Source organism: Streptomyces sp. NPDC051051 (assembly GCF_040682975.1).
Taxonomy (GTDB): Bacteria; Actinomycetota; Actinomycetes; order Streptomycetales; family Streptomycetaceae; genus Streptomyces.
Genome location: NZ_JBFBCB010000010.1, coordinates 1 through 54055 on the forward strand (window position 1 = coordinate 1; position 54055 = coordinate 54055).

62 protein-coding genes and 4 pseudogenes are annotated in these 54055 nt (G+C 72.0%); 61 read left to right on the forward strand and 5 right to left on the reverse strand.

Going from position 1 to position 54055, the window contains the following annotated elements; all coding sequences use genetic code 11:
- The first annotated feature begins 240 nt into the window (after window positions 1–240).
- The 7 genes and pseudogenes from AB0N31_RS10125 to AB0N31_RS10155 all read left to right on the forward strand — a co-directional run bounded on the left by AB0N31_RS10125 (window position 241) and on the right by AB0N31_RS10155 (window position 6059).
- Window positions 241–743 (forward strand): annotated as a pseudogene (locus AB0N31_RS10125) (GNAT family N-acetyltransferase).
- 442 nt (window positions 744–1185) lie between these two features.
- Window positions 1186–1533 (forward strand): annotated as a pseudogene (locus AB0N31_RS10130) (IS110 family transposase); the annotation flags it as partial.
- Between the two features lie 30 nt (window positions 1534–1563).
- Entirely contained in the window at window positions 1564–2865 is a 1302-nt protein-coding gene (gene pcaC / locus AB0N31_RS10135; RefSeq protein WP_366057937.1) for a 4-carboxymuconolactone decarboxylase, read from the forward strand.
- Window positions 2866–2974: 109 nt separating this feature from the next.
- Window positions 2975–3610 carry an MBL fold metallo-hydrolase gene (locus tag AB0N31_RS10140; protein ID WP_366058062.1) on the forward strand — a complete coding sequence of 212 codons (636 nt, stop codon included), beginning with the start codon at window positions 2975–2977 and terminating at the stop codon, window positions 3608–3610.
- A 39-nt stretch (window positions 3611–3649) separates the two neighbouring features.
- Entirely contained in the window at window positions 3650–4429 is a 780-nt protein-coding gene (locus tag AB0N31_RS10145) for an exodeoxyribonuclease III (RefSeq protein ID WP_366057938.1), read from the forward strand.
- 305 nt (window positions 4430–4734) lie between these two features.
- On the forward strand, window positions 4735–5157 hold the full coding sequence (locus AB0N31_RS10150; protein ID WP_366057939.1) for a DUF6278 family protein: 423 nt from the start codon (window positions 4735–4737) through the stop codon (window positions 5155–5157).
- A gap of 158 nt (window positions 5158–5315) precedes the next feature.
- Window positions 5316–6059, forward strand: coding sequence for an amino acid ABC transporter ATP-binding protein (locus AB0N31_RS10155; RefSeq protein WP_366057940.1), 744 nt, complete (start codon window positions 5316–5318; stop codon window positions 6057–6059).
- A 112-nt stretch (window positions 6060–6171) separates the two neighbouring features.
- On the opposite strand, the pseudogene AB0N31_RS10160 reads toward AB0N31_RS10155, so the two are convergent.
- Window positions 6172–6330 (reverse strand): annotated as a pseudogene (locus AB0N31_RS10160) (acyl esterase); the annotation flags it as partial.
- Between the two features lie 44 nt (window positions 6331–6374).
- On the reverse strand, window positions 6375–7136 hold the full coding sequence (locus AB0N31_RS10165) for a hypothetical protein (protein ID WP_366057941.1): 762 nt from the start codon (window positions 7134–7136) through the stop codon (window positions 6375–6377).
- Between the two features lie 143 nt (window positions 7137–7279).
- On the opposite strand from AB0N31_RS10165, the gene ggt reads away from it, so the two are divergent.
- Window positions 7280–9115, forward strand: coding sequence for a gamma-glutamyltransferase (gene ggt, locus AB0N31_RS10170; RefSeq protein WP_366057942.1), 1836 nt, complete (start codon window positions 7280–7282; stop codon window positions 9113–9115).
- A gap of 51 nt (window positions 9116–9166) precedes the next feature.
- On the opposite strand, the gene AB0N31_RS10175 is transcribed toward ggt, so the two are convergent.
- Window positions 9167–11713, reverse strand: coding sequence for an ATP-dependent Clp protease ATP-binding subunit (locus tag AB0N31_RS10175; RefSeq protein WP_366057943.1), 2547 nt, complete (start codon window positions 11711–11713; stop codon window positions 9167–9169).
- Between the two features lie 205 nt (window positions 11714–11918).
- On the opposite strand from AB0N31_RS10175, the gene AB0N31_RS10180 reads away from it, so the two are divergent.
- The 10 genes and pseudogenes from AB0N31_RS10180 (at window position 11919) to AB0N31_RS10225 (ending at window position 24046) form a co-directional block, all read left to right on the forward strand.
- The gene (locus AB0N31_RS10180; RefSeq protein ID WP_366057944.1) at window positions 11919–12227 is read left to right on the forward strand and encodes a helix-turn-helix transcriptional regulator; all 309 of its coding nucleotides are present in this window, start codon (window positions 11919–11921) and stop codon (window positions 12225–12227) included.
- A gap of 191 nt (window positions 12228–12418) precedes the next feature.
- Complete coding sequence (locus AB0N31_RS10185) at window positions 12419–13876, forward strand: hypothetical protein (RefSeq protein WP_366057945.1); 1458 nt, start codon at window positions 12419–12421, stop codon at window positions 13874–13876.
- 183 nt (window positions 13877–14059) lie between these two features.
- Window positions 14060–14902, forward strand: a complete 843-nt coding sequence (locus AB0N31_RS10190; protein WP_366057946.1) for a nitrilase-related carbon-nitrogen hydrolase — start codon at window positions 14060–14062, stop codon at window positions 14900–14902.
- Window positions 14899–16182 (forward strand): aspartate aminotransferase family protein, encoded by a 1284-nt coding sequence (locus AB0N31_RS10195; protein WP_366057947.1) that lies wholly within the window; start codon window positions 14899–14901, stop codon window positions 16180–16182. The genes AB0N31_RS10190 and AB0N31_RS10195 overlap by 4 nt, the downstream gene beginning before the upstream one ends.
- A gap of 104 nt (window positions 16183–16286) precedes the next feature.
- Window positions 16287–17873: a PucR family transcriptional regulator ligand-binding domain-containing protein gene (locus AB0N31_RS10200; protein ID WP_366057948.1), complete on the forward strand. Its 1587-nt coding sequence runs from the start codon at window positions 16287–16289 to the stop codon at window positions 17871–17873.
- 155 nt (window positions 17874–18028) lie between these two features.
- A complete protein-coding gene (locus AB0N31_RS10205; RefSeq protein ID WP_366057949.1) occupies window positions 18029–18871 on the forward strand; it encodes a nitrilase-related carbon-nitrogen hydrolase in 843 nt (280 codons plus the stop codon).
- Window positions 18872–18965: 94 nt separating this feature from the next.
- Complete coding sequence (gene hydA / locus AB0N31_RS10210) at window positions 18966–20369, forward strand: dihydropyrimidinase (protein WP_366057950.1); 1404 nt, start codon at window positions 18966–18968, stop codon at window positions 20367–20369.
- A gap of 10 nt (window positions 20370–20379) precedes the next feature.
- On the forward strand, window positions 20380–21399 hold the full coding sequence (locus tag AB0N31_RS10215; RefSeq protein WP_366057951.1) for a TIGR03842 family LLM class F420-dependent oxidoreductase: 1020 nt from the start codon (window positions 20380–20382) through the stop codon (window positions 21397–21399).
- Between the two features lie 171 nt (window positions 21400–21570).
- Window positions 21571–22506 (forward strand): annotated as a pseudogene (locus AB0N31_RS10220) (cytosine permease); the annotation flags it as partial.
- Between the two features lie 40 nt (window positions 22507–22546).
- Window positions 22547–24046, forward strand: coding sequence for a recombinase family protein (locus tag AB0N31_RS10225; RefSeq protein WP_366057952.1), 1500 nt, complete (start codon window positions 22547–22549; stop codon window positions 24044–24046).
- Here the strand turns inward: AB0N31_RS10225 and AB0N31_RS10230 are convergent.
- Window positions 24026–24376, reverse strand: coding sequence for a hypothetical protein (locus tag AB0N31_RS10230; protein ID WP_366057953.1), 351 nt, complete (start codon window positions 24374–24376; stop codon window positions 24026–24028). The genes AB0N31_RS10225 and AB0N31_RS10230 overlap by 21 nt on opposite strands.
- Window positions 24377–24486: 110 nt before the next feature.
- Entirely contained in the window at window positions 24487–24957 is a 471-nt protein-coding gene (locus AB0N31_RS10235; RefSeq protein ID WP_366057954.1) for a hypothetical protein, read from the reverse strand.
- Window positions 24958–25128: 171 nt separating this feature from the next.
- Between AB0N31_RS10235 and AB0N31_RS10240 the strand changes: the two genes are divergently transcribed.
- The 43 genes from AB0N31_RS10240 to AB0N31_RS10450 all read left to right on the forward strand — a co-directional run bounded on the left by AB0N31_RS10240 (window position 25129) and on the right by AB0N31_RS10450 (window position 54007).
- Window positions 25129–25371: a helix-turn-helix domain-containing protein gene (locus tag AB0N31_RS10240; protein WP_366057955.1), complete on the forward strand. Its 243-nt coding sequence runs from the start codon at window positions 25129–25131 to the stop codon at window positions 25369–25371.
- On the forward strand, window positions 25368–25541 hold the full coding sequence (locus AB0N31_RS10245; protein WP_366057957.1) for a hypothetical protein: 174 nt from the start codon (window positions 25368–25370) through the stop codon (window positions 25539–25541). The genes AB0N31_RS10240 and AB0N31_RS10245 overlap by 4 nt, the downstream gene beginning before the upstream one ends.
- A gap of 86 nt (window positions 25542–25627) precedes the next feature.
- Window positions 25628–26617, forward strand: coding sequence for a hypothetical protein (locus tag AB0N31_RS10250; RefSeq protein ID WP_366057958.1), 990 nt, complete (start codon window positions 25628–25630; stop codon window positions 26615–26617).
- Window positions 26614–27270 (forward strand): hypothetical protein, encoded by a 657-nt coding sequence (locus AB0N31_RS10255; protein ID WP_366057959.1) that lies wholly within the window; start codon window positions 26614–26616, stop codon window positions 27268–27270. Before AB0N31_RS10250 ends, AB0N31_RS10255 begins: the two co-directional genes overlap by 4 nt.
- Entirely contained in the window at window positions 27267–27788 is a 522-nt protein-coding gene (locus AB0N31_RS10260) for a hypothetical protein (protein WP_366057960.1), read from the forward strand. The genes AB0N31_RS10255 and AB0N31_RS10260 overlap by 4 nt, the downstream gene beginning before the upstream one ends.
- Window positions 27785–28012, forward strand: a complete 228-nt coding sequence (locus tag AB0N31_RS10265; protein ID WP_366057961.1) for a hypothetical protein — start codon at window positions 27785–27787, stop codon at window positions 28010–28012. Before AB0N31_RS10260 ends, AB0N31_RS10265 begins: the two co-directional genes overlap by 4 nt.
- The gene (locus tag AB0N31_RS10270; protein WP_366057963.1) at window positions 28012–28209 is read left to right on the forward strand and encodes a hypothetical protein; all 198 of its coding nucleotides are present in this window, start codon (window positions 28012–28014) and stop codon (window positions 28207–28209) included. The genes AB0N31_RS10265 and AB0N31_RS10270 overlap by 1 nt, the downstream gene beginning before the upstream one ends.
- Window positions 28210–28291: 82 nt before the next feature.
- On the forward strand, window positions 28292–28888 hold the full coding sequence (locus AB0N31_RS10275) for a hypothetical protein (protein WP_366057964.1): 597 nt from the start codon (window positions 28292–28294) through the stop codon (window positions 28886–28888).
- Window positions 28885–29481: an HTH domain-containing protein gene (locus AB0N31_RS10280; protein WP_366057965.1), complete on the forward strand. Its 597-nt coding sequence runs from the start codon at window positions 28885–28887 to the stop codon at window positions 29479–29481. Before AB0N31_RS10275 ends, AB0N31_RS10280 begins: the two co-directional genes overlap by 4 nt.
- 163 nt (window positions 29482–29644) lie before the next feature.
- A complete protein-coding gene (locus AB0N31_RS10285) occupies window positions 29645–29869 on the forward strand; it encodes a hypothetical protein (RefSeq protein ID WP_366057966.1) in 225 nt (74 codons plus the stop codon).
- Complete coding sequence (locus tag AB0N31_RS10290; RefSeq protein WP_366057967.1) at window positions 29866–30264, forward strand: hypothetical protein; 399 nt, start codon at window positions 29866–29868, stop codon at window positions 30262–30264. Before AB0N31_RS10285 ends, AB0N31_RS10290 begins: the two co-directional genes overlap by 4 nt.
- The gene (locus AB0N31_RS10295) at window positions 30261–30503 is read left to right on the forward strand and encodes a hypothetical protein (RefSeq protein ID WP_366057968.1); all 243 of its coding nucleotides are present in this window, start codon (window positions 30261–30263) and stop codon (window positions 30501–30503) included. Before AB0N31_RS10290 ends, AB0N31_RS10295 begins: the two co-directional genes overlap by 4 nt.
- Window positions 30504–30509: 6 nt before the next feature.
- Window positions 30510–32042, forward strand: coding sequence for a hypothetical protein (locus tag AB0N31_RS10300; RefSeq protein ID WP_366057969.1), 1533 nt, complete (start codon window positions 30510–30512; stop codon window positions 32040–32042).
- 19 nt (window positions 32043–32061) lie between these two features.
- Window positions 32062–32400 carry a hypothetical protein gene (locus AB0N31_RS10305; protein ID WP_366057970.1) on the forward strand — a complete coding sequence of 113 codons (339 nt, stop codon included), beginning with the start codon at window positions 32062–32064 and terminating at the stop codon, window positions 32398–32400.
- Entirely contained in the window at window positions 32397–33020 is a 624-nt protein-coding gene (locus AB0N31_RS10310) for a hypothetical protein (RefSeq protein WP_366057971.1), read from the forward strand. Before AB0N31_RS10305 ends, AB0N31_RS10310 begins: the two co-directional genes overlap by 4 nt.
- Window positions 33017–33238, forward strand: coding sequence for a hypothetical protein (locus tag AB0N31_RS10315; protein ID WP_366057972.1), 222 nt, complete (start codon window positions 33017–33019; stop codon window positions 33236–33238). The genes AB0N31_RS10310 and AB0N31_RS10315 overlap by 4 nt, the downstream gene beginning before the upstream one ends.
- Window positions 33235–33588 carry a hypothetical protein gene (locus AB0N31_RS10320; protein ID WP_366057973.1) on the forward strand — a complete coding sequence of 118 codons (354 nt, stop codon included), beginning with the start codon at window positions 33235–33237 and terminating at the stop codon, window positions 33586–33588. Before AB0N31_RS10315 ends, AB0N31_RS10320 begins: the two co-directional genes overlap by 4 nt.
- A gap of 66 nt (window positions 33589–33654) precedes the next feature.
- Window positions 33655–34416 (forward strand): hypothetical protein, encoded by a 762-nt coding sequence (locus AB0N31_RS10325; RefSeq protein ID WP_366057974.1) that lies wholly within the window; start codon window positions 33655–33657, stop codon window positions 34414–34416.
- Between the two features lie 107 nt (window positions 34417–34523).
- On the forward strand, window positions 34524–34766 hold the full coding sequence (locus tag AB0N31_RS10330; protein ID WP_366057975.1) for a MerR family transcriptional regulator: 243 nt from the start codon (window positions 34524–34526) through the stop codon (window positions 34764–34766).
- A gap of 209 nt (window positions 34767–34975) precedes the next feature.
- Window positions 34976–35413 carry a hypothetical protein gene (locus AB0N31_RS10335; RefSeq protein WP_366057976.1) on the forward strand — a complete coding sequence of 146 codons (438 nt, stop codon included), beginning with the start codon at window positions 34976–34978 and terminating at the stop codon, window positions 35411–35413.
- A 66-nt stretch (window positions 35414–35479) separates the two neighbouring features.
- Window positions 35480–35773 carry an HNH endonuclease gene (locus AB0N31_RS10340; protein WP_366057977.1) on the forward strand — a complete coding sequence of 98 codons (294 nt, stop codon included), beginning with the start codon at window positions 35480–35482 and terminating at the stop codon, window positions 35771–35773.
- 204 nt (window positions 35774–35977) lie between these two features.
- Complete coding sequence (locus tag AB0N31_RS10345) at window positions 35978–36292, forward strand: hypothetical protein (RefSeq protein WP_366057978.1); 315 nt, start codon at window positions 35978–35980, stop codon at window positions 36290–36292.
- A 109-nt stretch (window positions 36293–36401) separates the two neighbouring features.
- The gene (locus AB0N31_RS10350) at window positions 36402–36938 is read left to right on the forward strand and encodes a helix-turn-helix domain-containing protein (RefSeq protein WP_366057979.1); all 537 of its coding nucleotides are present in this window, start codon (window positions 36402–36404) and stop codon (window positions 36936–36938) included.
- Window positions 36904–38445, forward strand: coding sequence for a terminase (locus AB0N31_RS10355; RefSeq protein WP_366057980.1), 1542 nt, complete (start codon window positions 36904–36906; stop codon window positions 38443–38445). Before AB0N31_RS10350 ends, AB0N31_RS10355 begins: the two co-directional genes overlap by 35 nt.
- A 12-nt stretch (window positions 38446–38457) precedes the next feature.
- A complete protein-coding gene (locus tag AB0N31_RS10360) occupies window positions 38458–39672 on the forward strand; it encodes a phage portal protein (RefSeq protein ID WP_366057981.1) in 1215 nt (404 codons plus the stop codon).
- Window positions 39669–40346, forward strand: a complete 678-nt coding sequence (locus AB0N31_RS10365) for an HK97 family phage prohead protease (RefSeq protein WP_366057982.1) — start codon at window positions 39669–39671, stop codon at window positions 40344–40346. Before AB0N31_RS10360 ends, AB0N31_RS10365 begins: the two co-directional genes overlap by 4 nt.
- Complete coding sequence (locus tag AB0N31_RS10370) at window positions 40343–40633, forward strand: hypothetical protein (RefSeq protein WP_366057983.1); 291 nt, start codon at window positions 40343–40345, stop codon at window positions 40631–40633. The genes AB0N31_RS10365 and AB0N31_RS10370 overlap by 4 nt, the downstream gene beginning before the upstream one ends.
- Window positions 40634–40769: 136 nt before the next feature.
- Window positions 40770–42161 carry a hypothetical protein gene (locus tag AB0N31_RS10375; RefSeq protein ID WP_366057984.1) on the forward strand — a complete coding sequence of 464 codons (1392 nt, stop codon included), beginning with the start codon at window positions 40770–40772 and terminating at the stop codon, window positions 42159–42161.
- Between the two features lie 11 nt (window positions 42162–42172).
- Window positions 42173–42364 carry a hypothetical protein gene (locus AB0N31_RS10380; RefSeq protein WP_366057985.1) on the forward strand — a complete coding sequence of 64 codons (192 nt, stop codon included), beginning with the start codon at window positions 42173–42175 and terminating at the stop codon, window positions 42362–42364.
- Window positions 42365–42432: 68 nt separating this feature from the next.
- Window positions 42433–42642: a hypothetical protein gene (locus tag AB0N31_RS10385; protein ID WP_366057986.1), complete on the forward strand. Its 210-nt coding sequence runs from the start codon at window positions 42433–42435 to the stop codon at window positions 42640–42642.
- A 1-nt stretch (window position 42643) separates the two neighbouring features.
- On the forward strand, window positions 42644–43237 hold the full coding sequence (locus AB0N31_RS10390) for a phage gp6-like head-tail connector protein (protein WP_366057987.1): 594 nt from the start codon (window positions 42644–42646) through the stop codon (window positions 43235–43237).
- A gap of 11 nt (window positions 43238–43248) precedes the next feature.
- Window positions 43249–43698, forward strand: coding sequence for a hypothetical protein (locus tag AB0N31_RS10395; RefSeq protein ID WP_366057988.1), 450 nt, complete (start codon window positions 43249–43251; stop codon window positions 43696–43698).
- Window positions 43695–43904, forward strand: coding sequence for a hypothetical protein (locus tag AB0N31_RS10400; RefSeq protein ID WP_366057989.1), 210 nt, complete (start codon window positions 43695–43697; stop codon window positions 43902–43904). The genes AB0N31_RS10395 and AB0N31_RS10400 overlap by 4 nt, the downstream gene beginning before the upstream one ends.
- On the forward strand, window positions 43901–44638 hold the full coding sequence (locus AB0N31_RS10405; RefSeq protein WP_366057990.1) for a hypothetical protein: 738 nt from the start codon (window positions 43901–43903) through the stop codon (window positions 44636–44638). Before AB0N31_RS10400 ends, AB0N31_RS10405 begins: the two co-directional genes overlap by 4 nt.
- A 63-nt stretch (window positions 44639–44701) precedes the next feature.
- The gene (locus AB0N31_RS10410) at window positions 44702–45112 is read left to right on the forward strand and encodes a phage tail tube protein (RefSeq protein ID WP_366057991.1); all 411 of its coding nucleotides are present in this window, start codon (window positions 44702–44704) and stop codon (window positions 45110–45112) included.
- A complete protein-coding gene (locus tag AB0N31_RS10415) occupies window positions 45112–45624 on the forward strand; it encodes a hypothetical protein (protein ID WP_366057992.1) in 513 nt (170 codons plus the stop codon). The genes AB0N31_RS10410 and AB0N31_RS10415 overlap by 1 nt, the downstream gene beginning before the upstream one ends.
- A gap of 10 nt (window positions 45625–45634) precedes the next feature.
- Window positions 45635–46048, forward strand: a complete 414-nt coding sequence (locus AB0N31_RS10420; protein ID WP_366057993.1) for a hypothetical protein — start codon at window positions 45635–45637, stop codon at window positions 46046–46048.
- Between the two features lie 179 nt (window positions 46049–46227).
- Window positions 46228–48546: a phage tail tape measure protein gene (locus AB0N31_RS10425; RefSeq protein WP_366057994.1), complete on the forward strand. Its 2319-nt coding sequence runs from the start codon at window positions 46228–46230 to the stop codon at window positions 48544–48546.
- 16 nt (window positions 48547–48562) lie between these two features.
- Window positions 48563–51754, forward strand: a complete 3192-nt coding sequence (locus AB0N31_RS10430; protein WP_366057995.1) for a hypothetical protein — start codon at window positions 48563–48565, stop codon at window positions 51752–51754.
- An 11-nt stretch (window positions 51755–51765) separates the two neighbouring features.
- Window positions 51766–52203 carry a hypothetical protein gene (locus AB0N31_RS10435; RefSeq protein ID WP_366057996.1) on the forward strand — a complete coding sequence of 146 codons (438 nt, stop codon included), beginning with the start codon at window positions 51766–51768 and terminating at the stop codon, window positions 52201–52203.
- A gap of 74 nt (window positions 52204–52277) precedes the next feature.
- Window positions 52278–53381, forward strand: a complete 1104-nt coding sequence (locus tag AB0N31_RS10440) for a peptidoglycan-binding protein (RefSeq protein ID WP_366057997.1) — start codon at window positions 52278–52280, stop codon at window positions 53379–53381.
- A gap of 6 nt (window positions 53382–53387) precedes the next feature.
- Window positions 53388–53669, forward strand: coding sequence for a hypothetical protein (locus AB0N31_RS10445; RefSeq protein ID WP_366057998.1), 282 nt, complete (start codon window positions 53388–53390; stop codon window positions 53667–53669).
- Window positions 53666–54007, forward strand: a complete 342-nt coding sequence (locus tag AB0N31_RS10450; protein ID WP_366057999.1) for a hypothetical protein — start codon at window positions 53666–53668, stop codon at window positions 54005–54007. Before AB0N31_RS10445 ends, AB0N31_RS10450 begins: the two co-directional genes overlap by 4 nt.
- The last annotated feature ends 48 nt before the right edge of the window (window positions 54008–54055 follow it).

Below are 54055 nucleotides of genomic sequence, written 5' to 3' on the forward strand. Positions count from 1 at the left end.
AAGACGGTCATGTTGCGGCCGATCTCACCCAGACCGCCCAGGGCGATGACTCGCAGCCCTCCTTCGGGCAGGGGAGGGGCGGCTTTCAGTTCGGGGTGTGGATGACTCATACCTCGACGTTACCCGTAGAGCGGAACGAGATGATCCGTTGCCTGTGTGATCTCTCTGTGGCAGCGGGTGAGACGGCGAGGCCCCGCCGAGGAACATCCTGAGGGGACCTCGGTGCGACATGCTTTCCCGATGAGTTCGCGCACTTCCCCGATCAGCCAGCCGATCACGATACGGAGGGCCGTCGCGCGGGATGCCGAACGGCTCACGCGGCTCGTGCGCCTACGCGGGTGAGTACGCAGCCGCAGTCTAGGGCCACCGGGTCGGTCCTGATCACATCGAGGCCCACCGCGCCTTCGTAGCCGTCGGCGCCGACGACGAACATGGAGGCCGGGTCCTCGGGTTCTACTCGCTGGTCCTCGCTCCACCGGAGATCGATCTGCTGTTCGTCGCCGACGAAGCGCAAGGACGGGGTACTGGACGACGGCTCGTTGCGCACATGCAGTCCGAGGCCCGTGCCGCCGGGCTCGACCGTGTCGCATCCTCCCGCCGAGGACTTCTACCACCGCGTCGGTGCAGTGCGGACCGGGACCGCGCCCGCATACCCGCCCGCCGTGGCCACCCGGCTGTCCGTCAATGCCGGTCACGAGTGGACGAAGAGTCAACTCATTGTCGGCCCGCCCAGGCCGGGTTGAGCGCCGGTTCGGACGAAGTCGTCCGGCAGTGATCGAGTCATGCCGTTGTGCCGAGATCGATGGGACGGTGGCGCAGTGCCGTCCAGGACGGGGGTCTGGCTCATGAGATCTATGACCGAAGTGTCCCGTCACGGGCTTGTCGACTGTCGTTGCGGGATGGCGCCTGCCGGTACCGAGCCACAGGGGCTTGTCGCCGTGGGGGCCTTGCCGTCCATCAGGCGCCCTCACGGTCCGGACCGCCCGATCGGGCCGGTGCTGTCCACCCAGCACGTCACCACGCGGCAGGCGAACCACCATGACGACCAGACAGCGCAGCACCTCCTCCAGCACGGGTCCTCCCGTTCCGAGCGAGGTCGTGCCGGGCGTGGACACGCACGGCGAGGTTCATGTCGCTGCCGTGGTCTCCCGGTGCCACGCCCCGCGGCTGCTCGTGCCGGTGGGCATCGGCCCGGACAGCGCCGCCACCTTGCTGATCACCATGGGAGACACCCCCGAGCGGCTGAACACCGAGGCGTCCTTCGCCGCCCTGTGCGGCGTCAGTCCCGTCGGGCACTCCTCGGGCCGCCGGACCTGGCGTCGGCTCAACCATGGCGGCGACCGGCAGGCCGACGCGGCCCCGCACCGCATCGTGTTCACCCGGCTGCGCTTCGACCCCCGCACCCAGGCGTACGACGAACGCCGCACCCAGGAGGGCAAGACCCGCCGTGAGATCATCCGTTGCCTGAAGCGATATGCCGCCCGCGAGGTCTTCCACCTGGTCAGGACGGTGTCTACCAACCCCCTGTTATAGGGGCGTGTGAGAGATGAGAGGGTCTGACGGGTGAGCGAGACACCACCGAACACCCTGCAATACCGCTTTGACGGGCCGGAAGACGCGCCCGTGCTGATCCTGGGTCCCTCACTGGGCACCACATGGCACATGTGGGACCGCCAGGTTCCCGAACTGGCCCAGCAGTGGCGGATCTTCCGGTTCGACCTGCCCGGTCACGGCGGGGCGCCGGCCTATCCGGCGGCTTCCGTCGGCGACCTCGCCGAGCGGCTGCTCGCCACGCTCGACGCGCTCGGCGTGCAGCGCTTCGGCTACGCGGGTTGTGCGCTCGGGGGCGCGGTCGGTGTGGAGCTGGCGCTGCGTCGCCCCGAGCGGCTCGCCTCGCTCGCGCTGATCGCGGCCTCGCCGCGGTTCGGCACGGCGGACGAGTTCCGGCAGCGAGGGGTGATCGTACGGACCAACGGTCTCGACCCCATCGCCCGCACCTCGCCCGACCGCTGGTTCACCAGCGGCTTCGCCGCAGCCCAGCCCGCGATCACCGAGTGGGCCGTACAGATGGTGCGCACCACCGACCCCGGCTGCTACATCGCGGCCTGCGAGGCGCTCGCCTCCTTCGACGTGCGGGCCGAACTCGGCATGGTCGGCGTGCCGACGCTGGTCCTCGTCGGCTCGGACGACCAGGTCACCGGCCCCGCCGAGGCCCGCACCCTCGTCGCGGGCATCCCGGACGCCCGGCTCGCCGTCGTGCCCGGCGCCTCCCACCTGGTGCCGGTCGAGCAGCCCGCCGCCGTCACCGATCTGCTGGTCCGGCACTTCTCCACCGCCTGGCAGCCGGCGTACGAGCACAGCACGGGCCAGACCGCCGTCCCCGGCGTCTCCCTCAGGCCGGTGCAGCCCGCGCCGCCGCAGGCCGCGCCGATCGCCGAGATCGCGCCCGCCCCCGTGGTCGTGCCCCCGCAGGTCATGGGCCGCCCCGACCCGTACGACGCCGGGCTGAAGGTGCGGCGCGAGGTCCTCGGCGACGCCCACGTGGACCGGGCGCTGGCGCAGGCCGACGACTTCTCGGGTGACTTCCAGGAGCTGATCACCCGTTACTCCTGGGGCGAGATCTGGGACCGCCCCGGCCTCGACCGGCGCTCGCGCTCCTGCGTCGCCCTGACCGCGCTGGTGGCCGGCGGGCACCTCGACGAGCTGGCCGCCCACACCCGTGCCGCCCTGCGCAACGGCCTCACCCCGGACGAGATCAAGGAGGTGCTGCTCCAGACGGCGGTCTACTGCGGCGTACCCGCCGCGAACCGGGCGTTCCGCGTGGCGCAGGAGGTCATCCGGGAGGAGACGACGCCCACCGAGTGAGCCGCCCGCCCGGCGGAGGCAGGATGGGTCCATGACCCCCACCACCCCCGACCGGCCCACCACCCCCGACCGGCCCAGGACTCCCGAGACCCCCATGACGCCCCTTTCCGTGAAGCTCACGAAGAAGTCGCACGCCTGCGTCCGCCTGGAGAAGGACGGCCGCACCCTCGTCCTCGACCCGGGCGGGTTCACCGAGGCGGACGCCGCGCTCGGCGCGGACGCGATCCTCGTCACGCACGAGCACCCCGACCACTTCAGCGAGGAGCGGCTGCGGGCGGCCCTGGAGGCCGACCCGGCCGCCGAGATCTGGACCCTCCGGTCGGTCGCGGAGAAGATCGCGAGCGCCTTCCCGGGACGCGTCCACACCGTCGGCCACGGGGACGCCTTCACCGCGGCGGGCTTCGACGTCCAGGTCCACGGCGAACTGCACGCGGTGATCCACCCGGACCTGCCGCGCGTCACCAACGTCGGCTTCCTGATCGACGCCGGCCGCGTCTTCCACCCCGGCGACGCCCTCACCGTCCCCGACCACCCGGTGGAGACCCTCCTCGCCCCGGTCATGGCCCCCTGGAACAAGATCGCCGAGGTGATCGAGTACGTCAGGGAGGTGCGGCCGCGGCGGGTCTACGACATCCACGACGCCCTCCTCACCGACCTCGCCCGCCCGATCTACGACACCCACCTGGGCAATCTCGGCGGCGCGGACCACCAGCGGCTGGCGTCAGGGGCTTCGGCGCAGATCTGAGCGAGGGCGTTGTCGGACCCTGCGGGTAAGTTGTCGGTCATGCGCATCGCGACCTGGAACGTGAACTCGATCACCGCCCGCCTGCCGAGGCTCCTGGCCTGGCTGGAGAGCAGCGGCACCGACGTGCTCTGCCTCCAGGAGGCCAAGGTCGCCGAGGCGCAGTTCCCGTTCGACCAGCTGCGCGAGCTGGGCTACGAGGCGGCGGTCAACGCCACCGGACGGTGGAACGGCGTGGCGTTGGTCTCCCGGGTCGGCCTCGAGGACGTGGTCAAGGGCCTGCCCGGCGATCCGGGGTACGAGGGCGCCGCCGAGCCCCGCGCGATCTCCGCGACCTGCGGTCCGGTCCGCCTCTGGTCGGTCTACGTCCCCAACGGCCGGGAGGTGGACCACCCGCACTACGCCTACAAGCTGCGGTGGTTCGAGGCCCTCCGGGCCGCCGTCGCCGGTGACGCGGGAGGCAGCCGCCCCTTCGCCGTGCTGGGCGACTACAACGTGGCCCCGACCGACGACGACGTGTTCGACGTGGCCGTCTTCGAGGGCTCCACCCACGTCACCCCCGCCGAGCGCGCCGCCCTCGCCGCCCTGCGCGAGACGGGCCTCTCCGACGTCGTCCCGCGCCCCCTGAAGTACGACCACCCGTTCACCTACTGGGACTACCGCCAGCTCGGCTTCCCCAAGAACCGCGGCATGCGCATCGACCTGGTCTACGGCAACGCGTCCTTCGCCAAGGCCGTGAAGGACTCCTACGTCGACCGCGAGGAGCGCAAGGGCAAGGGCGCCTCGGACCACGCGCCGGTCGTCGTCGACCTCGACGTGTAGACCCGCGCGCGGGGTGCCGGCCGGCGAGGGGGGCCGGGCCGACGACCGGGGCCGGCCCGGGAGCCCCACGCGACGGCCGCCGCACGTACCGACCCCGTCCGGAGGCGGCGACTCCCTCCGCCCGTCCCGCCTCCGCCCGTGCCGTCTGCTCCCGTCCGTCCGGTCGATCGTCCGGACGCCGCGACGGTCGTGAAAGCGCCGCGTGCCGGTCGATCCACCGCGCGGGCGGGGGAGGGGAATCCGGCCGCTCGCGGCTGTCCGCGCGCCTGTGGTGCGCGCGCCGGTGTGAATGTCACGCTGGGCGTATGAACATCCCTTTCCTGGGCAGCAGGCGCAAGAAGCACGCCGAGGCGACGCTGACCGCCGCGGACCCCGAAGGGGTCGCCGAACTCCTCTCCGAGTGCGAGCTGCTGCGCACCCTGGCGGAGCGGGAGGGGATCCGGCTCGACGACACACCGGCCTCGCTGGAGGCGCTCGACCAGCTGCTGCCGCGCTGGCGCGACGACGAGGAGAACCTGCCCTGGCTGGGCAACGACGCGGGCCTCTACCTCGGCACGGTCATCGTGCGCACCGTCCCCGGCGCCGCCTGGGAGGTCTGGCCCGGCGGCCAGCCCGTCGTACGGCTCGCGTCGGGCCGGGAGTTCGACGTGGTGACCGCCGGGCAGGAGTGGGCCGTGAACGGTGTCCCGGAGCTGTCCCAGCACTACGGCGAGGTGGCGGAGGTCTGAGGCGCGAGGCGGAGGCGTGCGGCGGGGGTGCGGGGCGGCGGTCTGCGGCAGGGCGTAAATACGGCTAATGCCCGAAAGGTGCGTGTCGTGTCCGTAGGTCCGTTTTGTCTGGATAGTTTGCGGCAGCACGGGACAGCCGAGAGTGAGTAGGGCTGCGCATGGCCGTCGATCCGTTGATCGAGCTGCGTGACGTCAACAAGTACTTCGGGGAGCTGCATGTCCTCCAGGACATCGACCTCACGGTCGGCAAGGGGGAGGTGGTCGTGGTCATCGGCCCGTCGGGGTCGGGCAAGTCGACGCTCTGCCGGGCGATCAACCGGCTGGAGCCCATCCAGTCCGGCACGATCCTGCTGGACGGCAGACCGCTGCCGACGGAGGGGAGGGAACTGGCGCGGCTGCGCGCCGACGTCGGCATGGTCTTCCAGTCGTTCAACCTGTTCGCGCACAAGACCGTGCTGCAGAACGTGACATTGGGCCAGATCAAGGTCCGCAAGGCCGACAAGGCGAAGGCCGAGGAGAAAGCCCGTGCCCTGCTCGACCGGGTCGGTGTGGCCGATCAGGCCGACAAGTACCCCGCACAGCTCTCCGGCGGCCAGCAGCAGCGCGTGGCGATCGCCCGGGCCCTCGCCATGGAGCCCAAGGCGCTGCTGTTCGACGAGCCGACCTCCGCCCTGGACCCGGAGATGATCAACGAGGTGCTGGAGGTCATGCAGCAGCTCGCCCGGGACGGCATGACGATGGTCGTCGTCACCCACGAGATGGGCTTCGCCCGCTCGGCCGCGAACCGCGTGGTCTTCATGGCCGACGGACGCATCGTCGAGGACCGCAGCCCGGAGGAGTTCTTCACCGATCCGCGCAGCGACCGGGCCAAGGACTTCCTCTCCAAGATCCTCAAGCATTAGAACTGTGCACGCCCGCCATGACCCCCCGGCGGCCCTCGTCTAGGATGGGTCGTTCGTCCGGGCCGCAGGGGCAGCACTCAAGGAGCCATACCCGCCCGGCGCCGGCCGGAGATCACTGTTCGCACGGCGGAATCGCCCCGTACCACGGGTCGTTCGCCGGCGAGGAGAAGGTCAGCCGCGCGCCGGACGGGTTGTGCTCGTCGGGGAGCGGGTCGACCGTGTCGACACCCCCGGCCGGCCGGTGCCCCGTCGGGACGTCGTACGCCGTGGACGACGGCTCCCGGCCCGCGCCGCACGGCTTGCCGGCGGCGGGGTTCAGGACGCGCGGTGCGAGGTGCGGGGGGAGACGGACTGCGCGGGCAGCGGCGTCTGGGCCGCCCGCGTCACGTCGGCGACCAGCTCCACCACGTCGGGGCCGTACGCCTGGGAGTTGACGACCTTCAGCAGCAGCACGAAGGAGTTGTTCCCGTGCTTGCGGTACAGGCGCTCGTGGTTGCGGGCCAGGTAGCGGGTGGCGGCCTGGTTGGTGATCGCGCGCTGGCCGCAGAAGAGGAACACCGGCCGCGCGTCCCGGCGTTGGGCGGCGGTGAGCCGGGCCAGCAGCACGTACTCGGTGACGCCTGCCTCCAGCCGGTGGCGTTCGGTACCGATCTGGAACGCGCTCCGGTCCGGGCCCGGTTCGGCATCGACGTTGACCCGCACCCCGGGCAGCATCGCCGACATGTGCGCCATCATGCGCCGGTTGGAGGCGGGGCCGCCGACGCAGAACTCGGTGCGCTCCCCGAAGCCCTGCTGGGCCGTGTCCTGCGTGACCACCTGGACGTTGGCGCCGCAGTCCTTGATCAGCGCGGACAGCTCCAGGAGCGCGAAGACGTCGATGCGGTGGACCGCCGGCTCCGAGGTCGCCGGATCGCGGTTGACGACGAGCAGGCACTCCGAGTTGTCCGGCAGCCCGAAGAAGGCCTGCTTGCGGCGTAGTTTCCGCCGCCAGAGGTAGGTGCGGGCCACCCAGCCGAGCACGGCACTGATGCCGGCCGCGACCACGCCCAGAACGATGTTGCGCACGTCGTCATTCATGGGCGCGCATAGTGGTGGGGTCCCATGGCCGGAACGTACCCGTGTTCGATGTGTGACAGTCGCACGACACGGCCCGGAAGAGGGCTGTCGGGGCACCGGTGTTGTGGTTACGCTGCGCGGACGTTCCCGGACTGGAGGTACGGATGCGTCGCTCTGTCGCGCGGAAACTGTCGGCCGCGCGGAAACTGTCGGTCCTGGCGGTTTCGGCCGCCGTGGTCTCGGTGGGGGCGGCGGCGCCACCCGCCGCCGTCGGAAAGCCGGCCGTCGGGAAGGCACCGGCCGAGAAGGTGCCCGTCGCCGTGGGCTACGGCGGCGCCGTGGCCAGTGTCGACGCGGATGCCTCCGCGGCCGGCATCGAGGTCCTGCGCAAGGGCGGCAACGCGGTCGACGCGGCCGTCGCCACCGCCGCCGCCCTCGGCGTCACCGAGCCCTACTCCTCCGGCATCGGCGGAGGCGGCTACTTCGTCTACTACGACGCCAAGTCCCGCACCGTGCGCACGATCGACGGCCGGGAGACCGCACCGCTGACCGCCGACGCGGGCCTCTTCGTCGAGAACGGCAAGCCCCTCGCCTTCGCCGACGCCGTCAGCAGCGGCCTCGCCGTCGGCACCCCGGGCACGCCCGCCACCTGGGCGACGGCCCTCGACCGGTGGGGCAGCAGGAAGCTCGGCACGGTGCTCAAGCCCGCCGAGCGCCTCGCCCGGGACGGCTTCACCGTCGACGCCACCTTCCGCAGCCAGACCGCCGCCAACGAGACCCGCTTCCGCTACTTCCCCGACACCGCCGAGCTGTTCCTGCCCGGCGGACAACTCCCGGTCGTCGGCTCCACCTTCAAGAATCCCGATCTCGCCCGCACCTACGCCGAGCTGGGGCGCAAGGGGGTCGGCGCCCTCTACCGGGGCGACATCGCCGAGGACATCGTCGACACCGTCAACAAGCCTCCCGTGGACCCGGATTCGGGCTGGAACGCCCGGCCCGGCGAACTGTCCGCGAAGGACCTCGCCGCCTACCGCGCCAAGCTCCAGGAGCCCACCGAGACCACCTACCGCGGCCTCGGCGTGTACTCCATCGCCCCCTCCTCCTCCGGCGGCACGACCGTCGGCGAGGCCCTCAACATCCTGGAGCGGACCGACCTGTCCAAGGCGAGCCGGGCCCAGTACCTGCACCGGTTCATCGAGGCCAGCCGCATCGCCTTCGCCGACCGCGGGCGCTGGGTCGGCGACCCCGCCTTCGAGGACGTACCGGCGAAGGAGCTGCTGTCGCAGCGGTACGCCGACTCGCGGGAGTGCCTGATCAGGGACGACGCGGTGCTGACCAGCCCCCTCGCACCGGGCGACCCGCGCCACCCGGCGGCCTGTGCCGGCGGCGGCACGGCGGCGCCGACGACGTACGAGGGCGAGAACACCACCCACCTGACGGTCGCCGACAAGTGGGGGAACGTCGTTTCCTACACGCTCACCATCGAGCAGACCGGCGGCAGCGGCATCACCGTCCCCGGCCGCGGATTCATCCTCAACAACGAGCTGACGGACTTCTCCTTCGCCCCGGCGAATCCGGCCGTGCACGACCCGAACCTGCCCGGTCCGGGCAAGCGGCCGCGCTCGTCGATCTCGCCGACCATCGTCCTCGACCGGCACCACCGGCCGGTGGTGGCCCTCGGTTCGCCCGGCGGCGCCACCATCATCACCACCGTGCTCCAGACCCTCACCGGGTTCCTCGACCGCGGGCTCCCGCTCGTGGACGCCATCGCGGCACCCCGCGCCAGCCAGCGCAACGCCGCCCAGACGGAACTCGAACCCGGCCTCTACGACAGCGAACTCGCCGGACAACTGGCGGCCATCGGGCACTCGTTCAAGCTCAACCCGGAGATCGGCGCCACGACCGGCGTGCAGCGGCTGCCGAACGGCAAGTGGCTGGCGGCGGCCGAGACCGTGCGGCGGGGCGGCGGTTCGGCGCAGGTGGTGCTGCCGGCGCCGTAGGACGCCGGCGGCACCACGCCGCCCGCTCCCGACCGTCTCAGGCCGACGGCCTCACCGTTCGGGAGCGGGCGGCTCGTCGCGGCTCGTGCGGAACGCGAGCCGCCCGTCCTCGACGTCGACCGTCACGGCGGCGCCCTCCTGGACCCGCCCGTCGAGCAGCAGCCGCGACAACCGGTTGTCGACCTCGCGCTGGATGGTGCGGCGCAGCGGGCGGGCGCCGTACTCGGGCTGGTACCCGCGCTCGGCGAGCCAGTCGACGGCGCCGGGGGAGAACCGCACGGTGATGCCCTGCGAGTGCACCAGCCGGCGGGTCCCCTCCAGCAACAGGTCGGTGATCCGCCGCAGTTGGTCGGTGCTGAGCTGCCGGAAGACGACGATCTCGTCGATGCGGTTGAGGAACTCCGGCCGGAAGTGCTCGCGCAGCGGGCGCATGACCTGCTCCCGGCGCGCCTCCTCGTCCGCGTCCGCACCGCCGGCCCCGAAACCGATGCCGGCACCGCGCCGCGTGATCGCCTCCGAACCCAGGTTGCTGGTCATCACGATCACCGTGTTGGTGAAGTCGACCGTGCGGCCCTGTGCGTCGGTCAGCCGCCCGTCGTCGAGGACCTGGAGCAGGATGTTGAAGACGTCCGGGTGGGCCTTCTCCACCTCGTCGAGCAGCAGCAGCGAGTACGGGTGCCGGCGCACCGCCTCGGTCAGCTGGCCCGCCTCCTCGTGGCCGACGTAACCGGGCGGGGCGCCCACCAGGCGGCTCACGGTGTGCCGCTCCTGGTACTCGCTCATGTCCAGGCGGATCATCCGCTCCTCGCTGCCGAACAGCGCCTCGGCGAGCGCGCGGGCCAGTTCGGTCTTGCCGACGCCGGTCGGGCCGAGGAACAGGAAGCTGCCGATCGGCCGGTCCGGGCTCGACAGCCCGGCACGCGAGCGCAGCACCGCGTCCGAGACGACCCGCACGGCCTCGTCCTGGCCGACGACCCGCTCGTGCAGATGCTGCTCCAGACCGAGCAGCCGGTCCTTCTCCTCCTGGGTGAGACTGGCGACGGGGATGCCGGTCTGCCGGGAGACGACCTCGGCGACGGCCTCGGTGGTGACCTCCAGGTGCTGGCCCTCGTCGACCTCGCCGCCCCCGGCCGCGTCCGCCATCCGCTGCTTCAACTCGACGATGCGGTCGCGCAGTCGGGTGGCCTGCTCGTACTGCTCGTCGGCCGCCGCCTGATCCTTGTCACGGGTGAGCTGTTCGACCTCGCGCTCCATGGCGCGCACGTCCGTGCCCTTCCTGCGGGCCCCGAGGCGCACCCGTGCGCCCGCCTGGTCGATGAGGTCGATGGCCTTGTCGGGCAGCCGCCGGTCGGTGAGGTAGCGGTCGGACAGCTCCACGGCCGCCACCAGCGCCTCGTCGGTGTAGCGGACCTGGTGGTGGGCCTCGTACCGGTCGCGCAGACCGCGCAGGATCTCGATCGCGTCCGCGGCCGACGGCTCCGGCACCAGGATCGGCTGGAACCGGCGGGCCAGCGCCGCGTCCTTCTCGATCCGCCGGTACTCCTCCAGCGTCGTCGCGCCCACGACGTGCAGCTCGCCGCGGGCCAGTGCCGGCTTGAGGATGTTGCCCGCGTCCATCGAGCCCGACTCGCCGCCGCCGCCCGCGCCCACGACCGTGTGCAACTCGTCGATGAACACGATGAGCCGGTCGGAGTGCTCGCGGATCTCGTTCACGATGGCGTTGAGGCGCTCCTCGAAGTCGCCTCGGTACCGGGTGCCGGCCACCACGGCGGTCAGGTCCAGGGCGACGACCCGGCGGTCGGCCAGCACGTCCGGCACGTCACCGTCCGCGATGCGCTGGGCGAGCCCCTCCACGATCGCGGTCTTGCCCACCCCCGCGTCACCGATCAGCACGGGGTTGTTCTTGCCGCGCCGGGACAGCACCTCGATCGTCTGCTCGATCTCGTCGTCCCGGCCGATCACCGGGTCGATACGGCCCTGGCGCGCCAGGTCGGTGAGATCCCGGCCGTACTTGTCCAGGGTGGGCGTGGAGGTGGGCCGCTGCCGGTCCTGGCGGGACTGCGCGGGCATGGCGTCCGGGGGCTCGGACGGGCCGGCGGACGGCGCGAAGCGGGCCGCGTTGAGGATGTGCCCGGCCGCGGAGTCCGGGTTCGCGGCGAGCGCGCTCAGCACGTGCTCGGGGCCGATGTAGCCGGTGCCGCGCGAGCGCGCCAGCTCGTGGGCGTCCAGCAGGGCCCGCTTGGCGGCCGGCGTCAGCGACAGCGAGGTGGGCGGCGGCACTTCGCCCGGCGGGTGCTGCACGGGGCCCGAGCGCTCGTCGATCTCCGTCGCGAGGGAGTCGGGGTCCGCCCCGGCGCGGCTGAGCAGACTGCGCGTCGGCTCCGCCGCGAGGGCGGCGCGCAACAGGTGCTCGGTGTCCAGATCGCGGCTGCCGTGCTCGGCGGCGTACTGGGCCGCGCCGCGGACCAGTTCCCTGGCCGGCTGGCTGAGGAGCTGGCCGATGTTGATCTGGCGGGGGCCGGGGCGGGGCCCGCCGAAGAAGCGGGCCAGGAATTCACCGAAGGGATCACCCTCCGGGCCGATGTAGCCGCTGGTCATGGCGTTCCGTTTCCATCGACTGCGTTGCCGGTGCCGACGAGGTTCCTGTCCGTGCCGGGCTACACCACGATGACACGTTCCTTTTGGGGTGGCATGTCCTGAGTCGTCCTCCGCTCGGCGCGCACGGCCCCGTTTCCGCGATCGCCACCGGTGTCCGTCTTCAACGCCATCGCGCCAATTCTCATACCGGTATTAGAATGGCTCCATGGTACGCACCCCGCTGACCCCCGAAGAGCGCGAACGCGGCGAGCGGCTCGGCGCGCTGCTCCGCGAGGCCCGAGGCGGTCGCAGCATGGCCGTGATCGCCGCGGGCGCCGGCATCTCCGCCGAGACGCTCCGCAAGATCGAGACCGGCCGGGCGCCGACTCCGGCCTTCTTCACCGTCGCCGCCCTCGCCCGTGCGCTCGGCCTGTCCATGGACGAACTGGCGGCGCGGTGCGCGCTGGTGGCGGTCCCGCAGGGGGGCGTGGCCGACGCGGAGGGCGTGGCGGGCGCGGTCGGTCGGGTCGCCTGAGCGGTTCCCCGCCGTACGGGAGTCCCCTCCGGCGGCCGACCGCCGACTGTCAGCCGTCGGCGGTCGGAGCCACCGGTCGGCGGCGCGGCGGGAGATCGCCGCGTCTTCTCCGAAAACTCCCCGTAGCCGCGCCGTAACACGCATGGTGTTCCCTACGGACCGGAGTGTTCCGGTCGGGCGGGAGCAGGGCGATGGCTTTGGATCAACTCCCAGGGCAACTGAGGGAGTTCGCGAACTACCTGGACGGACTGCTGGCGCGCCTGGACCAGGGCGCCGGCTGGTGCGCGGTCTTCTGGCAGCGCGACCCGGACGGTATGCGTGCCTGCCTCGACGGCCGTGAGGTGCCGCCCTGGGACGTCGTGGAGGCCCTCCTCCAGGACCTCGCCGCGCACTACGGCACCCCCGCCGCCGCCCGGGAGGCGGAACGGGCCCGGCCCCTGCACATCGCGGCCCTCGCCGCCCACGACACCCGCCCCGGCGCCCGCGACGCCCTCCGGGACCGGCTCGACGTCATGCTCCGCGAACAGCGCCACGCCGCCGACCGGCAGGCCGAGCTGGGCCGCCTCCTCGACGCCGCGACCACCCGCGAGGAGGCCGAGGCCGTCCGCCTCGACCTGGCCTGGGCCCACGACGACCACGAACGGGCCACCGCCCGCTGCGCCGAACTCCGCCGCCGCATGGCCGACGTCGACCGACGCGGTGGGGGCGGCGCCGGCCGGGCAGAGGGCCGCCGCCCCCCGCACTCCCCGGCATCTCCGGACCCCGGGCCGGCCCCGGACGCTTTCGCCGACCGCGGCCCGGAGGACGCCGGCGCCGACTCCCACGAGGCACCGTCCGCCCACGACCGGGCACGCGCCGAACCCGTCGCCCGCGAGCCCGCCCCGGACGACGCCGTCCCCGCCGCCGTCCCCCGGCAGCGCAAGCGCCGCCGGGGCGGTGCGCGGTTCGCCGGGATGGCCGAGGGGGCGGCCGACCCCGTCGCCGTACCGCCCGCCGCCGGGACACCGTCGCCGGCGCCCGCGCCGCGCACCCGCCGCACCCCGCGCGGTGCCCGGTTCGCCGGGGCCGCCGCCGAGGAGCCGCAGCACCGGCCCGAGCCGTCGGCCGGGCCGGTGGACGCGACGGCCCGCAGGGAGACCGCCGAGGCGGTGGAACGGCTGACCCGGTTCCGCGCCGAGGGCCGCAGCGGCGAGGCGCACGTGCTGCTCGTCGAACTGGCGTACTGGCCCGCCGCCCGGATCCCGCTGCTCGCCGAGGGCCTTCAGCGGTCCGGGCTCACCGCCGACTGGACGACCCTGCTGTGGGAGGCCGCCTCGCTGCCCGCCGACCGGCTCGTCGCCGCGGCGGACGCCCTGGTCGAAGCGGGCCGCACGGCCGACGGCGAGCGGATCCTGCGGCAGGGCGTCGCCCGTCCGGCCGGCGAGATCGGAGAGGCCGTCGGCGCCCTGGCGGCCGAGGGCCGCCGCCGCGAGGTGGAGGCGCTGCTGGACGCCTACGTCCGCGTCCGCACCCCCGAGGAGGCGGCCCGCAGCGTCGCCCCCGACCCGCAGCTCCTGGTTCCGCTGCTGCTGGAGGCAGCCCGCGGCGTGTCGGACGAGCGGCAATGGGACCTGGTGCACGCCCTGCGGGTCGCCGGCTTCACGACCTGAGCCCCGGCCCCGCCGGTACGCCGTACGCCCACGACTCACCCACCTGAGTGTGAAACGCGATCGACTCCGCGGGTTAACGACGATGGTCTTGGCAAGCCCGTCCCGGAGGCTTACGTTCGTCCCTCTACGGCCCGCGTCTACGGGCGTAGAGGGCTCTGACGTCTTCCGTCGAAGGAGCAGCTCATGGCCAACGTCGTACGTGCCGCCCTGGTCCAGGCCACCTGGACCGGCGACACCGAGTCCATGGTGGCGAAACACGAGGAGCACGCCCGCGAGGCGGCCCGGCAGGGCGCGCGGATCATCGGTTTCCAGGAAGTCTTCAACGCCCCCTACTTCTGCCAGGTGCAGGAGCCGGAGCACTACCGCTGGGCCGAGCCGGTCCCCGACGGGCCCACCGTGCGCCGTATGCAGGAGCTGGCCCGCGAGACGGGCATGGTGATCGTCGTCCCGGTCTTCGAGATCGAGCAGTCCGGCTTCTACTACAACACCGCGGCCGTGATCGACGCCGACGGCACCTACCTCGGCAAGTACCGCAAGCACCACATCCCGCAGGTGAAGGGCTTCTGGGAGAAGTACTACTTCCGCCCCGGCAACCTCGGCTGGCCGGTCTTCGACACCGCCGTCGGCAAGGTCGGCGTCTACATCTGCTACGACCGCCACTTCCCGGAGGGCTGGCGCCAGCTCGGCCTGGGCGGCGCACAGCTGGTCTACAACCCCTCCGCGACCCACCGGGGGCTCTCCGCCCACCTCTGGCAGCTCGAACAGCCCGCGGCCGCCGTGGCCAACGAGTACTTCGTCGCCGCCATCAACCGGGTCGGCGTCGAGGAGTACGGCGACAACGACTTCTACGGCACGTCCTACTTCGTCGACCCGCGCGGACAGTTCGTCGGCGCGACCGCCGGCGACAAGGACGAGGAACTCCTCGTCCGCGACCTCGACTTCGACCTGGTCGAGGAGGTGCGGCAGACGTGGGCCTTCTACCGCGACCGCCGTCCCGACGCCTACGAAGGGCTGGTGCAGCCGTGAACGACCTCCACGCCCGCCACCGCCGGGTCCTGCCGGACTGGCTCGCCCTCTACTACGACCGGCCGCTGGAGATCACCCACGGCGAGGGCCGCCACGTGTGGGACGCCGAGGGGAACAGGTACCTCGACTTCTTCGGCGGCATCCTCACGACCATGACCGCCCACGCGCTGCCCGAGGTCACCAAGGCGGTGAGCGAGCAGGCCGGACGGATCATCCACTCCTCCACGCTCTACCTCAACCGCCCGATGGTCGAACTCGCCGAGCGCATCGCCCGGCTGAGCGGCATCCGGGACGCCCGCGTCTTCTTCACCACCTCCGGCACCGAGGCCAACGACACCGCCCTGCTGCTCGCCACCACCCACCGGCGCAGCAACACGGTCCTGGCGATGCGCAACAGCTACCACGGACGCTCCTTCAGCACCGTCGGCATCACCGGCAACCGCGGCTGGTCGCCCACCTCGCTGTCCCCGCTCCAGACGCTGTACGTCCACGGAGGCGTGCGCACCCGCGGCCCGTACGCCGCGCTCGACGACACCGCCTTCATCGCGGCCTGCGTCGAGGACCTGAAGGACCTGCTCGGTCACACCCGGCCGCCCGCCGCCCTGATCGCCGAGCCGGTCCAGGGCGTCGGCGGCTTCACCTCCCCGCCCGACGGACTGTACGCGGCGTTCCGGGAAGTGCTGGACACACACGGGATCCTGTGGATCGCCGACGAGGTGCAGACCGGCTGGGGCCGCACCGGCGACCACTTCTGGGGCTGGCAGGCACACGACCGCAACGGCCCGCCCGACATCGTGACCTTCGCCAAGGGCATCGGCAACGGCATGTCCGTCGGCGGGGTGATCGCCCGCTCCGAGATCATGAACTGCCTCGACGCCAACAGCATCTCCACCTTCGGCGGCACCCAGGTCACCATGGCCGCCGGCCTCGCCAACCTCACCCACCTGCTGGAGCACGACCTTCAGGGCAACGCCCGGCGGGTCGGCGGACTGCTCATCGAACGGCTGCGGGCCGCCGCCGCCCAGGACCCGGGCGTACGCGAGGTGCGCGGGCGCGGGCTGATGATCGGGATCGAGCTGACCGAGCCCGGCACCGACCGGGCCGACCCCGACCGGGCCGCCGCCGTCCTGGAGGCCGCCCGCGCCGAGGGCCTGCTGATCGGCAAGGGCGGCGGCCACAGCACCAGCGCCCTGCGCATCGCCCCGCCCCTGTCCCTGACCGTCGCGGAGGCCGAGGAGGGCGCCGCGATCCTCGACAGCGCGCTGAGAAGCACGCGGTAGCGCCCGAGCGGTCGCACCGCAGTGTCCGAGCGCACCCGGCAGTGCCTGACGCACCAGCACCGCCCGAGCGCACACAGCGGCGCCTGAGCCAAGGGAACCACGCCATGACCACCACCATCCGGGAGCACCCGGGGCCCGTCGAGCCCCTGGAACCCGCCCTGTCGGTCCGTCAGGTCCTCGCGCTGGAACGCGTGCTGGCCGGGGAGCCCGAGGTGGTGGCCGGCGCGGCCCAGCTCGACCGGCCCGTGCGCTGGGTGCACGTCGCCGAGGCCGCCGACGTCGGCGTGATGCTCAGCGGCGGCGAGATGGTCCTCACCACCGGCGTGCTGCTCGCCGGTGACGAGAACGCGCAGGCCGAGTACATCCGCTCGCTGCACCGGGCGGAGGCCGCCGCCGTCGTCCTCGGTCTCGGGCGGGCCTTCCCCGCCGCGCCGGACATGATGCGGCGCGCCGCCGAACGGTGCGGACTGCCCATGGTCGTCCTGCACCGGCCCTTCCCCTTCGCGGAACTCACCGAGGAGGTCCAGGCGCGCCTGCTGCGGCGCAAGTTCGCCGCCGTCAGCCTCTCCGAGGCCGTACGCACCGCGCTCACCGGACTCATCACCGCCGGTGCGCCGCTGCAGCACCTGCTCGACGAGATCGCCCACCACACCGGCTGTCCCGTCGTCGTCACCAACCTCGCCCACCGGGTCCTCGCCACCGCGGGGGAGCGGTCCGCGGTCGACGACGTGCTGCGCGACTGGGAACGCATCGCCCGGCAGGCCGGCGGCACCGAGGGCGACGGCTGGATCCGCGCCGAACTGGGCGGACGCGGCGAACGCTGGGGACAGATCATGCTCTGCGGCTACCGCGGCGACACCGTCGGCGGGCGGCTGCTCGCCGACCGGGCCGCCGAGGCCCTCGTCCTGCACCGCATGCTCGGCGGCACCTCCGCCCACTCCTGGGAGGAGCAGTCCGCGCAGGGCCTCCTCACCGACCTGGTCTCCGGCGTCGTGGCGGCCCGCCACCTGCTGCCCCGGGCGCGGGCCGCCGGACTGCCGGTCAACCGGCGCACCTTCGTCCCCCTGGTCGTCCGCGACGGCGACCGCGCCTCACTCGAGCGGCTGCTGCGCCTGCTGGGCATGGCCGGACTGGTCGCCGAACTCGCCGACGGCGCCACCGCCGTCCTGCTCAGCCTGGCCCGGGACCAGGACGCCGAGGCGCTCACCGCGCACTTCGCGGCCCGGCTGCGCACCGAGTGCGGGGAGAGCGGCACCGTCGTGGCCGCCGCGGCCCCCCGCACCGCCTGGGACGACGTACCCGCCGGGCTGCGCGAGGCCCGGCACGTCGCCGACGCCGTCGCCGACTCCTCCGCCGTCCTCGACCTGCCGGCCGTCGTCCGCCTCAAGGACGTCCATCTGCGTGGCCTGATAAGGCTGTTGCGGGACGACCCGCACGTGCAGGCCTTCGCCGAACGGGAACTGGACGGGCTGCTGTGCGCGACCGGCGACGATCTGCTCGCCGTCCTGCGCACCTACCTCGCCACCGGCCGCAACAAGTCCCGCACCGCCCAGCTCCACCACGTGTCACGGCCCGCGCTGTACCGGCGGCTGGAGGCGGTCCAGGCACGGCTCGGCGTGGACCTCGACGACTTCGAGCAGGCCGCGTCGGTGCACATCGCCCTCCTCGCGCACGACGCGCAACAACAGTGAAACATGCGACGACCTGGGAAAACGGTGGTGAAACATGTGTCGGCGAGGTCGTGACACCGTGGCACGCCGGATGCCCCCGGACGTGACACGGTGCACCTCAAAGCCTGCTTCCGGACTTCCTAGGCTCCTCGCACACCGAGCGACCGGAGGTCCCGATGAGCAGAGTGGTCCGAGCCGCCGTCTTCCAGACCGCGTGGACCGGCGACAAGGAGTCGATGATCCGGGTGCACGAGCAGGCGGTGCGCGACGCGGCCGCCCAGGGTGCCCGAGTCCTGTGTTTCCAGGAGCTGTTCTACGGGCCGTACTTCTGTCAGGTCCAGGACCCGGCGTTCTACGAGTACGCCGAGCGGATCCCCGACGGGCCGATCGTCGAGCGGTTCCGGGCCCTCGCCCGCGAGCACGGCATCGTCCTGGTGCTGCCGATGTACGAGGAGGAGCAGCCCGGCGTCCTCTACAACACCGCCGCGGTGATCGACGCCGACGGCTCGTACCTCGGCAAGTACCGCAAGCACCACATCCCGCAGGTGAAGGGCTTCTGGGAGAAGTTCTACTTCCGTCCCGGCAACGTCGGCTGGCCGGTCTTCGACACCGCCGTGGGCAGGATCGGCGTGTACATCTGCTACGACCGCCACTTCCCCGAGGGCTGGCGCGCCCTGGGCCTGGCGGGCGCCGAGATCGTCTTCAACCCGTCCGCCACCTCGCGCGGCCTGTCCGCCTACCTGTGGCAGCTGGAGCAGCCGGCGGCGGCCGTGGCCAACGAGTACTTCGTCGGCGCGATCAACCGGGTCGGCGTCGAGGAGCTGGGCGACAACGACTTCTACGGGACCTCGTACTTCGTGGACCCGGAGGCGCAGTTCGTCGGCGAGGTGGCGAGCGACAAGGAGAGCGAACTCGTCGTCCGCGACCTGGACATGGCCAAGCTGCGCGAGGTCCGCGACCGCTGGCAGTTCTACCGGGACCGCCGTCCCGACGCCTACCCGCCGCTGACCGCTCCGTAGCCGGCCGAGACCGCCGCCGGTCCGGCGCACGGGGCCGGGCCGGCGGCGGTCCCCCCGGCACGACGCAAGTGTTGAACACGGCAGGAGAGGGAGCATGAGCAGCCGAACCGTCATCCGGGGTGGCCTCGTCATCACCGCGTCCGACGAGATCCACGCCGACGTCCTGATCGAGGACGGCCGTATCGCCGCCCTCGCCGCCTCCGGTACCCCGGCCGCCCGGGCCTGGTCCGCCGAACACGTCATCGACGCCACCGGGAAGTACGTCATCCCGGGCGGGGTCGACGCCCACACCCACATGGAGCTGCCGTTCGGCGGCACCTTCGCCTCCGACACCTTCGAGACCGGCACCCGCGCGGCCGCCTGGGGCGGCACCACGACGATCGTCGACTTCGCCGTGCAGAGCGTCGGACACACTCTGCGCGCGGGCCTGGACGCCTGGCACGCCAAGGCCGAGGGCAACTGCGCGATCGACTACGCCTTCCACATGATCGTCTCCGACGTGAACCAGGAGACGCTCAAGGAGATGGACCTGCTGGTGGAGGAGGGCGTGACCTCCTTCAAGCAGTTCATGGCGTATCCGGGCGTCTTCTACAGCGACGACGGCCAGATCCTGCGCGCCATGCAGCGCTCCGCCGAGAACGGCGGCCTGATCATGATGCACGCGGAGAACGGCATCGCCATCGACGTCCTGGTCGAGCAGGCCCTCGCCCGCGGCGAGACCGACCCCCGCCACCACGGCGAGGTGCGCAAGGCGCTGCTGGAGGCCGAGGCGACCCACCGCGCCATCAAACTCGCGCAGGTCGCCGGCGCCCCCCTCTACGTGGTGCACGTGTCGGCGATGGAAGCGGTCGCGGAACTGGCCCGGGCGCGCGACGAGGGGCTGAACGTCTTCGGCGAGACCTGCCCGCAGTACCTGTTCCTGTCCACCGACAACCTCGCCGAGCCCGGCTTCGAGGGCTCCAAGTACGTGTGCAGCACGCCCCTGCGCCCCAGGGAACACCAGGCCAAGCTGTGGCAGGGACTGCGCACCAACGACCTCCAGGTGGTGTCGACGGACCACTGCCCCTTCTGCTTCGTGGGCCAGAAGGAGCTGGGCCGGGGCGACTTCTCCAAGATCCCCAACGGTCTTCCGGGCGTCGAGAACCGCATGGACCTGCTCCACCAGGCCGTCGTCGACGGACACATCTCGCGCCGCCGCTGGATCGAGATCGCCTGCGCCACCCCGGCGCGCATGTTCGGCATGTACCCGAAGAAGGGCACCATCGCCCCGGGCGCCGACGCGGACGTCGTGATCTACGACCCGCACGCGGAGCAGACCGTCTCCGCCGAGACCCACCACATGAACGTCGACTACTCGGCGTACGAGGGCAAGCGGATCACCGGCCGCGTCGAGACGGTCCTCTCGCGGGGGGAGCCCGTCATCACCGAGCGGGAGTACACCGGTCGCGCCGGTCACGGCGCCTACATCCCGCGCTCCACCTGTCAGTACCTCACCTAGGAGTGGTGCCATGGACTTCGGACTCGTCCTGCAGACCGACCCGCCCGCCTCGAAGGTCATCAGCCTGATGCAGCGGGCCGAGCGCAACGGCTTCACCCACGGGTGGACCTTCGACTCGGCCGTGCTCTGGCAGGAGCCGTTCGTGATCTACAGTCAGATCCTGGCCAACACCAGCAGGTTGACGGTCGGTCCGATGGTCACCAACCCGGGCACCCGCACCTGGGAGGTCACCGCCTCCACCTTCGCCACCCTCAACGACATGTTCGGCAACCGCACGGTGTGCGGCATCGGCCGCGGCGACTCCGCGATGCGCGTCGCGGGCCGCAAGCCCAACACCCTCGCCCGCATCAGCGGGGCCATGAAGGTCATCCGCGCCCTCGGCCGCGGCGACGAGGCCGACCTCGGCGGCACGGTGATCAGGTTCCCGTGGATCAGGCCCGGCGCCGAACTCCCCGTCTGGATGGCCGCGTACGGTCCCAAGGCGCTGAAGATGACCGGCGAGGAGGCCGACGGCTTCATCCTCCAGCTCGCCGACCTGTACCTCACCGAGTACATGGTCAAGACGGTGAAGGACGCCGCCGTCGCCGCCGGCCGCGACCCCGCCGAGGTGAAGATCTGCGTCGCCGCCCCGGCGTACGTCACCGAGGACGACTCGCCCCAGGCGCTCGCCCACGCCCGCGAGCAGTGCCGCTGGTTCGGCGGGATGGTCGGCAACCACGTCGCCGACCTGGTCTCCAAGTACGGCGAGCACTCCGCCGCCGTACCCGACGAACTCACCGAGTACATCAGGGCACGGGAGGGCTACGACTACGCGCACCACGGCCGCGCCGACAACCCCGACACCCGGTTCGTGCCCGACGAGATCGTCGACCGCTTCTGCATCGTCGGCCCGGTGGACAAGCACGTCGAGAAGCTGAACGCGCTGCGCGAGCTGGGCGTCGACCAGTTCGCCGTCTACGACATGCACGACGCGCAGGAGGCCACCATCGACGCCTACGGCTCCCGCGTGATCCCCGCCGTCAACGGCTGACCCGCCGCCAACGGCTGAACGGACGCCGGACCGGTCGCCGGCTCGCCGACTCCCCTCAGAACTCCCCCTTCCCGCCGTCCAGGGGAGGGGGCCCAGGGCGCCTTCCCGCGCACCCCCCTCGGTACCGCCCGCACGGCCTCTCCCGTCCCACCTCGTTCGATTGGCCTGCCCATGACCGACACCGCTCCCACGGCCATACCGCCGACCTCCCAAGTCACCCTCGCCGACGGCCGGGTGGAGATCGCCCCCGGTTCGCCGCCGCCCAGCGGCCCCTACGCCAACGAGGACCTGTTGCCGGTCCCCGTCGAGAAGCGCACCTGGACCACGTACAACTTCTCCGCGCTGTGGATCGGCATGGCCCACAACACGGCCTCGTGGACCCTCGCCTCCGGTCTGATCGCCGTCGGCATGGACTGGAAACAGGCGGTGCTCACCATCGCCCTCGCCAACCTGATCGTGCTGGTGCCGATGCTGCTCACCGGGCACGCGGGACCGAAGTACGGCATCCCCTTCCCGGTCTTCGCCCGCGCCTCCTTCGGCATCCGCGGCGCCAACCTCCCCGCCGTCGTACGGGCGTTGGTGGCGTGCGGCTGGTTCGGCATCCAGACCTGGATCGGCGGCGAGGCGATCTACTTCCTGGCCGGAAAACTGATCGGCAACGGCTGGAGCGAGGCCGGGGCGTTCGGCGGCCACCCCTGGACGATGTGGCTGTCGTTCGCGATCTTCTGGGCGCTCCAGGTCGCGATCATCTACCGGGGCATGGAGACGATCCGCCGCTTCGAGAACTGGGCCGCGCCCTTCGTCCTCGTCGGCGCGCTCGTGATGCTGGTCCGGATGAGCGACAAGGCCGGCGGTTTCGGCCCGCTGCTCGACCAGCCGTCGAAGCTGGGCTGGGGCGGCGACTTCTGGAAGCTCTTCTGGCCGTCCCTCATGGGCATGATCGGCTTCTGGTCGACGCTGTCGCTGAACATCCCCGACTTCACGCGCTACGGGAAGTCGCAGAAGGCGCAGACCTGGGGGCAGGCCCTCGGCCTGCCCACCACCATGACCCTCTTCGCCCTGCTGTCGGTGCTGGTCACCTCCGGTTCGCAGGCCGTCTACGGAGAATCAGCTTCATAGAGGACCCAGACTCTGGTAGACCGTACGCATGTGGGATGTGCGAGGGCTGAGGGCCCGGGAGTACCGGCGGCTGTCCGACCGTAAGGGCGGCCGGTCCATCGAGGATCAGGGGCGGGACAACCGGCTCGCCGCCGACGACCAGGAGTGGACGCTCGGGGAGCCGTACATCGACGACGGCCGCAGCGCGAGCCGGTACGCGCGGCGCCGGCGCGACGACTTCGATCGCCTGGTGGCCGACCTCCAGACCGGCCCGACCGGCAGGCAGAGCGCGTTCGGCGCGGACGTCCTGATGCTCTGGGAGTCCAGCCGCGGCAGCCGCAAGGTGGGCGAGTGGGTTGCCTTCATCGAGCTGTGCGAGCAGCAGGCCGTCCGTATCTGGGTCACCACCCACGAGCGGCTCTACGACCCCGCCAACGGCCGCGACCGCAAGGCGCTCATCGACGACGCGGTGGACTCCGAGTACGAGTCGTACAAGACACACCGGCGCCTGGTGCGCACCGCGCCGGCGGACGCCGAGCGGGGCCGCCCGTACGGGAAGGCGCCGTATGGACTGCGGCCCGTCTACGACCAGAAGAACGGGCGACTCCTCACGTGGGAGGCGGACCCGGCGCGCGCCTACGTCGTCCAGGAGCTGTTCAGGATCCTGGAGGCAGGGCACACCCTGGCGGCCGCCGAGCGGGAGTTCCTCGGCCGCGGCCACCTCAACGCGAGCGGCCGGCCGTTCCAGCGGGAGCAGCTGCGGGCCATGGCGCTGCGCCATGCGTACGCGGGCCTGCGCTACTACAAGGGCACGGTCTATCAGGGCATCTGGAACGGCATCGTGCCCGAGCCGCAGTTCTGGAACGTGCACGGCATGCTCACCGCGTCCGGCCGTGGGACCTCCCCCGGCGGGGAGCTGTTGCACGCCGTCACGGCCGCACTGACGTGCGGCCGCTGCTGGACGCTCCTGGGGCCCCGGTATGAGGAAGGCCGGCCGGACGTCTACCGGTGCGCGAAGTGCGGCGGGTCCAAGATCCAGAAGGACCCGGTGGACGACTTGCTGATCGGGACGGCAGAGGAGCCCGGGGTGATGCTCGCCTACCTCGCCCGCCCCGACATCTACGAGGTGCTGAGCGCGCCCGCCGGCACTGACACCACCGTCCGCCAGGTGCAGGCGGACCTGGCCCGCGCCCGGGCGGAGCGCGACGAGCTGAGAGCGGCGACCGGCGAGACGCTCGCCGAGGTCCGGCTGCTGGCGGCCTCGCTGGCCAAGAAGGAGCAGCAGGTCTTGGAACTGGAAGCCAGGGAGCGCGCGCTGCTGCTGCCGTCGGTGGTGCAGAGCATCGTGCAGCCCGGTAGGGACGTGGGGGAGTCCTGGGCCGCCGCTCCGTTGAAGGCGCAGCGGATGCTGGTCCGGTTGATCTGCAGGCCCGGCTATCTCGGCCGGCCCTGCGTCATACCCAGCACGCATGCCGGCCGCAATCAGCCGCCTGTCACCACCCGGATCGAGTGGCGGCATGAGATCCCGTCATCTGCGCTGGAAGCGTGATCTGCGCCGGACCGGAGTCGGGCGGCTGGACCGCTGAGGTCTGCTGCTGGCGGTCGACGGAGCCGCGGCCGGCCGTATGAGCAGCCGGAGATGGGCCTTCGCGTACACCTCGACCGATGCGTCCGCGCCCGACTCTTCGCTGTCTACGTCCGGCGGCCAGTCACGCCGGTACGACTCCACACCGGCCACGATCGCCTGCACTGCAGTATCGATCCTGCGCTGCCGCTCGGCCCTTCGCTCGACATCCCTCGCATTGACGACGAGCACCGCGGCGATACCGAGCAGGGCGCCGCCCGCGAGGGCTGCAACGAGCTGGCCGAAATTAGACATGTGCGACTCCCCCAGTCCATGTATGTGGCATATGCAGTGACTGGGGACCACTGTCTGTAAGACGAGTGTCACTCTGGTAGAAACTGAAACGGTTCGTGACCTTACCGTTACTATCCAGTGCGGTCATTTCGGTCATTACCCCCGCTATCACCCTTACGTGACCGGTGGGTAACCTCGATATTCAGCCGCACCCGCTGCCATACCTCGTCAGCCTCTTCGCGTGACAGCTTCATCTCCCGGACGGTTGCCGCAAGAAGGCGTTCGGCCAGCTCCAACTCCTGCCCGAGCGAGGGCCCTTGAGGGGGTGATTCAGCGTCGGGGGCTGGCGGGGCCGGCGCCTCCAGCAGTGTCGGCTCGCCGCCGTCGAGGACTGAGGCGATGCTGCCCCGACCCCATTCCAGGGCCCTCTCCAGCTTGAGGTATGTAGAGCCGCGCGCCTTCATGCCCTTGCGGATCTTGCCGAGCGTCTCGTCGGAGATCTCCGCGCGTCGGCAGACCTCTGCGTACTCCAGGGCCAGTGCCGCGATCCGGCGTTCGATGTACTGCGCGAGCCGGACTCTGGGCTCAGGGGCAGCTGTCATGGGCCGAGAGTACATGGGCACTCCAATGCATTCCAATGTTGTCGAATGTGGCCCTGCGCTGCGGGTCTGCTGCCTCGCGGAGCGCTGAGTAACTCCAATGTCACCCAATCACTGTCCAAGTTACTCCACGGTAAGGATTGAGAAATCCAATAAGTGGAGTACCTTGGAGTCATGTTGAGCCGGAAGATATCCGGGGCCAAGCTCCGGCGTGCTCGCGAGGATCGGTGCCTGAAGGTATCCGAGGTCGCGGAAGTCGCCGGATGCTCGCGCTGGAACATCTACAAGATCGAGCAGGGCGAAACCCAGCCTTCCCCGCAGGTGTACGCGGCCCTGAAGACCGTTCTGCAGGTCGCGGACGAGGACCTCGTCGACGAGATCCCCGCCGGAGCCAGCGCTCCCAGGAGCGCGGGGTGACCGCGGAGGAACGGCAGGCCTACGTCCGCCGGATCGCCAACGCTGCGCCTCCGCTGTCCCGCGAGGACGCCGACCTGGTACGCGCGCTCATGCCGCTGCAGTCGCGCCTCGCCGCAGAGCGCGCGGTCGTCCACGGCCGGCCGCAGCCGGTGCACCGCCACGCCGCCTGACCCCCAGACATCAGTACGGGGCCGCGCCCGGCTCGACCCCGGAACGCGACCCCTCGGCACATCCACACACCACAGGAGTGGAAACCGTGACCACAGCATCTCAGACCCCCGGAGCACTGCCCCCGGAGACGCCGCCCGCGCGGCCGCCGCTGCCGCTCAGCGAGGCACTCGCCGCCCCGACGCCGAACCCGGAGGTGCCCCACCGCCTCCGTGCGCCGTTCCCCGAGCCGGCCATGCCCGAGTGCTGCATGTGCAGCACGGGCCCGCAGGCCGGCCCCCTGTCCCCGGACCCGCGCGGCCGCCGGTACGAGTCCGGTGCCCAGGTCCTGTACTGCAAGGCGTGCCTGCCTCCGCCTCTGCCGGTGCAGGCCGCCGAGGGCGTCATCGCTGCGGCGATGAAGGCCGGTGCGGTGACGTCCCGTGAGATCGCGCAGGCCGAGCACGAGGCCGGGATCCTCTTCGACGCGCAGGCCGCCGCCGACATCGCGGCCGCCGCGTACGAGCAGGCCCAGGCCGAGGACGAAGCCGAGCTCGTCGAGCGCGGCCGTCAGCTCGCCCGCATGGCCGGCGACCACCGCAAGCTCACCGCGGTGCTGCGTCTCATCGAGGGCCGCCCGGGCACCGACCTGCTGACCGTCGCGCAGATCGCGGTGGCCGCCGAGTACGGCACCACCGCCCTGGACTCCTTCCCGATGACGCTGGCCTGGAACGGCAGCGTGGACATTCCCGGGCCCGGCGACACGCACAAGAAGGCCGTCATCGGGTGCACGTCGTCCTACGGCGGCCGCGCGGACCTGGTCGTCGAGGGCGACGCCCGGATCCGGCTCGCGTCCCTCGTCGACGCCGAGGTCCGCGACGTCCACGCGCCGTGCCCCACCGATGGCTGCGGCACGGTCGAGACTCCGCGCTTCGGTACGGCCCTGTCGGGCTGGGTGCGCATCGAGGTCGCTGGCACCGAGGACACGGCGCCGCGCTGGTACTGCTCGCCGATGTGCGTGTCCGACGCGCTGGCCCGCGCCGGCGAGCAGCTGGCCGCCGCCGACGACCAGGCCGCGGCCGCCGGCGGTGAACTGTGAACTCGGCCCTCGACACCTACCTCGGCTGGGAGCAGCCGCAGCACCGCACGGGCTGCAAGCGCCCGTCGTGGGAGATCGGCCTCCGCCGTGAGGAGAACGCCTACCGCCGCACCTGGCACGGCGACCCGCCGCTCACGCACTCCTGCCCCCAGGAGGAGTGCGGGCACGGCAACAGCTACGAGCAGACGATGGTCCGGATCGTGTGCCGCTCGTGCGGCGCCGCGCAGGTGATCACCGGCGAGGCCACCGTGGACACCGGCACCACGATGACCAGCACGAAGACGCTCGGCTACGGCCTGCCGCCGCGCCAGGCGGCCGGCCTGCTGCTGTGGCCCGGTCAGCCGTGGCTCGACTTCGGGCGCGCCGTCGACGACGAGCCGCACGACTTCGTCGTCACCCGCACCGGCACCAAGGAAGTCACGAAAGACACCGTCGTCGGGCAGATCAGCCAGGGCCGCGGGAAGCTCGGCGGCATCCTCTGGACGGCGCTCGCCGTGCCCGACCCGCAGGGGCCGTACGGCTACGGGCAGCACGTGCGGTGGGCGCACGCCAGCGACGGCCGTGGCCGCGGTGGTTCGCCCCTGCGTACCGTCGCGGCGGCCGCGAGGTGGATCGGCGCCCGCCTCGCCGAGCAGACGGGCGGTGCGAAGTGAGCGCCGCGGGCCAGGCCGCCGTGGCGGACGTGTCCGGGAAGAGCACCCACGACAGCGCGCTGTCCGTGGACGACGCCACCCGCGCCACCCTGCCGCAGCTGCCCTACGCCGACGCCGTGCATGGCGCGCTCGCGGAACTCGTGCTGCTGCCGGACACGGTGGAGACCGGCATGCGGATCGAGGGCGACAGCCGCCGCCGTGAGCTGTTCTTACGGCTGGAGTGGCTGCCCGGCCACGACGACCTGGTGCAGCCCGAGGCCTGCGCGTCCGGGATGACGGTGCAGTGGTCGCACCTGGCCGGCTGGTCCGTGGCCGCCGCGGGCGACCTGGTCGTCCTCGACGTCGACGAGCTGGCCGACCCGGCCATGGTCGCAGAGGCCGCAATGCACGCCGCCCTGTGCGGCCTGCGCTGCGCCTGCGAGCGGGCCCCCGGCCAGGACGCCCGATGGGACCAGGCTGTCTACCTCGACATCGCCCTCGTCGCCTACGACGAGCGCACGAACGGGGTGACCGGATGATCTGGCTCATCGTCCTCGCCGCGGTCCTGGCCGCGTTCGTCGTCCTCGCCGCCGACGACACCCGGTGGAGACGACGGCGCCTGCCGCCGGTGACCCAGCGCCCGCCGCGCGTGCCGTACCTGCCCGAGACCACCACCGGTCCGTGGCATGCCCAGTTCCACCTGACCCGCGGCCGACGCGTCCGCCAGGCCCGCGCCCGCTACCGCTACCCACAGGAGCCCTGATGGCCCGCACCGGCATCGTGACCGCCGCCGCGATCGACCTCCTCTCCGCTGCTCTGTCCCGCGAGTTCCGGCTGGAGCAGGACGAGCTGCGCCGCATCGCCGAGCGCCAGGCCGCCGACCTCGCCCGCGCCGGCTTCCGCGTCACGGTCCCGGTGGAGGCCCTCCCGACCACTCGGCGCCGCACCCGCGGCGCCTGACCACCCGAGACCGCCGGGCGGGCGGGACGTGCCCTGACGACCGTCCCGCCCGCCCGGCCACCACCTCAGCGAAGGACACCCCATGCGCCGCACCGAGGCATTGCAGATCATCACCCGCGTCCTGAAGAAGCCGGTCGACGACGTCGTCACGGCCGACATGATCAGTGGCTACCCCGCCGCCTACTTCGACCCCCAGGTCACCGAGCGCCCCCAGCCGTGGGCCATCCAGGTCGACGTGCTCGCCATGCGCATCGCCGCCCAGCTCCCGCTGAGCGACGACGTGGACCAAAGCCCGCTCGCCCAGGCCGAGGACGCCAAGCGTCGCCGTGACCTCGGCGGCGAGATCGACGCCCTCATGAAGGCGGGCAACGCGCTGGAGTCCGCGCCCTGGTACCCGGCCCGGCCCGGGGACCTGGTCCACGTCCACTACCCGGCCGCCGGCGACTTCCCCGCCTTCGGCGAGACGTACATCGTCGGCGACGCCGGCGACGGCCTGCTGTCCCTGCAGCCGCTCGCCCACACGCTGCCCGACACCGTCGAGCACGCCGCGGGCATGGTCGGCTGCTTCGCCACCGAGGCGGCCGACGAGCCGCTCTACGAGCTCTGGTTCGAGGCGGGCCCGCACCTGCTGACCATCGTCCGCGACGGCCGCCCCGTCCACACCGGAGGCACCCGGTGAGCCCGGCGTCCGCGCGCGCATTGCGCCGCCGCCGGGTGGCCGAACTGCGGGCCGCCGAGCCCGACCTGAGCCTGCGCCAGATGGCCGACCGGCTGGGCATCTCACGCGACACCGTGACCCGCGACCTGGAGGAGATCGACCGCGCGGCGGCCGATTCTGCGCCACCGACCGACGAGCCCGTACGGCCGGTGGACGATTCTGCGCCGCAGGCCAGCGCCGGTGACAGCCCCGTATCGGTCACCCCGGCGGCCGAGGACGCGCCACCGGCCGAACCGGTCCAGGCCGCCGGCCCCGACCGACCGGCCGAGACTGCGCCGACCGCTCTGCCCCGGCGCACTCCGGCCGAGGAAGTGGTGATCGACCTCGGCCAGTGGCCGAGCCTGCGCCGGGACCTGGCCGTGCTCGCATCGGCCGGCCTGAGCCACCAGGAGGCGATCGCCCAGGCGGTGAACGTGCTGGCGGCCGGCTACCGGCAGGGCATCACCCGGCAGCGCATCCAGCCGGGCCCGTTCGTCGTGCGGGACGTGATCGTCGGCCCACTGCTGCCCGACCAGTTCCGGCCGCGCAAGCCCACCGTGCCCGAGAGGGCCTGAGACCGGTCCGGCCGCCCCACCGTTCACCCCGCGGCGGAGGGCGGCCGGACCACCCCACCAATTCGAACACATAACCGAATCGAGGACCTGTGTACCGGACCTGGCTGCTCGTATCGACGCTCATGCTCGCCGCGGTCCTCGACGCCGCCGGCCAGCTGCCGACGTGACCCACTGGCCGCCCGCGCTCGCCTTCTTCGGCCTGCACGTCGACGGCGGCCACTGGCACAACGACCGCCGCATCTGGCTGCGGCTGCCCGTCGCCCGCTTCACCTGTCGCCACGGCTGCGAGTACACCGCGGTCGGCGCGGCTGACGTCGCCCACCTCACCCAGACCATCACCGCCACCCACGCCCGGACCTGCCCCGGGCCGTCAGAAGGAACCGCATGAACACGAGAACCGCACCCACCCCGGCCGTCCTCGCCCCGCCCCGCGGCTACGACCGCGACCGCTGGGTCAGCGCCGTCCTGGCGAGCAACCTGCAGCGCAACCAGCGCCACCTCGCGCTCATCCTGGCCCACCGCGCCGGCCCGTCGGGGGAGCTGCCCGCGGGCGGTAAGCACCAGGAGGCCGGACACCTCGCCGGCGACATGCACCTCGACCCCAAGCGCGTCCGCCTGGTCCTGACCGAGCTGGAGCTGGCGGGCTGGATCCGCCGGCCGGACATCCACACCTGGAGCCCCGGCTACATGGTCCGACCGATCACCCTCGTCTTCCCCGTGGTCGCAGACGCGCCCTGTGCCGACCGCACCGAGCCAGCCCATACCGGCGAGCCCGCCTCATGACCGACAGCCACCAGGCGCCGGGGCAGTTACCGCTGCTGCCCGCCGACCCGCCCCGCTGGGGCGGCCCGGCCGCCGTCACCGCGGACCCCATCGCCACCTCCGGCCGCACCGAGTACACGGTGCGCTGCGACGGCGAAGGAGGCTGCGGCCAGCGCCACCGCCACACCGCCCCGGGCATCCGCACCGCCCCCTGCGGGGCCACCTACACCGTCCCCGAGTCCGACGACGACACCAGCTAGGACACCGTGACCCGCCAGCCCGCGCGCTCCGCCGAGCCCCGCCACTCCCGTGGCGGGGCCGGTGGTGCTGCGGGTGCGGACGCGGAGCCCTGGTACGGGCAGAAGGTCAAGGTTCCCAGGCGCGTGTGGGGGAGCGGCCGTTACAGCCCCGGGGCCGTGGCCTGGCACGCGCAGATCACCGCTCTGCAGAAGCGCCCGGAGCGCTGCCGTGCGTCCGTCGCGCGGCTCGCCGGGTGGATGGGCGACAGCAAGCGGACCGGCGAGCGCTACCTGGCCGAGCTGCACGCTCCAGGCCCGGACGGTGTTCCCGAGCTGACCACGATCCGGCACACCGACTCGGCCGGCGATGGCGAGACCGCCGAGCGCTGGACCCGTTCCCTCGCCCGTGACGAGCACTTCGCGTACGTCCCGGTCCTCGCCGCGAAGACGCTGCGCCACCGCCTGTTCGTCCTGTACTGCGCCCTCGCCTACGCCGTCGCGACCCGCACCCCGGCCACCGCCGTCGACCTCGCCGGCGTCCTCGGCGTCACCGAGATGACCGCCCGCCGCATGACCACCGAACTCGAGGGCCTCGGCTGGATCACCGTCCACCGCCGCGCCGGCGCCCACGGCCGCCACGACTACGAGGTCCACGACGGCCCCCTGCACGCCGTACCCGCGCCCGCGGCCGTGTCGTCAGATGGCGGATCGGGAGCGAGCGCAGGTGGCGGATCCCTCGCGACTAAGGAAGACGCTGTACTGACAGACCAGAGAAACAACCCGCCCACCGCCGTCTTGGGTATCCGCCGTAGGCGACCTACAGCAACCAGCGCGTGCGAACGCGACCTGGTCGTGGACACGTTCGGACGGCGCACCGGCCTCGACCTCACCGCTGCCGCCTGGAAGACCGTCCACGCAGTCCTGGCCCCCGTACGACACGAACTCCCCAGGCTGACCGGCTGGGAGTGGGAACGGGCCGTCCACGAGGTCCTGCGCCACCTCGGCGACGGACAGCACCCCGACCGCCTCCGAGACCGACTCCAGCGCCGCTACCCCCAGATGCGCTCCGCAGGTACCCCCGACGACGGCCGCCCCGCTGTGCGCTCTTTCGCCCGCTGGCTCATCGGAGCCGCCCTCGTCCGCCGCGGCTGCGCCGACCCGCGCTGCGAGACCGGCGTCATCTGGTCAGCCGACCCCGACGACCACCAGGCCGGCACCGACTGCCAGACGTGCGCCTACGCCCGGGAAGCAGCCACCGCCCACAGACAGCTCCTGCGGGAGATCGAGGAGAGCGAACGCCGCGTTGCCGCCCGACGCGCCCAGAAGCGACCCCACACGCCCCCACAGGCACCTCCGGCACCCGAGCCTGCCCCGGGCTCCCCTCACGCCCCACAAGCGCCCCCGCACGCCCCCACCGGCCCCGTAGGCCCACCACCCGGCACCGGCGGATGGCGCGCCCTCGTCGCCCGCGAACGCCCCCACGCCGCCGCCCAGGCCTACCAACATCGCTGGACCGGCGACCACGCCGAACACATCCGCCCCGCCCGCGACACCGCCTGACCAGAACGGACCCGATGCCATGTCCACCCCGATACCCCGCCCGGCTCCCACCACCGGCTACGGAACCTGCGACGACTGCGGAGCCCGCGTCCTGTGGTGCCTCACCGAGGCCAACCGCCGCCGCATCCCCATCGACCCGCCCGAGGACCCCACCGGCAACCAGGCCGTCCGCGTCGACGCCGACGGCACCTACTGGGCTCGCCAGCTCTCCCGCAGCCGCCCCCACGTCGAGCTGCGCGAGGTCCTGCGCCGCCCCCACATCGCCAGCTGCCGCATCGCCCGCGCCCGGGCCGCCGCCCGCCGCCGCACCCCCCACCGAGCCACCCACGGCGTACGGCCCGTCAGGTGGCAGCGATGAAGATCCGCGACGACGTCGCCCGCATGCTCCGCGCCGGCACCCCCTACCGGAAGATCAAGGCCGAGCTGCACGTCAGCCACGCCACCATCGTGGCGACCCGGAAGGCCCTGCGGATCGACCTCGTACGCCCGGCCCCGCTCACCCAGCTCGCCGGAGACGAACTCCGCGCCGCCATCGAGGAGCGCTACCCCCAAGTCGCCGCCATGCTCCGCGCCGGCGCCACCCTCCAGGAGATCTCCGACGTCACAGGCGTCTCACCGCCCACCAGCGTCAAGGTCCGCCGCATCCTCGGCATCCCCACCCCCCAGCGCGGCATGCAGGCCCGCAGCATCGGCCAGACCATCGACCGCTACCTCGAGCACCACGGCGACGGACACGCCCGCTGGACCGGCCCCTTCGCCAACGGGCAGCCGCAGCTGTGGGCCAACGGTCGCTGCTACGCCGCACGCCGCGAGATCTTCCGCAGCCACCACGGCCGCACCCCCGAAGGCACCGTCCGCACCACCTGCACCCAACCCGGCTGCATTGCCGGCGCCCACCTCGCCGACCGCATCCACCGACAGGCCGAACAACAGCTCGACGCCCAGTACGCCGCGATCTTCGGACCGGAGGCACCGTGACGCCCAACCAGGTATTCGCCGTCGCCATGCTCGGAGGCCTCGCTGCCGTCATCGGCCTGGTTGCCGTCGCCGCCCTCGCCGCCGGCCTCTACACCGCCGTCGACCGCCTGCTCGACAAGCAGCAGCAACGGCGCGAAGAGCAGCAGCATCGCGAGGCCATCGCCGTCTGCCGCGCCATCGAGGCCCTGCCCACCCACGACCCCAGGAAGCCCAGATGAACGACTGCCAGCCCGGCACCTTCTGCCCCGACCAGCCCTTCGACATCGCCCTCCTGGTCCTCATCGGTGCGGCCGCACTCGCCTTCACCCTCGCCGCTATCGCCCTCATCGCGCTCACCGCCATCATCACCGCGGCCGCCAAGGCCCTACGCCGCCGCCTCACCCACACCACGGCGGCCGCCGAGGACCTGGAACCCGTACCACCCGCCCACCTCGCCGTCATCGCCGCCGCCCTCGACGACTGGTGGCTCATCACCGACCCGCACGTCGAGTTCAACGGCGCCGACATAGCCCCCCGCGTCGAGATGTACCTCCTCAGCAGCGGCTACCGCGTCACCCCCAACCCCTGACCCCTCGCGCGCGCGTACGCGCCTGCGATCGCACGCGCGCAATCGCAGGCGCGCGAGGAACCACCCTTGCCCACCACCACGCACCACCGGAGACGCTCCACCATGACCGCCTGCGCGATCTGCCCCCGCACAGCCCCCGACGGGCAGTACGCGTGCGCCCGCTGCGCCGATGACCTCCGCGGGTGGCTCGCCGAGCTCCCCGGGCAGGCACGCCTCCTGGGCGCCGAGTTCCTCACCCCCGGCCAAGCGCCCACCCGCGGCCGCCTCGGCGGGACCGGCCGCGCCCACGCCCCGCTCCCCGTCGACCTGCGAGTGCTCACCCTGCTCGGCCCCGGCCGCTACGACCCCACCGGCCCCGACGACGACGGCACCGCACCCATCGCCGCCATCCTGGCCGCCTGGGCCGGCCACATCGCCTACCTGTACCCCGCCGCCGGCCGCGACGCCCACGGCACCGCCCACGTCCGCCCCTGCGAACAGGCCGTCCCCCACCAGGGCCCCACCATCACCGGATGGTGCACCTGGCTCACCGCCTACCTGCCCTACACCCTGACCCAACCCGTCGTCGCCGGCCTGCACGACGCCCTCGGCGAACTCGTGCACCGCATCCGCGGCCTCACCCACGCCACCCCCCACCGCCACCCCAAGGCCGCCCCCTGCCCCGAATGCGACGCCTTCGCCCTCGTCGCCGTCGACGGCCAGTGGGGCATCACCTGCACCGCCTGCGGCCACCACCTCGAACCCCTCGCCTACGACGCCCACGCCGCCGCCTACTACACCGCCCACCAGAGCACCGAACCCGCCCCGCTGGACAAGATCGCCACTTAGCGTCAACATGGCGCCAGCAGCACACGTCTGCCCATAACTGAACATCGGCAGCCCCGGACCCCCACGGGCCCGTGGCTGCGGCACATCTCAGGGAAGGAAGGCGGCACATGAGCGACCTCTACACCGGCACCCAAGCCGCCGCCCTCGCCACCCGATGGCGACGCACCGTGAGCGCCAACGCCGCCGCCGTCAGCCGCTCCGCCATCTGCCACTGGGTCCGACGCGGCCACCTCACCGCCGCCGGCCTCGACGACCAGAACCGCCCCCTCTACGCCCTCCCCGACATCGCCCGCGCCGAGAAAGCCACCCGCGGCCGCGCCCTCCGCCTCGTCGGCATCGGCACCCCCTGAACGGTGCGGGGCCGCGTCCGACCCTCCCAGCCCGTTGGACGGCGCGCCCCAGGCAAGGCCGTCACGGACCGGCGCGGCTCCGGCGGCCCCGCACCCCGCCCTGCAGACGCGAGACCGAACACGCGTCACAGGCTCGTCACAACGCCACCACGCCCCCCGCACGCCCCGCATGATGGCCCCTCACCACACACCAGTCCCTGGGGGGAACCATGCGCACCCGTACCGCCACCGCCACGGCGGCCGCCGTCCTCGGCGTACTCGCCGTCACCGGCTGCAGCAGCACCGACGACAAAGCCACCGCCAAGCCCACGCCGAGCACCACCCAGTCCGGACTCACGGACGAACAGAGGGCCCAGGCACGCGAGGCAGCCGGCTTGCCGCCCACGCCCCAGGCCGCCGACTGGAAGGCCTACATCAAGGCCCTCGACGCCCTCGACCCCGACATCGTCCACGGCAAGGAAGACAAGGCCGTCAGCCGGGGCATCGACACCTGCAGTGCCTACAAGCGCTACCCCGGCGACAGCGCCCAGCAGGTGAAGGTCACCCGCATGCGCTTCACGTCGCCCACGCACCCCGAGGGCCGCGACGCCACCACCGCGCAGAAGATCCTCGACGTGGCGCACAAGCACATCTGCCCCACCTACTGAGCCCAGCGCCCACCGGCCCGGTCCCTCGCAGAGCGGCCGGGCCTCACCACGTCCAAGGGGAGGCACGTGGCCACCGACCGCGCCGAACTCACCGGCTACCAGTTCAGACAGCTACGCGCCCGGATCCTGCGCGAGAGCGACGTGTGCATCGTGTGCGGCCACGGCCATGCCGACGCCGTCGACCACATCCACCCCGTCAGCAAGGGCGGCGCCCGCCTCGACCCCGACAACCTCGCCCCCATCCACGGCGTGGCCGGCTGCCCCATCTGCCTCCGCCGCTGCAACAACGAGAAGGGCGACCGGCCCCTGGCCGACGTCGTCCAGCTCCACACCAGCGTCGACTGGTTCGCCGGACCGTAGAGAGGACGCCATGCTCGGGCTGCTGCGCCGCATCGCCCGGCGGTGCGAAACCCACGACCGCCCGTCCTACCCACGCATCCGGGACCTGGAGGCCAGCCTCGGCCTGGCGCCCAGCGCCCCGCCAGCCAGCCTGGTCGACGCCCTGTGCGATCCCGCGCTCATCGACTGCGGTCACGCCTGGTGCCGCAGCCGAAGGAGGTAACCGTGCCCGCTGACTACGACACCCCATACGGCCCGCGCACGGCGGTAGCCGAGTGGCTGTGTGCCAACGACGTCGACCCCAACGGTGTGCCGATCGAGGGACCGATCACCATCGAGCCGTTGACTCTCGGCGGTCAGCGCTGCATCCGCTACGACGCGCTGCTGCGCAACGAGGACGGCCACCTCTACGTGGACCCGGCCACGGGCGAGGCAGCCCGCGAGGAACGGACCGCAATCCTCAAGGTGGCGCCACCTGAAAACGTGCAGGTCAGAGACGAATCTGACGAGATCTCCGAGGAAATCGACGGAGTTTTTTAGGAAAGATCATCTCCTCAACCCCGCGCCCAGCTTTTATTTTTCTCTCCCCGGGCCGGCCAGGCCCCCGCCATGATCGCGGGCTGACCCTCGGCGTACAGAGGAGGCGATGATGGCGGCTCGGGCCATCCAGATTGGCGAGTCCGGCGCGCACTTCGCGGGCGCCGTCGTCGAGCACCGCCAGCGCCGCGGCTGGGACCAGGCCCACCTCGCCGGCCGCATCACCGACGCCGGCCGCGCCATGAGCACATCGGTCCTCGGCAAGATCGAGTCGGGTGCGCGCCGCGTCGACGTCGACGACCTGGCGGCGATCGCGGCCGCCCTCGACGTCGCGCCGCAGCAGCTGCTGCCCGGCGCCGACACCCCGGCCAGCGATCCGTCCGGGGCAGCCACCCGGCCGGGCCCGGTGCAGGCCCGGGTGCTGGAGGACATCGCCGCACTCGGAGACCTGGAGACCCTCGACACCACCGCCCCCACACTGGCCGCCATCGCCGTGCGGCTCGCCGCCGAGGTCGATGCGCCGGCGTCCCTCGGTAACTCGCTGCAAGGGCTGTCCAAGGAGCTGCGCCAGGTCCTCGCTGATCTGCGCTCCCTCTCGCCGGAGGAGCCGGACGATGACGACCTCGACGATCTGGCGACCCCCGACTGAGTTCACCGAGGACCTGCGCGAGCGGTACGGGCTGACCTGCCCCCCGGTGTGGGGCACCCCGCGCCGCCCCGACTTCCTGACGCTAGGCGGCAAGGTCGCCAAGGTCATGGAGCGCCTGGGCTACAAGCCGATGCCGTGGCAGCGGTACGTGTGGGACGTCGCCCTCGAGATCGACCCGGTCACGGGGAACTTCTGGTATCGGCACGTGGGCCTGTCCGTCCCCCGGCAGCAGGGCAAGACCCAGGGCCTGCTCGCCGTCATGGTCCACCGCGCCCAGGCGTTCCGGCGGCAGCGCATCGTCTACGCCGCCCAGAACCGGACCATGGCGCGCGAGCGCCTGGAAGACGAGTTCTGGGCGACGATCGAGATCAGCCGGCTGGCCCGCAGGTTCTTCATCCGCAAGGCCAACGGGCGCGAGGCGATCATCAGCCGGACGACCCGTTCCCGCATCGGCATCACCGCCAACACCGAGTCCGCCGGCCACGGGCCCTCGCTCAACCTCGGCCTGATGGATGAGCTGTTCGCCCACGTCGACGACCGGCTGGAGCAGGCATTCTCGCCGGCCATGCTGACGCTCGAGGAAGCACAGCTGTGGTGGGCGTCCGCCGGCGGCACCGAGAAGTCGGTGCCGCTGAACAAGAAGCGCGCGGCCGGCCGGGCGATGATCGAAGAGCTGTGGGAGACCGGTGTGTTCCCGCGCACCGCGTACTTCGAGTGGTTCGCCCCGGACGACCTGGACCGGGCGGACCCGGCGACCTGGCGGGCCACGCTACCCGCGCTCGGCTACACCGTCTCCGAGGCCGTCATCCAGCACGAGCTCGACACGATGGACCCGGCCGAGTTCGACCGCGCCTACCTCAACCGCACCCGCAAGAAGACCCCGCCGCCTGACGTCAACGTGCCCGCGGCCGCTTGGCCCGCGCTCACCGACAAGACCAGCCGGCCGGTGCAGGCCAGCGTGGCGCTGGCGCTGGACGTCGCGCAGGACCGCAAGCATGCATCTATCAGCGCGGCCTCGCTGCGGCCGGACGGTCGGGTGCACCTGGAGGTCGTGGCGCACCGGCCCGGCACGGACTGGGTAGTGCCCGCGATGGCGCGGCTGCACCGGCTGTGGGACCCAGTCGCCGTGGCGGTCGCATCCTCCGGGGCGCCGGCCGCCTCGCTGATCGACGACCTGATTGCGGCGGGCATCGACGTGCCGAAGGACAAGGACAAGCCGCAGCGCGGGGACCTGGCCGTCATGCGCGCGGGGGACATCGCCGAGGCGTGCGGGCAGATGGCTGACGCCATGAACCAGGGGACGATCCGGCACCTGGACCAGGTGCCGTTCACCGCCGCGGTGACCGGCGCCCGGACCCGCCGCGTCGGGGACGCCTGGACGCTCGACCGAACCAACAGCCTGACCGAGGTCAGCCCGTTCGCCGCGGCGATCTTCGCCCGGTGGGCACTGGTCATCCGAGGGCCGCACGTGATCGACGACTACGACATCGCGGACTCGTTCGCGTGAGGGGAGGTGGACATGGGCGCCTGGTCCAGGCTCAAGGGCGCGTTCACCCGGGACGCCCAGATCGGCTCCGCCGAGGACGCCCTGACGCAGTCGCGGGAGCGGCGCTCCAGCCGGGTGCACGTCACCAGCGAAACGGCGCTGCGCAACAGCGCGGTGTGGGCGTGCCTGCGGCTGCGGGCCGACCTGATGTCCAGCTTCCCGATCGACGTCTACCGGTACGTCAACGGCATCCAGGTCGAGGTGCCCAAGCCTCCGGTCCTGGTCTCGCCGGGCGGCACCGAGGTCGGCATGAAGGAGTGGATGTACTCCACTGAGTTCGACCTCGACCGGGGCGGCAACTGCTTCGGGATCATCACTGAGCGGTCCGGGGTGATCGGCCCGGACGGGCGCGGCCTGCCCGGCCGGGTCGACCTCGTCGAGCTGGGTTCGGTATCGGTCCGCGGCAACGGTTCGACGATCACGAAGTTCGTGATCGGCGGCAAGGAGTACGAGCCGTGGGAGGTCTGGCATGAGAAGCAGTACACCGTCGCCGGTTGCCCGCTCGGTCTGTCGCCGGTGGCGTTCGCCGCGTGGACGATCGAGGAGTCTCTGTCCGCCCAGCAGTTCGCCCGCGACTGGTTCGCCGGCGGGGCGGTGCCGCTGGCTGAGCTGAAGAACAACCAGAAGACCGTCGACAAGGACAACGCCCGGATCGCCCGTGAGCAGTTCCGCGCCGCCGTCGACAGCTCTGGCCTGTTCGTCCACGGCATGGACTGGGAGTACAAGCCGATCCAGGCCGTCGCCTCGCAGTCCTCGTTCCTCGAGGCCCGCCAGTACGGAGCCTCCGACATCGCCCGCTTCTTCGGTGTCCCCGGCGACCTGGTCGACGTGGCCGTGTCGGGCAGCAGCATCACCTACGCCAACATCGGGCAGCGCAACCTCCAGTTCCTGATCATGAATCTGGGGCCGGCCGTCGGCCGCCGCGAGGACGCGTTCAGCCGCAAGCTCGTGTCCGGCCCGCGGTTCGTGAAGCTGAACACCGACGCACTGCTGCGCATGGACCCCGAGGCCCGGGCCCGCACGATCGGCTCGCAGATCACCAGCCGGATCCTCGCCCCCTCCGAGGCGCGCGCGCTGGAGAACCGGCCGCCGTTCACGGACGACCAGCTCGCCGAGTTCGACCGGCTGTTCGGCTCGCGGTCCGTCCCCGCCCAGCCCACCACCGCCGTACCGGGAGCACCGTCATGACCACACCCACGCTCGCCGCGGCTGCGGCGGAACGAGCCCAGCACATCCGTCAGCGCGCAGACCGCCCCTCGCAGCGGAGGTGCGCCGAGCACGCCGGCGCCCGGGCCACGGTCCGCGCCGCACTGTCCGGCGTCCAGGTCCGCGAGAGCGGCGACGCCGGCGGCACGCTGGAGTTCGTCGGCCGGGCTTCGGTGTACGAGCAGGCCTACGAGATGTGGGACATGTTCGGCCCGTACACCGAGATCGTCACCGAGGGGGCGGGCTCCGACTCGCTCGCCCGCGCGGACCTCGACGTGCCGCTCGTCCTCGGGCACGACCAGCTGCGGCGCCTGGCCCGCACCACCACCGGCACGCTGTTCCTCACCGAGAGCGCCGACGGCCTGGACGTGCGCGCGCCCGCTCTGGACCCGGCGGACTACGACGTCGCCTACATCGCGCCGAAGCTGCGGTCCGGCCTGGTCGACGAGATGTCCTTCGCGTTCCGCATCGAATCGGGCCAGTGGTCCCCGGACTACACCGAGTACCGGATCAACCGGTACGACATCCACCGCGGTGACGTCGCGATCGTCGGCTACGGCGCGAACCCCTACACCGGCGCGAGCATGCGCCAGCCCGCGGCCGCACCGACGTCGAGCCGCGCCCGCGCCCTCCTTGAGATTGCGCTCGCCCGATGACGCGCCGCATGCTCCGCCACCGCATCTTCGTCACCGGCGAGCCGCAGGTCCGCAACATCCACAGTGACCCGCTGCACGTCGCGGCCGAACGACTCGGTGTGAGCGAGGACGCCCCGCACGTCGTCGACTTCTGGGCTGAGGGCTCCCTCGAGGAACCGGGCGCCGACCGGACGTTCCTCGTCGTGGGCACCGGCCAGCCGATCCCCGACGGCGCCCGCTGGTGGGGCACCACCGCCCGCACCGCCGACGGCCTGGTCTGGCACCTCTACGAGCTGCCCCAGACCTGACCCTTCATTTTCCCGCCGCCCGGCGGGAGCTACTGCCCTGCGCTCTGCGCGCACGAGTCCACCCGGCGCACTGCCTCGGGTGGCCGTCTGTCTGGACCGGGGCGCCTGGAATCCATACTCAGAGAGGACCGACGAGATGACTCTCGCCGAGCTGATCGCCCAGGCGCGCACCGCGCTGGACACGGCGATCACCGCACGCCAGCAGGAGCAGGACGCGCTGATGGCGCTGCGCTCCGACGACAACCTGATCGAAGAGGCGGTGGCCGCGCAGGTCGCCCGCCGTGACGCCGCGGACGCGGAGGTCACCCGCCGCCAGGAGGCCCTCGCCGGCCTGGAGGCGGAGCAGGTCCGCGAGGACGAGCTGGCCGCGCTGCAGGCCCGCACCGTCCCGGCTGCCACCCGGGCTCCGGCCTACGACCAGGTCCACCGCGTCGGGCAGGACGAGCGCACCTACCGGCCCGACCAGGACCGGCGCGGCGCCGCCTTCGAGCGGGACGTCGCGGCCGCGTTCATCGGCGACTACGACGCCCAGGCCCGCCTCGCCCGGCACATGCAGGAGGAGCGCGTCGAGCGCGGCGACCAGCTCCAGCGCGCCGTGGGTACCGGGGCGTTCGCTGGCCTGGTCGTGCCGCAGTACCTGACCGACATGTACGCCCCGGCCGCCCAGGCGAACCGTCCGTTCGCGGACGCCATCCGCCGCCACGACCTCCCGCCGCAGGGCATGCAGGTCAACATCTCCCGCGTCACGACCGGCTCGTCCGTCGACCTCCAGTCGGCGGAGAACGCGGCCGTGGCCGAGCAGGACATGGACGACACGAACCTGTCGATCCCGGTCCAGACCGCGGCGGGCCAGCAGACCATCGCCAGGCAGGCCGTCGAGCGCGGCGCCGGCGTCGAGGCCGTCGTCCTCGACGACCTGTTCCGCCGGTACAACACCAACCTCGACAACAAGCTGCTGAACCAGGCCGCCACGGGCCTGACGAACGTGGCCACCGCCGTCGCCTACACCAGTGGTTCGCCGACCGCGACCGCGCTGTACCCGAAGGTCATCGAGGGCCTCGCCGGGGTCGAGGGCGCCATGCTCGACATGGCGTCCGGCGACAACCTCGCGGTGATGCACTCCCGCCGCTGGTACTGGATGCAGAACGCGCTGGGCTCCACCTGGCCGCTGATCACCCAGCCGGGGATCATCGCCCAGACCCTCGGCGCGAACTACGCCACCGCCTACGGGCGCGGCATCCGGGGCGTCCTGCCCAACGGCACGCCGGTCGTCGTCGACAACAACATCGCGACGAACCTCGGCGCGGGCACGAACGAGGACGAGATCTACCTCGTCGACCGGCAGGAGTGCCACCTGTGGGAGGACCCCGACGCCCCGATGTACATCCGGGCGGAGCAGGCCAAGGCGGCCTCGCTGGGTGTCCTGCTGGTGGTCTACGGCTACTTCGCCTACACCCACCAGCGCTACGCCCACGCCCGCAAGATCGGCGGGACCGGCCTGGTCGCGCCGGCCTTCACCGGCCAGTAAGGGGCGCTCAGATGGCGTGCAACGTCGAGACCTTCGCGTACCCGGCCTGGTGGTCGGGGGCTTCCACCGTGCAGATCAGCTACGTCAGCGGCGGCTTCACCACGGTCAACCGGGCCGACGTGGAGTTCCTGCCGCAGGGCGTGTCCACGGCGGCCGGTCTGCTGGTGCCGTGGGCGAACGTCAAGGACGTGCAGCTCGTCTGACCATGCCCGTCACGTGGTGCCCGCTCTCACCCCGGGGGCGGGCACCCGCTCAACGCAGGAGCCAAGCAATGACCGAAGACACGATGATCGCTGCCCTTCTCCGTGAGCGGGAAGGGTACGCGGGCCTGGGCCTGGACGACCGCGTCGCCGAGGTCGACGAGCAGTTGCGGCTGCGCGGCGTGCAGCCGCCCGCCGCCGTCCGTGACGTGCCCGCCGGGCCGTCCACCCGCACGACGCCGCCGAAGGGCCGCCGGGTCCGGGGCGCCGAGCAGGCCTGACGTGGCCAACGAGTACGTCACCCTTGAGGAGCTGAAGGCCCAGTTCGGCATCGAGCCTGGCGACACCAGCCGGGACGCGCAGCTGAACCGGGCCCGTGCCTCCGCGTCCCGCAGCATCGACAAGACCACCGGCCGCCGCTTCTGGCTCGACGAGGCTCCGGTGCAGCGGGTGTTCAACCCGCGGGGCCGCATCGTGCGCGAGGACGACGGGGACCTGTTCCTCGTCGACGACATCGGCAGCGCCGAGGGCCTGGTCGTCGAGACCGGCTCGGGCTCGTCGTGGTCGGCGGTCACCGCCTACGAGACGAGCCCCGACAACGCGCTGGCCGACGGCCGGCCCGTCACCGGACTGTTCCGCTCGCTCGGCACGTGGGGCACGTCGACGGGGCGTCTGCGGATCACCGCCCGCTTCGGCTGGCCGGCGGTCCCGGACGACATCCACGAAGCCGCCCTCATCCAGGCCTCCCGCCTCTTCAAGCGGAAGGACAGCCCCGAGGGCATCATCGGCTCGGCCGAGTGGGGCGTGCGCAACCTGTCCCGCCGGGACCCGGACGTGTGGAACCTCATCGAGCCGTACATCATCCCCGGGTTCTGAGAGGAGGCAGCGTGCAGATCTCCGCCGTGCGTGAGGCGATCGCCGAAGCGGCCCGCTACGTGGTCCTGCCCGAAGGCGTCGGCAAGCTCACCTGCTCCGGCTACGTGCCGGACGCCGTGACCGCGCCGCACTTCTTCGTCGCCGAGTACGAGCAGCTATTCGACCGGGCCATGAGCCGCGGCCTGGACGAACTGACCTTCACCAGCCGTGTCCTGGTGGGCAGGGCTGACGACCGGGCAGCTCAGCGGATCCTCGACGCGATGCTGTCCGGCTCGGGCCCGGCCTCGCTGAAGCAGACGATCGAACTCGCGCGAGGGGCGCCCGGCGAGTACGCCCTGGGCGGCCTCGCCCACGACCTGCACGTGATGCGCGTGCAGGGCTACCGCTGGTACGAGCACGCCGGCACCACCTACGTCGGCGCCGAACTGATGATCAAGATCATCGGACAGGGGGACGGATGAGGATCCGCATGCTGGTCGCCATGCCCGAAGGTGCCGCCCGCAACGGCGAGCCGTGGCCGGCCGAGGGCGAGGAGGTGGATCTGCCGACCGCTGAGGCCGCGCACCTGGTCGCCTCCGGCGTCGCCGAGGAAGTCGCCGCCGATGCGGAGCCTCCGGCCGCGCCGCGCCGGCGCCGGGCGGCCCACCCCGAGGGCGAGGCGACATGAGCAAGACCGTCCTGCTCAACGTCCGCACCTTCGCCGCGGGCGTCGACCTCACCGGAGCGTCCAACAAGATCGAGCTGTCCGCCGAGGTCGAGGACAAGGACAGCACGAACTACGCCAGCCAGGGCTGGACGGAAGTCCTCGGCGGACTCCGCTCGGCCGAGCTGTCCGGCGAGGGCCAATGGGAAGCGGGCGACCCGAGCAAGGTCGACGACTCCTCATGGGCCCACCTCGGCACCGTCATCCCCTGGTCGGTCAGCGCGAACAACGGCGCCGCCGTCGGGGACCTGGCGTACTTCATGGCGGCGCTGCGCTCGGACTACAAGCTGTTCGAGGCGGTCGGGGAGGTTGCCCCCTGGTCCGGCACCGCGAAGTCGTCGTGGCCGCTGGTGCGCGGGCAGTTCGCCCACCCGCCCGGCACCGCCCGCACCGCGACCGGCACGGGCACCGCCCTCAACCTTGGCGTGGTCGCCGCCGGCAAGCGGCTGTACGCGGCGCTGCACGTCCTGTCCGTGGCCGGTACGACGCCGTCGCTGACGGCCCGTGTCGAGTCGGCTCCGGACAACACCTTCGCCGCGCCGACGACGCGGGCGACGTTCACCGCGGCGACGGCCGCCGGCGGCCAGGTCGCGCGCACCGACGGCACCGCGATCACCGACAGTTGGTGGCGGATCGCCTGGACCATCACCGGCACCACGCCGTCGTTCCTGTTCGTCGCCTCGCTCGGCATCCAGTAACCCCACACCACCCCGCGGCCCGGCCCCTGTCGGGTGTTTCGCCATGCCCTGGAAGGGGGCCCCATGCCCAAGATGGTTCTGCTCGCTCAGCACCTCACGCTGAACGGCACCGATCTGAAGGACTTCACCAAGAAGGCCGAGCTGTCCGTCGAGGTCGAGGACAAGGACGTCACCACCTACGCGTCGCTCGGGTGGAAGGTCGTCCTCGGTGGCCTTAAGTCGGGTGAACTCTCGTGCGAGTTCCTCCAGGACTTCGCCGCCTCGCAGCTCGACGCGATCATGTGGCCGCTGCTCGGGCAGGTCGTCCCGTTCACAGTCCGCGCGGACCAGGCCGCGGTCGGCACGTCCAACCCCCAGTACTCCGGCAACGTCCTCATCAAGGGGTGGAACCCCATCGAGGGCAGCGTGGGTGACGAGGCCACCGTGGGGCTGACGTTCCCCACCTCGGGGGCCGTGGCGAGGGCGACGACCTGATGGCCGGCGGGGGCCCGCCGTTCAGCCTCGGCGTGGAGACGCACGAGGGCCTGGCCGCTCTCACCCGTGCGATCCGTGCGGAGGAGGACGGGAAGCAGCTGCGCAAGGAGCTGGCCCGCGATATGCGCGAGGCGCTGAAGCCGGGGGCCGCCGCGGCGAAGAGCGCCGTCATGGCCGTCTCGTCGGCCGGCCTGCCCACGGCCCCCGCCCTGCGCTCGTCCGTCGCGAAGAAGATCCGGCCCGAGGTCAAGCTCGGCGGCCGCTGGAGCGGGGCCCGGGTGAAGGCCTTCAAGACAAAGAACATCCGCGGCTTCCCCAACGCGCCGAAGCGGCTGAACAGGGCGGGCGGCTGGCGGCACCCGGTGTACGGCAACCGCGAGATCTGGGTGCAGCAGCACGGCAAGACCGGCTGGTTCGACGAGGCATTCCAGGGGCGCGAGGGCGTCTACAAGCAGGCCGTCGAGGCGGCCATGGAGAACATGGCCCGGCGCATCGCCGACCGGGCCGGATGAGGAGAGACACGTGTTCCTGGTCTACACGCCCGAGGGGCAGGACGAGCCGACGCGCTGGAAGTACAACCCGCGCAAAATGATGTCCTCCGAACGGGAGAGCATCGAGCGCCTGACCGGCCGCACCTGGACGGAGTTCACCAAGGACGTCGTCCAGGGATCGAGCCTGTGCCGGCGCGCGCTGCTGTTCACCTTCCTCAAGCGCGACCACCCCGGCGCCGTGAAGTTCGACGACGTCGACTTCGCGTGGGACGAGCTGTCGCTGGAGTACTCCCGGGGCGAGCTGCGGCAGATGCGCGAGGCCGCCGAGGAAGGGGCCAGCGCCGAGATGCGGCCGATGATCCTGGCCCGCCTCGACGAGCAGATCGCCGCCGCGGCGGAGGACCCGGAGGAAGAGGGAAAAGCCCAGCCGCCCGTCGCCGAGTAGCGCGCTACGGCGACGCGGCCCGCCTGCTGTCCATCCGCCCGTGGGAGTGGGAGCTCCTGACGGTCGAGCAGGAAGACGCCGTCCTGTCCTGGCTGGACGCCTACGAGGAAGCGCAGACCAAGGCGCTCGAACAGATGAAGAGCAGGGGCCGCTAGCCCCCTGACCACAGGGGGTGCGCGGTGAGCGATACGTCGCTGGTGTTCAACCTCGTCGCGAGGGACAACACCGAGCAGGGTCTGTCGTCCGCGCGCGAGCGGTTCGACACCGCGGCCACCGGCATCGGTGCCGGTGTCGCGGCCGCGCTCGGCGTCAGCCTGGCACAGGAGATCAACACGGACGCGGCCAACGCCAAGCTGGCCGCGCAGCTCAGCCTCGGCCCGCAGGAAGCGGCCGACGTCGCGAAGGTCTCAGCATCGGTCTACCAGAACGCCTGGGGCGACTCGGTCGACACCGTGAACCTGGCGATCAAGGGCGTCTACCAGAACATCGGCGACACCTCCGCCGCCGAGGGCGGCCTTGAGGGCGTGACCACCAAGGTCACTGCACTGGCCGAGACCTTCGACCAAGACCTGACGATGGCGACCGCGGCCGCCGGACAGATGGTCCGCACCGGCCTGGCGGACAACGTCGACGAGGCCCTCGACATTCTCGCGGCCGGGCTCGGCACCGCGGCCGACAAGTCCGGCGACCTGCTGGAGACCTTCAACGAGTACTCCACCCAGTTCCGCCGGCTGGGCATCGACGGCCAGACCGCCACCGGCCTGATCTCCCAGGGCCTGGAGAACGGCGCCCGCGACGCCGACCAAGTCGCGGACGCACTCGGCCAGTTCGGCGAGCGCGCCCTGGCCGGCGGCACCGCAGTCGACACCGCCTACAAGAGCATCGGCCTGTCCGCCTCCGACATGGCGAAGATGATCGGCGCGGGCGGGGACAGCGCCGAGCAGGCCCTGTCGATGACCCTCGACGCGCTGCGCGGGACAACGGACGAGCAGACCAGGCTGAACGCCGCGGCCGCCCTGTTCGGCGACCCGGCCAACGTCATGGGTGACGCCCTGTACGCGCTCGACCCGGCGACGGCGGCGGCCGCCTCGGGCATGGACAAGGCGGACGGCGCCGCCGACCGGCTGACCGAGACCATGGGCGACAGCGCGGCCAAGAGCCTGGAGCGCTTCAAGCGGCAGGCGCTCGGCAAACTCGGCGAGGTCACCGGCGGCTTCGTCTCGTTCGCGATGGACAACCAGGCCGTGTTCGAGCCGCTCGCCTACACCCTGGCCGGGCTGGCCGCCACGGTGCTGGTGGTGCGCGGCGCGATGATGACGTACTCGGCTATCTCCACCGTGGTCACCGCGGCGCACACCGTCATGACCGCCTCGACGTGGGGCGTGATCGGCGGCTGGCTGCGGATGAACGCCGTGGGCCTGGGCGTCTACCTGCGGCTCGGCGCGGCCGCCACGCTGTCGGCGCTGCGGACCGCCGCGGCGTGGACCGGCTCCGCCCTGGTGTCGATCGGTACCTGGATCCTGGCCGTCATCCGCGCCGGCGTCACCGCCGCCGTGCAGTTCACGCTGATGGCCGCGCGGGCGGTCGCCTGGGCCGCGGTCATGGCCGCCCAGTGGCTGATCGCCATGGGCCCCATCGGCTGGATCATCCTCGCCGTCGCCGCCCTGGTCGCGCTGATCGTCGTGTACTGGGACCAGATCAAGGCCTGGACCCTGGCCGCCTGGAACTGGGTGGTGGACAAGCTGATCTGGGCGAAGGACATGATGATCAATGCGTTCATGAACTTCACCCTGATCGGACTGCTGATCAAGCACTGGTCCTCGATCAAGAGCACGGCCGCGTCCTGGTGGAACGCGCTCGTCACCTGGATCAAGGGCGTGCCCGGGCGGATCTACAACCTGTGGCTGAACTGGACGCTGGCCGGACTGATCGTCAAGCACTGGCAGTCCGCCAAGCAGGGCACGATCACCAAGGCCAACGAGATGATCGCCTACGTGCGCGGCCTGCCCGGCCGGATCAAGAGCGGCCTCGGCAACCTCGGCAGCCTGCTGTGGAACTCCGGCTCCGCCCTCATCAGCGGCTTCATCAACGGCATCAAGTCGCGGATCGGCTCCGTGCGCGACGCGGCCAGTGACATCGTCTCCGCGGCCCGGGACTTCTTCCCGTTCTCCCCCGCCAAGACCGGCCCGTTCTCCGGCCGCGGCTACACCAGCTACTCCGGCCAAGCCCTCGTCGAGGACTTCCAGCAGGGCATCGCGGGCCGGATCCCGGCACTGCGCGCCGAGCTGGACGCCATGCCCGGCGTGGCCCCGCAGTCCGTGCAGCCCGCCCCGCTCGGCCTGGGCATGGCACCCGTCCTGGGCATGGCCGCGGGCGGAGGCACGGCCCGCGTCATCCTCGACGTGCGCGGCGCCGACGAGGACTGGAAGCGCCTGCTCCGCAAGATGATCCGCGTCGACGGACGCGGCAGCGCCGACGGCCTCGTCGGCCGGCGATAGGAAGGAGACATCCGCGGTGGCGTTCCCCCAGACCCCGCTCGACATCCAGGCGGACCTCAAGATCGACGGCGTATGGCAGCCCATCACCGCGGACGTCTACACCCGCGACCTGATGACGATCGTGCGCGGCCGCCCCGACGAGGGCGCCCGCACCGACCCGGGCAAGTGCAAACTGACCTTCAACAATGGGGCCAGCAAGGTCGCGCCGGGCGTCTCCGGCCGCTACAGCCAGGGCAACCCGCTCTCCGACCTGTACGGGAAGATCGGCCGCAACACGCCCGTGCGGGTGCACCTGCCCGCGGCCGAGGCGCACCTGGAACTGGACGGCGATGCGACCGGCACCGTCTCCACCCCGGACACCGCCGTGCTCGACATCACCGGCGACATCGACGTCCGCGCCGAGTTCGACATCGACATGACCGACACCGCCCTGAGCCAGGCCATCATCGGCAAGTGGGGGCCGACCCCAGCCGAGCGGTCCTGGACGCTGCGCGTCTTCAACGGGAACATCGTCTTCAACTGGCTGGACGCCGGCGCCGTCGTGCAGACCGCGTTCCTGACGGCGGCCTACTACGGCGGCCGCGCCCTGCGGGTCACCCTCGACGTCGACAACGGCGCGGGCGGTCTGACCCTGCGCTGGTACCAGGCCGACTCCCTGGACGGCCCGTGGGAGCAGATCGGCGGCGACGCCGTCGGCGCGACCACGACCAGCATCCAGGCCACCAACAGCCCGCTGTACATCGGCCCCGCCGACGCCACCACCACCCCGCCGAGGAAGCCGTTCACCGGCATCGGCACCCGCTTCCAGGTCCGCTCCGGCATCGACGGCACGATCGTCGCCAGCCCGGACTTCCGTTCCCTGGCCGACGGCGCCACCTCGTTCGTCGACAGCGCGGGCCGGACCTGGACCGTCAACGGCACCGCCAAGGTACGGGCACGCGAGGACCGGTTCGTCGGGGAGATCTCCGCCTGGCCGCCACGCTGGGACGTCTCCGGCAACGACCGCTGGGTGCCGGTCGAGGCGGCCGGGGTGCTGCGCCGCTACGGCCGCGCGACCGCCCCGCTCGCCTCGACGCTGCGCCGCCGCATCCCCTCCGGGAACCCGGACGCCTACTGGCCGATGGAGGAAGGCTCCGGCGCCACCCAGGCCTACAGCCCCATCACCGGCGTCGCACCCATGACGGTGACCGGCCTGCAGTTCGCCGGCGTCGACACCCTGCCCGGATCAGAGGCGCTGCCCACGCTCGGCTCCGCGTCCACCGTGAAGGGCACCGTGCCGAGCGGCACGGCGACCGGCTGGCACGTCGAGATGGTCTACCGGCTGGAGGCCCTGCCCGCCACCCAGCAGCAGATCGCCTGCGTCCGCGTCTCCGGCTCCGCCATGGCGTACTGCACCGTCCTCGTCGGCACCGGCGGCATCCGCATCGAGGCCCGCGACTCCGACGACACGGTCCTCGGCTTCATCAACTACACCGACGCCGACGCCCTCGCCGCGCTCACCGGACCCTGGAACCGCCTGCAGATCTACACCTCCGCCAGCGGCGGCACGACGTTCCTGCACGCGTCCTGGCGCCGCACCGACGGGCTGGCCTCCTACTGGTTCGCGCGCACCTCCTTCACCGGCACGCCCGGCCGCGCCGCCCAGATCCTCGGCAGCTGGGGCTCCGACTTCCAGGGCATGAGCCTCGGGCACGTCGCGGTGTGGACCGGGGTCGCCGCGTCCCTCGCCTCCCCCTACCCGTCGGCCGTCACCACCTACGAGTCCGCCGACGACGGGTTCCTCGGCGAGTACGCCGGGACCCGGCTGCTGCGCCTGGCCAGCGAGGAGAACATCCCGCTGTCCGTGCGCGGCCTCATCACCGGGCAGGAGGCGATGGGCGCCCAGCGTCCCGCCCAGCTACTCGAACTGCTCGGCCAGGCCGCCGACTCCGACGGCGGCATCCTGATGGAGCACCGCGCCCGGCCGGCCCTGCGCTACCGCGGCCGCACCACCCTCTACAACCAGGCCCCGGCCCTCACCCTCAACTACGCCGCCGGCGGGGAAGTGGCGCCGCCGCTGGAGCCGCTGGACGACGACGCCGACGTGGTCAACGACGTCACCGTCCAGCGCATCGACGGCAGCGCGGGCCGCGCGGTCCTCGAAGACGGGCCGCTCTCCGTCAAGGCCCCGCCCGACGGGGTCGGCCTGTACGACAGCAGCATCCAGCGCTCCCTCGCCCGCGACGACCAGGCGCAGCCGATCGCCGCCTGGATGCTGCACCTGGGAACCTGGGACGCGCCCCGCTACCCGGTCGTCCACGTCAACCTCGCGGCCGCCCCGCACCTCATCCCGGCCCTCCTCAAAGTCGACCAGGGCGACCTGATCCGCATCACCAACCCGCCGCCGTGGCTGCCGCCCGGCGACATCAACCTGATCGTCCAGGGCTACACCGAGTCCTTCGACCAGTACGCCTGGGACGTCTTCTTCACCTGCACCCCGGCCGACCCCTGGACCGTGGCCGGCCTCGCCTACTACGAGGACTTCCAGGACACCACCTACGTCATCCCCTTCACCAACGGCGGCACCCTGCCCTGGACCCGCTCGCAGGCCCACTACAACAGCGGCACCTGGGCACTGCGCTCCGGGGCGATCACCAACAACCAGACGTCCGACGCCATCGTGGCCGTCCCGCCGGGCATGACCGAACTGCGGTTCTGGTACTGGACGTCCAGCGAAGCGTCCGGGCCCGGCTTCGAGGGCGACCGGCTGCTCGTCCTCGTCGACAGCGTCCAGGTCCTGCGCGCCCAGGGCATCACCCCGTGGACGCAGGCCATCGTCGACGTCACCGGCAAGAGCACCGTGACGTTCCGCTACGTGAAGGACAACAGCACGGCGGGCGGCGAGGACGCCGTCTACATCGACGACCTCTCCTTCACCGGCCGGGCCCCGGTGCGCGTGGACACCGACGGCTCCGCACTCACCGCCGGCATCTCGGCAACCGCCACCTCGATCTCCGTCACGACCACGTCCGGACCGGTGTGGACGCAGGACCCGGTAGAGCTCCCCCTCGACATCCGTGTGGGAGGCGAGGTCATGAAAGTCACCGGCATCACCGGCGCGTCCAGCCCGCAGACGTTCACGGTCGTCCGGTCGGTCAACGGCATCGTCAAGAACCACTCCGCAGGCACGGACGTGCGCCTCGCCCACCCCGCCTACCTGGCTCTCTGAAGGGAGAACACATGGCCTTCCTCGCAGGAGAGCGGCTCACCGCCGGACGCGCCAACCGGTTGCAGCCGCGGACGTACCCCATAGCGATCGGTACGGGCACCGTCCCCGCCTCGTCCACCAACGTGGACGTCACCGGCGCCACCATCACCCTGACCACCGAGATGCCGGGGGCGACCTTCAAGGCCTGGGCGGTCTTCGACTTCAACTCGCTGGGTGCGTCGGCCGGATCCTCGACAGGCCGTCTCGTGGTCGACGGCGCCAATCAGCTGCCGTTGGCGGTGTTCCGCCAGGACGCCGCCGCAGACCGCGGCACACACCCCCAGAGCTACGTCGGCACCCTCGCCGCAGCGGGCAGCCACACCTTCAAACTCATCGCGAGCACGTCCACGAACACGGAGTGCCTGGGCAGCAACTGCAGCCTCGTCGTCGAGATCACAGAGGTGGCCTGACCGGTCGCGTACCGTCCCGCACCCATCGCCCCGCGCCGATCCGGCCCGGGGCTTACCCATGCCCTGGAGGGCCCATGGACCTCATCACTCGAGCAGAATGGGGCGCACGGCCGTCCCGCTACGACCTCGTCTACATCTCCTCCACCGAGGGCACGAAGGTGCACTACGAGGGCGCCTACGTCCCCAAGAGCCTCGCGGACCCGGGCGCGCACAGCAGCTGCTACGCCCACATGCGCGACCTCCAGGCCGCCCACCTGGCCAACACGAAGGAGGACTACTCCGACATCGCGTACAACGACGTCGTCTGTCCGCACGGCAGCGTCTTCGAGGGTCGGGGCGTGCACCGCAGGACCGGCGCGAACGGCACCGCCACCCTCAACTCCCGGCACTACTCGGTGTGCGCGATGCTCGGCGCCTCCGGCCTGGTGCAGCCGACCGACGCCATGCTGCACGGCCTGGTCGACGCGATCGAGCGCAACCGCAGCGCGGGCGCCGCCGGCGACGACGTCCTCGGCCACCGCGACGGCTACGCCACCGCCTGCCCGGGCGACCCGCTGTATGCGTGGGTGCAGGCGGGCGCGCGCCGGCCGGACGGCACCAGCACCGGTGGCGGTACGGGCGGCGGCACAGGAGAGATCGCCCGCTACCAGGTCGTGATCAACGGCTTGTCGTACGGGTACGGGGCGCACGGCGACCACGTCACCACCGTCGGCGAGGCGCTCGTGGCGCGCGGCTTCGGCTCGCACTACCAGGTCGGGCCGGGCCCGGACTGGAGCGACGCCGACACCGAGAACTTCAGCGACTTCCAGGTCAGTCTCGGCTACTCCGGGACCGCCCCGCACGAGGATGCCGACGGTGTGCCCGGCGCGGTCAGCCTGCAGCAGCTGCTCGGCTACCTGCCCGGCGCCACCGCTACGACCGCCGCACCGCCATTCCCCGGCCGCTCCGCCTTCATCCTCGGCAAGACCAACCCGGCTGTGACCGTCCTCGACAAGGGCCTGATCCGGCGCGGCTTCGCCCGTCACCACGACGGCGACGGCTACCAGCCCGGGCCCCGATTCACCCGGCACACCCGCGACAACGTCCGTGACTTCCAGCGGGCGACGCCCGCTCTCGCCGGCGACGCGGACGGCTACCCCGGCCCGCTCACCTGGCGGCTGCTCCTCTCCGGAAAGTGAGACACCATGCAGGACTCCACGAAGCGCACCGCACGCACGATCCTCCAGACAGCGATCGGTATTGCCGTCGTGCTGCCGGCCGTCGTCGACGCGTCCGGTATCCCGGCCGCGCTGCCGTGGGTCGCGGGCGCGCTGGCCATCGCGGGCGGCTTCACCCGGGTTATGGCCGTGCCCGGCGTCCAGAGGCTGTTGCCCGGCTGGCTGCGTACTGACGGCGCAGGCCGCCAGGACGACGACGTCCTCGCCGCGCTGAAGCGTGCGGGCCGTGAGAGCGGGGGGACGAGATGAGCCAGAGCACGGGAGTGACCGCGGTCGACGCCGCGGCGGTGTGGAGCGTGGCAGCCGTGACGATCGCGGGTGCCGCGGTACTGGCGTGGCGTGTGGCCCGGGGGCTGCGCAGGCTGGTCGACCGGATGGACGACATGGCCGACGACTGGCACGGCGTTCCGGAGCGGCCCGGCGTCCCGGCCCGCCCCGGCGTCATGGTCCGCCTCCACCACATCGAGGAGCGCCTGGCCCGTGTCGACCATGAGCTGCAGCCCAATTCGGGCGGGTCCCTCCGGGACGCGGTCGACCGCGTTGACCGGCGCACACAGACCCTTGCTCCCGACCCCGGAACAGAATGAGCGACGCCCCCTGCACGGCCCGTAAGCGGGCCGTGCAGGGGGCGTTCC

What these genes read in the sequence shown, in the direction of transcription:
- AB0N31_RS10145 (WP_366057938.1), top strand. Translation starts at nt 3,650, where the DNA reads ATGCGCATCGCGACCTGGAACGTGAACTCGATCACCGCCCGCCTGCCG.
- AB0N31_RS10150 (WP_366057939.1), top strand. Translation starts at nt 4,735, where the DNA reads ATGAACATCCCTTTCCTGGGCAGCAGGCGCAAGAAGCACGCCGAGGCG.
- AB0N31_RS10155 (WP_366057940.1), top strand. Translation starts at nt 5,316, where the DNA reads ATGGCCGTCGATCCGTTGATCGAGCTGCGTGACGTCAACAAGTACTTC.
- AB0N31_RS10165 (WP_366057941.1), bottom strand. Translation starts at nt 7,136, where the DNA reads ATGAATGACGACGTGCGCAACATCGTTCTGGGCGTGGTCGCGGCCGGC.
- ggt (WP_366057942.1), top strand. Translation starts at nt 7,280, where the DNA reads ATGCGTCGCTCTGTCGCGCGGAAACTGTCGGCCGCGCGGAAACTGTCG.
- AB0N31_RS10175 (WP_366057943.1), bottom strand. Translation starts at nt 11,713, where the DNA reads ATGACCAGCGGCTACATCGGCCCGGAGGGTGATCCCTTCGGTGAATTC.
- AB0N31_RS10180 (WP_366057944.1), top strand. Translation starts at nt 11,919, where the DNA reads ATGGTACGCACCCCGCTGACCCCCGAAGAGCGCGAACGCGGCGAGCGG.
- AB0N31_RS10185 (WP_366057945.1), top strand. Translation starts at nt 12,419, where the DNA reads ATGGCTTTGGATCAACTCCCAGGGCAACTGAGGGAGTTCGCGAACTAC.
- AB0N31_RS10190 (WP_366057946.1), top strand. Translation starts at nt 14,060, where the DNA reads ATGGCCAACGTCGTACGTGCCGCCCTGGTCCAGGCCACCTGGACCGGC.
- AB0N31_RS10200 (WP_366057948.1), top strand. Translation starts at nt 16,287, where the DNA reads ATGACCACCACCATCCGGGAGCACCCGGGGCCCGTCGAGCCCCTGGAA.
- AB0N31_RS10205 (WP_366057949.1), top strand. Translation starts at nt 18,029, where the DNA reads ATGAGCAGAGTGGTCCGAGCCGCCGTCTTCCAGACCGCGTGGACCGGC.
- hydA (WP_366057950.1), top strand. Translation starts at nt 18,966, where the DNA reads ATGAGCAGCCGAACCGTCATCCGGGGTGGCCTCGTCATCACCGCGTCC.
- AB0N31_RS10215 (WP_366057951.1), top strand. Translation starts at nt 20,380, where the DNA reads ATGGACTTCGGACTCGTCCTGCAGACCGACCCGCCCGCCTCGAAGGTC.
- AB0N31_RS10225 (WP_366057952.1), top strand. Translation starts at nt 22,547, where the DNA reads ATGTGGGATGTGCGAGGGCTGAGGGCCCGGGAGTACCGGCGGCTGTCC.
- AB0N31_RS10230 (WP_366057953.1), bottom strand. Translation starts at nt 24,376, where the DNA reads ATGTCTAATTTCGGCCAGCTCGTTGCAGCCCTCGCGGGCGGCGCCCTG.
- AB0N31_RS10235 (WP_366057954.1), bottom strand. Translation starts at nt 24,957, where the DNA reads ATGACAGCTGCCCCTGAGCCCAGAGTCCGGCTCGCGCAGTACATCGAA.
- AB0N31_RS10240 (WP_366057955.1), top strand. Translation starts at nt 25,129, where the DNA reads ATGTTGAGCCGGAAGATATCCGGGGCCAAGCTCCGGCGTGCTCGCGAG.
- AB0N31_RS10265 (WP_366057961.1), top strand. Translation starts at nt 27,785, where the DNA reads ATGATCTGGCTCATCGTCCTCGCCGCGGTCCTGGCCGCGTTCGTCGTC.
- AB0N31_RS10270 (WP_366057963.1), top strand. Translation starts at nt 28,012, where the DNA reads ATGGCCCGCACCGGCATCGTGACCGCCGCCGCGATCGACCTCCTCTCC.
- AB0N31_RS10275 (WP_366057964.1), top strand. Translation starts at nt 28,292, where the DNA reads ATGCGCCGCACCGAGGCATTGCAGATCATCACCCGCGTCCTGAAGAAG.
- AB0N31_RS10290 (WP_366057967.1), top strand. Translation starts at nt 29,866, where the DNA reads ATGAACACGAGAACCGCACCCACCCCGGCCGTCCTCGCCCCGCCCCGC.
- AB0N31_RS10295 (WP_366057968.1), top strand. Translation starts at nt 30,261, where the DNA reads ATGACCGACAGCCACCAGGCGCCGGGGCAGTTACCGCTGCTGCCCGCC.
- AB0N31_RS10305 (WP_366057970.1), top strand. Translation starts at nt 32,062, where the DNA reads ATGTCCACCCCGATACCCCGCCCGGCTCCCACCACCGGCTACGGAACC.
- AB0N31_RS10310 (WP_366057971.1), top strand. Translation starts at nt 32,397, where the DNA reads ATGAAGATCCGCGACGACGTCGCCCGCATGCTCCGCGCCGGCACCCCC.
- AB0N31_RS10320 (WP_366057973.1), top strand. Translation starts at nt 33,235, where the DNA reads ATGAACGACTGCCAGCCCGGCACCTTCTGCCCCGACCAGCCCTTCGAC.
- AB0N31_RS10330 (WP_366057975.1), top strand. Translation starts at nt 34,524, where the DNA reads ATGAGCGACCTCTACACCGGCACCCAAGCCGCCGCCCTCGCCACCCGA.
- AB0N31_RS10335 (WP_366057976.1), top strand. Translation starts at nt 34,976, where the DNA reads ATGCGCACCCGTACCGCCACCGCCACGGCGGCCGCCGTCCTCGGCGTA.
- AB0N31_RS10350 (WP_366057979.1), top strand. Translation starts at nt 36,402, where the DNA reads ATGGCGGCTCGGGCCATCCAGATTGGCGAGTCCGGCGCGCACTTCGCG.
- AB0N31_RS10355 (WP_366057980.1), top strand. Translation starts at nt 36,904, where the DNA reads ATGACGACCTCGACGATCTGGCGACCCCCGACTGAGTTCACCGAGGAC.
- AB0N31_RS10360 (WP_366057981.1), top strand. Translation starts at nt 38,458, where the DNA reads ATGGGCGCCTGGTCCAGGCTCAAGGGCGCGTTCACCCGGGACGCCCAG.
- AB0N31_RS10365 (WP_366057982.1), top strand. Translation starts at nt 39,669, where the DNA reads ATGACCACACCCACGCTCGCCGCGGCTGCGGCGGAACGAGCCCAGCAC.
- AB0N31_RS10370 (WP_366057983.1), top strand. Translation starts at nt 40,343, where the DNA reads ATGACGCGCCGCATGCTCCGCCACCGCATCTTCGTCACCGGCGAGCCG.
- AB0N31_RS10375 (WP_366057984.1), top strand. Translation starts at nt 40,770, where the DNA reads ATGACTCTCGCCGAGCTGATCGCCCAGGCGCGCACCGCGCTGGACACG.
- AB0N31_RS10380 (WP_366057985.1), top strand. Translation starts at nt 42,173, where the DNA reads ATGGCGTGCAACGTCGAGACCTTCGCGTACCCGGCCTGGTGGTCGGGG.
- AB0N31_RS10385 (WP_366057986.1), top strand. Translation starts at nt 42,433, where the DNA reads ATGACCGAAGACACGATGATCGCTGCCCTTCTCCGTGAGCGGGAAGGG.
- AB0N31_RS10400 (WP_366057989.1), top strand. Translation starts at nt 43,695, where the DNA reads ATGAGGATCCGCATGCTGGTCGCCATGCCCGAAGGTGCCGCCCGCAAC.
- AB0N31_RS10405 (WP_366057990.1), top strand. Translation starts at nt 43,901, where the DNA reads ATGAGCAAGACCGTCCTGCTCAACGTCCGCACCTTCGCCGCGGGCGTC.
- AB0N31_RS10410 (WP_366057991.1), top strand. Translation starts at nt 44,702, where the DNA reads ATGCCCAAGATGGTTCTGCTCGCTCAGCACCTCACGCTGAACGGCACC.
- AB0N31_RS10415 (WP_366057992.1), top strand. Translation starts at nt 45,112, where the DNA reads ATGGCCGGCGGGGGCCCGCCGTTCAGCCTCGGCGTGGAGACGCACGAG.
- AB0N31_RS10435 (WP_366057996.1), top strand. Translation starts at nt 51,766, where the DNA reads ATGGCCTTCCTCGCAGGAGAGCGGCTCACCGCCGGACGCGCCAACCGG.
- AB0N31_RS10440 (WP_366057997.1), top strand. Translation starts at nt 52,278, where the DNA reads ATGGACCTCATCACTCGAGCAGAATGGGGCGCACGGCCGTCCCGCTAC.
- AB0N31_RS10445 (WP_366057998.1), top strand. Translation starts at nt 53,388, where the DNA reads ATGCAGGACTCCACGAAGCGCACCGCACGCACGATCCTCCAGACAGCG.
- AB0N31_RS10450 (WP_366057999.1), top strand. Translation starts at nt 53,666, where the DNA reads ATGAGCCAGAGCACGGGAGTGACCGCGGTCGACGCCGCGGCGGTGTGG.